Here is a 54,236-nt window from a genome sequence, read left to right on the forward strand (position 1 = left end):
CAGTTGCTGGAAGACGAACTGATGCACAGCGAACGGCTGGCGTCGATTGGTCGGTTGGCGGCTGGGGTAGCGCACGAAATCGGTAACCCGGTGACGGCCATTGATTGTCTGGCGCAGAACATGCGCTACGAAACCGAGAACCCCGAACTGCTGGAAATGGCCAACCAGATTCAGGAGCAGACCCGGCGGGTAACCCGTATTGTGCAGTCACTGATGAACTTTGCTCACGCCGGTCATCATTCCACCGAGCATGAGCCGGTGAATCTGGCCCACATTATTAACGAAGCCATGCAGCTGCTGCGCCTCAGCAAGCGCAGCCAGGATATTCAGTTTGAAAACCTGTGCGATGACAGCCTGTATTTACTGGGTGATGCCCAGCGGCTGGTGCAGGTGTTTGTGAACCTGCTCAGCAACGCCCGCGATGCCAGCCGCCCGGGCCAGACCATCCGGGTTGATGCTGAAGCCGACAAACATCAGCTGGTGGTGCGGGTGGTGGACGAAGGCCATGGTGTGCAGGCAGACAAACTGGACCGCATTTTTGAACCCTTCTTTACCACCAAAGATGTGGGCAAAGGCACCGGCCTGGGGCTGTCGCTGGTCTACAGCATTGTCGAAGAACACTATGGCCACATTGCCATCGAAAGCCCGGTCAGCAACGGCCGCGGAACTTGTGTTAAAGTCAGCCTTCCTCGTTACCACCCTGAACCTGTTACAGAATCATCGGAACCCGCTGCATGAGCCATATTCTGGTTGTTGAAGACGAAGCTATTATCCGCCAGTCGGTGTGTCGTTTGCTGCAACGCCATCAATACGATGTTACCGATGTCGATTCGCTGGATGCCGCCAAAGCCCATGACCTCAGCCGCTTTGATCTGATCATCAGTGATCTGCGCTTACCGGGAGGCATGGGCACCGAGCTGGTGGAACTGGCCGGCACTACGCCGGTACTTATTATGACCAGTTATGCCAGTCTGCGCTCAGCGGTGGATGCCATGAAAATGGGCGCCGTCGACTACATTGCCAAACCCTTTGACCATGAAGAAATGCTGCGGGCGGTGAAGCGTATCCTTACAGAGTCGCAGCTGGCACAGAAAGCGCCTACGCCGAAAGCCCTGCAGCAGGAAGTGAACCGCGAATACCCGCACAGCGGCATTATCGGCAGTTGTGAACCCATGTTGTTGCTGTTCAAAAAGATCAGCAAAGTCGCACCCACCGATGCCACCGTGCTGATTCTGGGTGAGTCCGGTACCGGTAAAGAACTGGTGGCCAGGGCGCTGCATAACCAAAGCCGTCGCGGTAAGGCCGAAATAATCTCGGTAAACTGTGCCGCCATTCCGCCAACCCTGATTGAATCGGAGCTGTTCGGTCATGAGAAAGGTGCTTTTACTGGTGCCAATGCCATGCGCCAGGGGCTGGTAGAAGCCGCCGATGGCAGCACGCTGTTCCTCGATGAAATCGGTGAGCTGCCGCTGGAAGCCCAGGCACGCCTGCTGCGGGTACTGCAGGAAGGTGAAATCCGCCGCGTTGGCTCGGTACAGAGCATCAAAGTGGATGTGCGCCTGGTTGCTGCCACGCACCGTAACCTGAAGGAAATGGCCCAGCGCGGCGAGTTCCGGGAAGATTTGTATTACCGCCTGAACGTGGTGGAACTGAGCCTGCCACCGCTGCGTGAGCGCGGTGACGATGTGGTGGAGATTGCCAACGCCATGCTGGCCCGGGCCTGCGAAAAAATGCAGCAACCGCCCATGCACTTTACCGCCGATGCGGTGCAGGCCATCCGCACCTACCAATGGCCTGGCAATGTGCGTGAGCTGGAAAATGCGGTGGAGCGGGCGGTGATTCTGGCCGATGACGACAGCATTCCGGCCGCTATTCTGGGCCTCGATTTATCGCCGGACCGTTATATCAGTACCAGCATGCGGGAAAACCTGGTGCAGCCGGAGCCTTACAGCAGTGCCGGTCAGCCGCAGCAGCAGGGTGATTTGTCGCTGGACGATTATTTTGTGCATTTTGTGCTGGAAAACGAACAGGCCATGACCGAAACCGAACTGGCACGCAAGCTGGGTATTTCCCGCAAGAGCCTGTGGGAACGGCGCCAGCGTTTGGGTATTCCCCGCCGCAAAGGCAACCGCTGAGGCGGTTGTAACCACCGGGCGGGTGTTACGGTAACAACCGCGGTAACACTTCCCCGCCCACTGAACGTTACCGGGCGCCACCAAAAGTAACACTTTCGTGACGATTGTCGGGGGTTCTTCTGATTTGGTTTTGTAATGTATTGATTTATAAGGAAATTAATTTTTCTGAAAAGTTGGCACAGCATTCGCTTTATAGAATACAAACCAATAAGAAATGCACCGGTAACAATAAAAATAACATTCAGGTGCAAGCGGCCAAACAATAAAAATAACAAACGGCCCTGAGTTCATAACAACAATAATAAGCCCCGACTCACTGACAGAAGATTGCTTAGCCCTCTGGCGAGGATTAAGCAATCTTCTTTCTTATCCGCTGTTCCCATCTGTTTTTGCCACTCTGTTTCTGTCCCCGTGTTTCTGACCTGCTGCTGTTCTGCTGCGCTGTCCTGCCGTTATTTTCCTGCGTAAAGCCAGCCGGGTAGCCATCGTCTGCATCAGTGGTTGTTGCTGCAGTGGCCGTTGCTGCGCGGGATAAAAAAAATGCCCCTCGGAGAGGGGCAAAGCAACCGTGATTAGCTTGATGAGAGAGTTCACCACCCCACCAGAGGCTGGTGGAGTACTGAGTACCGGCGCTATCGCTAACGCCGATATGCAAACGATATTGTTTCTCGTTTGCGTTGTCAATAATAATTCTCATTTAAATTGAATCCCGGCGCAAAAAAAAAGGGCCGCAAGGCGGCCCGGTTCTGCGCAGTGGGACAGCGGTCAGGCGTCGGTTTTATCGATCAGCTGCTGATTCAGGGTAATGATACGGCGCGCCAGGTTTTCGATCAGGTTCACGGCCGCCTGCGGCTGGGCTTCGATCAGCAGGATAAAATCTTTCTGCGGCACCGCCATAATGGTGCAGGGGGTACGGGCGATCACCGTGGCTGAGCGTGGTTCGCCGGTAAAAACGGCCATGGCGCCGAACACTTCCTCTTCGCCAATGTCGCCGACTTTCTGACCATCGACATACACATCGGCTTCGCCGCTGATGATGGTGTAAACATGGTCGGCAATGTCGCCCTGGCGGATAATGGTTTCACCGGCGGCGATATTCTGGAAACCGGCGGTCGGGCGGACCTGATCGCGGAACATATCGGCCAGATAATTCACCAGCAAGGCGTTCTGGCACACCAGCAGATGGCTCCAGTAATGCTGAAGGCGCTTATCGGCGTACACATGGCGCAGGAAGCGTTCGCGGTCAATGGGGATCAGCTCAACAAATTCATCGGTACGCAGCACCGGGCCCGGCATATTGAACGCCTGCAGAATACCGATTAAATCCCCTTCGTCGAAACTCACCAGATTCTGGCCATTTTTGCTCAGATACAGCACACCGTCCTGCACCAGAAACATTTGGTCACGATCAAAGTGGCTGTACAGGTCATCAATGCCTTCCAGGGTAATGGGGCTGGCGTTCAGCTCAAAACCGTCCAGTAACTCTTTGGTCAGTTGCGGTAGCCGCGCCAGTAACTTGTCCAGAGTTTCTGTTGGTTTGCCATTCAGATACATGCCTTCCCCCGTGGTGTGCCGCTATTGCTGTTATAAATGCAGACACGCAATGTAACGCAAAAGGCCGGCAGCTTGAACTGCCGGCCAGCGCAGAATAGCGGTTTTGTGCTGTGGGACAGGAATTGGCTGCCGCTGGCCTTACGGATGACGCAAACGGATACCGTGGGTAACGGACAGCAGAATTTCGGTGGCTGGGATCGCGACCGGAAAATAACAGCCACTGATCTTGGCGTCGGCGAGGCTGACACCATCCATCTGGCAGCTGCGGAAGTCGATACCACGCAGGTCGGCGCCGCGGAAATAGGCGTCAGTGAGGTCGGCCTCGGTCAGATTAATACCGCGCAGATCAAGCCCGCGTAAATCGCAGCCACGCAGATCGCAGGGCGTGCCGCTGGCGCGGGCCTGATTAAATCCCGCAACATTGTCGTGCCGCAGCATCTGATAAAGCGGATCCTGGCTGATAACCGGAGTTGCCATAACGATTCCTTCTGAAATTGCCATCAATTAAACTGCCGTACGCTCATTATAGACCGGCTTATGACCCAGGCTTTTTTATTAACCAGCCATTGGCAGGATACCGCCACTGACACGCAACTGACGTTCTGGTGGCTGACGCCGGAAGGGCCGGTACGGCAGCAGCTGCAACACCCTTCGGTGTGTTTTATTCCGCTATCAGACCAGCCGCGCGCCAGCAGCATTGCCGCCACGCTCGGCTGGCCGGTAGTGATCCGGCCAGTGCCTTTGCAACATTTTGATGGCACTGCTGCGGCTGCCTGTTATTTACCGACGGGTTACGTTTACCGCTGGCGCGATGTGCTGCAGGAGCAGGGCATACCTTGCCGTGAAACCGATATCCGCCCCACCGATCGTTATTTGATGGAGCGTTTTGTGTATGGCGCGGCGGTATTGCACGGTGATTTGCAACCGGATCCGCAGCGCAATTTTTACCACTGCCAGGCAGGCAAAATCCGCTCGCCCTCGGGCCCCGACTGGCGCCCGCCACTGCGCTGTCTGTCGCTGGATATTGAAACCTCCTTCCCCCGCCGCGGCCAACCCGACCGGTTATTTTCCGTGGGGCTGTACGCCGATGATTGTCAGCGCGTACTGATGCTGGGCGAGCCTGATGCCAGCACCCCGACATTGCAATTTTTTGCCGATGAACCGGCGTTATTACAGGCATTGCTGCAGCAACTGGCCGACTATGATCCGGATGTGATCATGGGCTGGAATATCGTGCAGTTTGATTTTGAATTTCTGCGCCGTAAATTCCAGCAGCACCATATTCCGTTTACCCTGGGCCGTGATGGTTCGGAACTGGAATGGCGGCAAAGCCGCAGCAATCCTGAACGTATTTTTTTAGCCATCGCCGGGCGGGTGGTGCTGGATGGTATTGATCTGCTGCGCAATGCCACCTACCAGTTTGAAAGTTTCGCGCTTAATGATGTGGCCCAGCATTTTCTCGGTGAGCAGAAATTATTAACCGGTGCCGATCGCGGCGGTGATATTGAGCAATTGTTTCTTCACGATAAACCGGCACTGGCGGCCTATAACCTGAAAGACTGCCAGCTGGTATGGCAGATTTTTGCCCGTGCCGGGTTGCTGGAATTTGCCATCGAACGTGCGCGCATGACCGGTCTGACGCTGGACCGTAACGGCGGCTCAGTGGCGGCGTTTGAAAACCTGTATCTGCCGCGCCTGCACCGGGCCGGTTTTGTGGCACCGGATATCGGCGATGGTTACAGCGCGGAAAAAAGCCCGGGCGGCTATGTGATGAATTCGCGGCCCGGTTTGTTTGAGCATGTCCTGGTGCTGGATTTTAAAAGCCTGTATCCCTCGATTATCCGCACTTTTTGCATTGACCCGATGGGGCTGGTGGAAGGCATGCGCTTACCAGCGGCCACCGATCACAGCGTGGTGCCGGGTTTTTTCGGCGGCCGTTTTCACCCGCAGCGGCATATTTTGCCGGCATTAATCCGCCAGCTGGGCGACAAGCGCGAGCAGGCCAAACAAGCTGGCAATAAAGCCCTGAGTCAGGCCATTAAAGTGATTATGGCGTCCTGCTATGGCGTGCTGGGTTCGGAGGGCTGCCGTTTTTACGATACGCGTTTATCCGCCTCGATTACCAAGCGCGGGCACGAGATTATTCAGCGCAGTTCGCAGTGGCTTCAGCAGCAGGGGTATGACGTTATTTACGGTGATACCGACTCGGTATTTGTGTGGCTGAAAACCTCGGTCAGCGATGAGCAGGCCGACCGCATTGGCCGGCAGCTGGTGCAGGGATTAAATGCCTGGTGGGCGGCCACACTGCAGCGCGAATTTGGCATCATCAGTTATCTGGAAATGGAATACGAAACCCATTACCGGCGCTTTTTTATGCCATCCATTCGCGGCGCCGAAGAGGGCAGTAAAAAACGCTATGCCGGGTTAATTGTCGATGCCCGCGGCGAACCTCAGATGGTGTTTAAAGGGCTGGAAACAGTACGCAGTGACTGGACCCCGCTGGCGCGTAATTTTCAGAAAGAGCTGTACCGGCGTATTTTTCTCCAGCAGCCCTACGCCCAATGGCTGCGCGATGAAGTTAAGGCTCTACTGGCCGGCGAGCGCGATGAGCAGCTGGTCTACCGTAAGCGCTTACGCCAGCCACTCAGTGCGTATCAGAAAAATATTCCGCCCCACGCGCAGGCTGCGGCCAAGCTGGAACAATGGCTGCAGCTGAAAGGGCTGCCGTCCCGTTTCGGTCAGCGCGGCGGGCGGATTGAGTACCGCATGACCCTAAACGGCCCGGAACCGCTGTGGCCCGATGGCAGCGTCGGGGCGGCGGTGGATTACGGGCATTATCTGGAGAAACAATTGCGGCCACTGGCCGAAGCGATTTTTCATTTTATCGGCGAGGATTTTGCCGACCTCGCCGGTTTGCAGTTGTCGTTATTCTGAGACGTCCTGTAATAAGCCAATGGTATCCGGCATGTGCAGCACCAGATACACCAGAATGCCCAGCCAGAATACCGTACCAATACTGAACACCACTTTGGACACGGTGCGGAATTTATCTTCCCGTGGCTGAATGCCTTTTAAACGCATGGTGAGCTGGGTGGTGAAATTCACTGAGGCAATGTTAACCAGCAGCAGCGCTAAGGCGCCCAGCGCCAGCTGCCAATTCTGAATGCCCAGCATAATCCCCAGGGTTACTGTGGGCGGTAATAACGCCACCGCCACCATCACGCCCACCAGTACGGAAGAGACGCCGGTGGTAATTGATAAGGCGGCTGCGGCCCCGGAGGCCAGCGCCAGCGCCAGACTGCTGAGGCCAACATGGGTACGGCTCATCAGTTCGCTGGTTAAGTCGATGTTGGGTGACACCACCCCGATGCCAATCGAAATAACCAGCGCCAGTAGTAAGCCGGCCAGCAGGGTGCGCAGGGATTTGCGTACTTCTTTGATGTGGCCCAGGGTTGTGGCCAGCGACAGTGCCAGGTTCGGCCCCAGCAGTGGTGCAATCACCATGGCGCCGATAATCACCGCGACGTTATTTTCCATCAGGCCAATGGCGGCCACCACGGTGGATAAAAACACCAGCATCAGATAGTGCCCGTCCAGCTGGCTTTCCGCCGACAGCTGGTTGTACAGCGATTCGCGGGTGAGACTGGCTTTTTTGGTGCTGTCGTTGGGCAGGGATAATTCCAGCGGATACACCAGCACGCGGAAATTATTTTTGCCCGACATCAGCTCCTGCAGCTGATCCATCACCTTCTGCGATTTTTCGTTGCTGAGCAGGATTTTGATCACCGACTGATTGTCGCGCTGACCACTGATCCAGACATCACTGACTTCATTGCGTTTGGCCAGCCGCAGCACGTCGTCTTCCAGGGAAGCGGGGGATACAACTTCGATAATTTGCATGGTGTTTCCGGGGCAGATAAGTACGACGCCCAGTATAGATGTTTTTTTACAAAATCCGCCCCATCCATGCCGGAGCCATACCCAAGGCAATGACCGTCCGTTAAAATGCCGGCCTTTCCCGAGATGGCCGTGGCCTGTTATGAACCCCAATTCCGTTGCCCGTCTGCGTTTGCAGGAACTGGCCAAAGCGCGCCGGCCGTTTCTCGCCCGCGGCAGTAAAACGCAGCGCTGTGAGCAGTGTTTGCTGGCGCAGGCCAATTGTCTGTGTGCACAGCGGCCGCAGCCGGGTGGGCGTTGCGCGGTGTTGTTTATCATGTACCACGGCGAGGTGTTCAAACCGAGCAATACCGGCCGCTTAATTGCCGATGTGGTGGCCGATAACCACGCCTTTCAGTGGGACCGTACTCAGCATGATCCTGCCTTGCTGACGCTGCTGGCCGATCCGCGCTACCAGCCCATCGTGATTTTTCCGCACCAGTACGCCGAGCCGGAGCGCTGTATTGATTCACCACAGCAGCTGCCGGAGGTGGTCAGCGGGGCGAAAATTCCGTTGTTCGTGTTTCTGGATGGCACCTGGCGTGAGGCCAAAAAGATATTCCGCAGCCCTTACCTGCAGGGGCTGCCGGTGCTGGGCATTCAGCCGCAGCAGGCGTCGGCCTATCAGTTGCGCGAAGCGGCGCATCTGCATCAGCTGTGCACCGCCGAAGTAGGGGTGGAGGTGCTGAAACTGGCCGGTGATACCGACGCGGCCACGACTCTGAATGAGTACTTTGCGTTGTTCCGTGAGCGCTATTTATTGGGCAAAGCCAACATCAACCTACCGCCGCAGCGGCAGCTGAGTGAGCTGTTCGGGGCCGGCCATGATGGCGATTATCCCATCACTTGATTAAGCTGCCGCCAGCCCTCATATTGGCTGTCATCATTTTACTGAGGCCTGTTGCCTTGTTCCATTCAGTGTTGACCCCTCGTACGGTTCTGCTGCGCTTGCTGCTGTTGTGGCTGGCGTTGTCTGCGCTGCCGGCGGTGGCGGTGCAGAATGTACAGGGCATTCTGGCCAGTCCGGAACAGAGTTTTGAGGCGGCGCTGGAGCAACGGACGGCCGCCTGTTTCCGCCAGATCTGGGCGGACAGCCGTGACGAACGGTTGGATGACTCATCTTCCGATAGCGCCGCTTTACCATCGTTATGGGTGACGATAACGCCGGCCGGGTATCAACCGGTTTGCATTCCCCCTGCTGTTCCTCTTACCGCGATTGAGCGACGGCTGCCGCCCGCTCAAGCACCGCCTTACGCCTGATTTTCCGTCGTTTTTTTATTCATTTTTTTACGGCGCATCTGTGTGTGCCGGACGAGGAAATCAGTATGCAATCCCTGACCAAACGGGCCGTGGTGTACGGCCTGTGTTTAGTGCTCGGCCTGCTGGCCGTGCTGCCCAACGTCTTACCTGAGCGCATCGCGCAACAACTGCCGGACTGGTACAGCCAACAGACGCTGTCACTGGGGCTGGACCTGCGCGGTGGCTCGCAACTGCTGCTGGCATTAGACGAAACCACCTTGTTGCAGCAGGAACATCAACGCCTGGCCGATGAAGCGGCACGACTGCTGCGCGAACAACGCATCGGTCATGGCCCAATCAGCGTCAGCGACCGTCAGTTCAGTGTGCCGCTGCGCGATAGCCAGCGCGCTCAGGAAGCCGTGCAGCTGTTACAGCCGGTGCTGGAGCAGGGCACGCTGAGCCGTGCCTTCAGCATCAGTGCCGAGGGCTCTCGGGTACTGGTGGCGGCTACCGATAGTCACCGCAAGGCGCTGCTGGACGATGCCGTCGAGCGCAGCCTGGAAGTGGTGCGCCGCCGGCTGGATGAAAGCGGCCTGGTAGAACCCAGCATTACCCGTCAGGGCCGTGACAGCATTCTGGTGCAGATGCCGGGGGTGGAAGACCCGGCGCAGATCCGCGCGCTGCTGGGCACCACGGCGCAGCTGAATTTTCATTGGGTGGCCGACAGCCGCAGCAACGCGGCCCGAATCCAGCGCCCGCTGGCGGATGGCAGCCAAACCCTGTGGCTGGAGCGTGAAGTGGCCATGGCCGGCGAGCATGTGCGCGACGCGCAGCTGGGCTTTAACGCCGAGTCCGGCCAGCCGGTGGTGAACTTCCGTCTCGATTCGGCCGGCACTCGCATTTTTGGTGACCTGACCCAGGCCAACGTCGGCCGCGCACTGGCCATTGTGCTGGATAACCGGGTGATTACCGCGCCGGTGATCCGCTCGGTGATTGCCGGTGGCCAGGGAGAAATCAGCGGCGCGTTTACCAGTAAAGAAGCCTCAGAAGTGGCGCTGCTGCTGCGCTCCGGCGCCTTGCCGGCGCCGCTGGACGTGGTGGAAGAGCGCACCATCGGCCCCGATCTGGGCAGCGATGCCATCAGCATGGGCCTGACCACCGGGTTGCTGGGTGCCGCACTGGTACTGGCCTTTATGCTGCTGGCCTATGGTCGCTGGGGCTTGCTGGCCAGCGTAACGCTGAGCCTGAACGTCATGCTGATCTTTGCCGTGCTGACGGTGCTGGGGGCTACGCTGACTCTGCCGGGCATTGCCGGTCTGATCCTCACCATCGGTATGGCGGTGGACGCCAATATTCTGATTAACGAACGCATCCGCGAAGAAAGCCGCAATGGCCGCTCGCCGCAGCTGGCGTTAAAGCTGGGCTTCGATCGCGCCTACCGCACCATTGTCGATGCCAACGTCACCACATTGATTGCCGTGGGGCTGTTGTTTTTATTCGGTACCGGTCCGGTGCGGGGCTTTGCCGTCACCATCGGTATCGGTTTGCTCACCTCGATGTTCACGGCGATTGCGGTAACCCGCTTACTGCTGGAACTGGGGCAGCGCCGCCGGCCGCAGGCGCTGGCGGAATTACCGCTGCAACGCTGGCTGCAGCGGTTAACGCAAAAACCGCTGAATATTATGCGCGGGCGGGTGCTGGGGCTGGGGTTGTCGGTGCTGTTGTCGGTGGCATCGCTGGTGTTACTGGTGCAGCCCGGGCTGAATTACGGCATTGATTTCCGTGGCGGTACGCTGCTGGAAACCCATTTGCCACAAGTGCCGACCGACCAGTTGCGTGATGTGCTGGAGCAGCAGGGTTTCAGCCAGATCAGCCTGCAGGAGCTGGGCGGTGCTGGCGAATATTTGCTGCGTTTGCCGTTGGCGGCGGAAGGCGGCCATGCGCTGGCCGACGCGGTTAAAAGCAGTCTGCAGGCCCAGTGGCCGGAGGCTGAATTTCCACGCCTGGAAATGGTGGGGGCGAAAGTCAGCGGTCAGTTTGCCGATGTTACCATTCTGGCAGTACTGCTCGCCGTGACCGGGATGCTGGGCTATTTATGGCTGCGTTTTGAATCGCATTTTGCGCTGGCGGCCACCTTAACGGTGCTGCTGGATGTGACCAAAACCATCGGCTTTTTTGTGCTCACCGGTCTGGATTTTAATTTAACCGCCGTGGCAGCATTGCTGGCGCTGATCGGGTATTCGGTCAACGATAAAGTGGTGGTGTTCGACCGCGTGCGTGAAACGCTTCGTGCGCAGCCCGGCATGGATTGGCCGCAGGTGCTGAACGACAGCATTACCGCAACCTTAAGCCGTACCGTATTTACCTCGGTGACCACGGCACTGGCGTTGTTGCCGATGGCCATTGCCGGCGGTGCCGCAGTGGCCAGTTTTGCCCAGCCGATGCTGTTTGGCGTGGTGGTGGGAACCCTGTCGTCGATCTTTGTGGCCTCATCCATCCTCTATTATCTGGGCCAGCGCCGGCAGCGCTTGGGATTGGCGCAGCTGCGTCCGACGGATGAGGAAATTCAGCAGCAATTAAAGCTGATTCCATAAACACATTGGCAATAACACGGGCCTGTAACAGGCCCATTCAGGAGAGATGTGATGGTGTGGTTCATGTTGGTGGCCGGTCTGGTGCTGCTGATTATCGGAGCGGACGTGCTGGTGCGTGGTGCTGCGCGGCTGGCCGCTGCGTTTGGGGTGCCGGCACTGGTGATCGGTTTGACGGTGGTGGCGTTCGGCACCAGCGCACCCGAACTGGCGGTGAGCGTTAAATCATCCTTTGCCGGACAGGCGGAGCTGGCCATCGCCAATGTGGTCGGCAGCAATATTTTTAACGTGTTATTTATTCTGGGGTTGTCGGCGCTGGTCGCCCCGCTGGTGGTGTCGCAGCAACTGATCCGTCAGGACGTTCCCATCATGGTCGGCCTGTCGGCGCTGGTGGTGCTGATGACACTGGATGGCATGATCGGCCGGCTGGAAGCGTTAGTACTGGTTACCGGATTACTGCTGTATACCGTTTTTCTGTTTTATCAGGGACGTAAGAATAATGCGGCTGAGGCGGATGCAGGCAGCGACGCGGAGCCGGCTGCGCCGCTGTGGCAAAACCTGTTGCTGGTGGTGGGTGGTCTGGCCTTGCTGGTGCTGGGGTCACGCTGGTTGGTGGACAGTGCGGTCAGTATTGCTGCCTCATTTGGTGTCAGTGAAGCCGTGATAGGACTGACCATTATTGCTGCGGGTACATCATTACCGGAAGTCATGACCTCGGTCATGGCGACCCTTAAAGGTGAGCGCGATATCGCGGTTGGTAACGTGGTAGGCAGTAACGTTTTTAATATTCTGTGTGTGCTGGGGGTATCCGGACTGGTATCGCCGCAACCGCTGGTAGCCGGTGAACAATTATCCGGTATTGATATTCCGGTGATGCTGGCCGTAGCAGCCTTGTGTTTACCGCTGTTTTTTACCGGTGCTTTGCTTCACCGCAGCGAAGGGGCGGTATTTCTGTTGCTGTATCTGGCGTATGTGGGTTACATGGTGACGCTGGCAACCGCATCGCCATACAACGGTTTGCTGTTGCAAATCATCAGTTTCGGCTTATTGCCGCTGGTGGGATTATTCGTACTGCTAACGCTGGCGCATGATCTGCGCCAGCGTCGCAACGCTTAAATAACCCCAGGGAGCCTCTGGATAACTCTGCACAGCTCTGCGCGAGTCTTTCAGAGGCTCCCTAGCACTTTCCGCAGATGGTCATTTAATAAACGACCCTGCGGGTCCATTTCCTGACGTACCTTTAAGAAATCACCAAAACGCTCATAACGTGCGGCAAATTCTTTGGCGCTGAGGGTGTGAATTTTTCCCCAGTGCGGACGGCCATCGTATTTCCAGAAAATCGGCTCAATCGCCGCGAAGTATTTTTTATAATCCTTGTCATGGAAATTATGACAGCTGATGGCAAAACCATCGCGTTTATAAAACGGACTTAACCAGAAATCATCGGCCTGAATATAACGGGCTTCGATGGGGAAAATCACCGGGATTTTTTCTTTCTTAATGGTGGCCAGAATCTCGCGTAGACATTGCGGGCCGACTTCGGCGGGTACGCTGTATTCCATTTCGTTAAACAGAATATCGCGCAGATTACCGAAAATTTCGTGCGAGGCGCCGTAGCGGGTTTCCGGCTCGACGGTGCTGGCTCCGTAGTTCACCAGCCAGCTGCGTGCAAAAGGCACATAGTCGATCACATTCGACATCATGCGGAAGGCTTCATAGGCATCGCCGCTGGGCGGCGGTACGTCGGCAGGAATCTCGGCCGGATCAATTTTATCCAGTGAAATACCCAGCATGTAATCGCTGTGTGGCAGCGCATACATTTCATAATGGCGGTGCTGACGGCTCAGTTCGGCGGCGCGTTCCAGGCCTTCTTCTGCCGACATCATCCAGCTGTGTTCTTTGAGGTAATACGCCGGATCGGCCTGAATGCGGGCGCGGGTCATAATGCCCAGTGCGCCGAGGTGATTGCCACCGGCCCAGAATAAATCGCTGTTTTTATCCGGGCTGCAGTCAACGATGTCACCGCTGGTACTGGCAAAGCGCATCTGCCGCAGGTGTGTGGACAGGGTGCCAAGTTCGCGTCCGGTGCCGTGGGTCGAGGTGGCAATGGCGCCGGCAAATGACTGACTGTCGATGTCCGACATGTTGATGGTGGACAGACCCTGTTCCCACAGGCTTTTACCCAGCTGCGACAGGCGTGTACCGCCCAGCACATCGGCCTGACCGGTCGTGGTGTCGACGTTTTCGACGCCGCGCAGACGCGCCAGGGATAACAGTGTCTGGTCGGTGGGAACCAGCGCGCTGAAACTGTGGCCAGAGCCCACGCAGCGGATGGTTTGGTTGGCATTTTTCAGAATATCGAGCAGTTCCGCTTCATTGCGGGGTAACAGCCGCTCATTGGGCTGACAGCTCTGAGTGCCCGACCAGTTACTCCATGGCAGTACACGCTCGCCGTTACGGCCGATAATGCCGGCTTCGGCAACCGGTTTAACGCTGCTGTTGCAACCGCTGGTGACGGTTGTACCGCCGGCAACTAACCCAACCGCACTGAGCTTCAGCAGATTGCGGCGGCTTAACGCAATACGATCAAAATTCATCCTTACTGCTCCCGGCTCATGTAGCGGATGAGATCTTCCAGTTCCTGTGGCCCGCATTCGTTGCAGGTGCCCATGGCCGGCATATTGCCGGTACCCCGGATGGCATTTTCCACCATCTGTGGCAGACCTTTTTTCAGCCAGGGCTGCCAGTCGCGGCTGAAGCTGCGCGGTGCACCGGACACGGCTGCGCCATGACAGGCCTGGCAATAGAGTTCGTACAGTTCGTGGGTGTAGTCATCATCGGCGTGGGCGGCCGGCAGCACAGTGACCAGCAGCAGCGCGGTGAGTGTTTTTCTCATTATTATTGTTCCGTGACTCGATAAAACGGAACGATAGTACAACTTTGCTGGCAGGCAGGAAAAGCAGCCACAGCACATTGGCCGTTCTGGTGGTATGGCATTGGCTGGTCGTGAGGTTGCGGTCTGACAATCAGCGCCCGGAAGTGGCCTGCAGCAGGTAGCGTGATGGCGGCAGTGGCCGGTAAAAGCGCTGCCACAGGCGTTGCTGCAGGAAGCGGTCGATACGTTGCAGCTGTACCTGTTGGGGGGGCAGTGCCGGCAGCGCCGTGCGCAGAAACGCCAGGGTTTCCGGATAGGGATGACCAATTAACACGGCATAGCCACGCTTGCGCGCCCGCGCTACGGCCTGGTCAAACTGGCGCTGCAGCGCCGCCGGGCGGAGGTCGTTATCCAGAAACACATCGCGCTCCAGCGCCGGAATGCCGGCCAGCATGGCCTGTTCCAGCGCCACGCTGTTGGGGTTGGTAAGGCTGTCGACAAAGTACAGACCGGCTGCGGCAATCACCGGCATCAGGGCGGCCATTGCCTCGGTGTTTTGGGTCAGCAGGCTGCCCATGTGGTTATTCACCCCCTGCACATGGGGAATGGCGGCCAGGTTATCGCGCAGAGTTTGCTGCAGGGTGGCGGCGTCCATGTCGGGGTACAAGCCACCGGGGCCAAGTTTGGCGCCCTGTTCGTTGGCCATCGGTGCGTGCAGCAGAATGCCATGGCCTTGCTGGAACGCCTGGCTGGCCAGGCTGCGGGCATGCGGCGTATGGGGCAGAAAGGCCAGGTTCAGCGGGCCGGGCAGGGCCAGGGTTTGCTGGCCCAGCGCACGGTTGTTGCCGACATCATCAATAATCAGCAGCAGCTGGGCGGCTTGGGCACTGCTGCTGAGGCCGAGCCAGAACAGAATACAACGCAGCAATTAAGGTTCCCGGCGGGCCCCCAGAATGGTCAGGCCGCGCAGCAGGGTGTGGGCTTCGTAGAGTTGGAAGTCTTTTTTCAGCAGTTCGCTGCCGGGGTCGGCCACATCGGCATTTTCGGTACCGGCGTCGCTGTCATCGCTTTTGCTGGTGTTGCGCAGGTGGCCGGGCAGGTTGGATTCTTTGTACACGCGCTGCTCCAGCGGCGTGACTTCGCTTTGTTCAATCACAATATCCGGGCGGATGCCCTGAGCCTGAATGGAGCGGCCATTGGGAGTGAAGTAGCGGGCGGTGGTCAGTTTCACCGCGCTGTCTTCGGTGATCGGTAACACACTTTGTACCGAGCCTTTGCCGAACGACTGGGTGCCGACAATTAACGCACGCTGATGGTCCTGCAGGGCGCCGGCGACAATCTCCGACGCCGAGGCTGAGCCGGCGTTAATTAAGACCACCACCGGGACATCGCCGGCCGGGGTGTGGCTGGTGGCTGAATAGCTCACTTCAGAATTGCTGGCGCGGCCTTCGGTATAGACAATCAGGCCGGTGCTGATAAAGGCATCCACCACTTCCACCGCGGCATCCAGAACGCCGCCGGGGTTATTGCGCAGATCCAGAATAATGCCGTTCAGCGGCCTGGATTTATCGCTGTGCCATTGCTCCAGCGCAGCCATTAAATCGGCGCCGGTATTTTCCTGAAACTGGGTAATGCGCACATAGCCAATGCCGTTGCTGAGCATTTCATTGCGGACGCTGGCCACTTTGATTTCGGCCCGGGTGAGGGTGAAGCTGAGCAGGGATTTTTCGCCGGGGCGGCGGATTTCCAGTTCAATATCGGTACCCGGTGCGCCGCGCATTTTTTCCACGGCATCGTTCAGGTTCATGCCCATTACGGCGTCGCCGTCGAGACTGACGATCAGGTCACCGGCGCGGATACCGGCTTGTTGCGCCGGCGTGTCATCAATGGGTGTCACCACCAGAATCAGACCGTCCTGCATGCTCACTTCAATACCCAGGCCACCAAATTTGCCCGAGGTATTTTCCTGCAGATCGGCAAAGGCATCGGCCTGCAGATAGGCCGAATGCGGATCGAGTGAACTGAGCATGCCGTTAATGGCGTATTCAAACAGGGTTTTATCGTCGATTTCTTCCACATACGCGCTGCGGATGCGGTCAAAAATTTCGGTGAAATTACGTAATTCCTGCAGCGGCAGCGGGCCTTCGACAGGACGCTCCGCGGTTGCCGCCGCTGCGTCAGCCGGGTGCTCTTCCGTGGCATTAACCGCCAGCGGCCAGCACAGGCAGCCGAGCACAGCGGGAGCAATAAAATGGCGGAGCAGGGACACAGAATTCAGCATGACAATACCCGGTTCAGATCAACGCCACGCAGCATGGCATAAATTGGTCAGCGTTTCAGCCACAGGGCAGGGTCCTGCGGGCGGCCACGATGACGGATTTCAAAATACAGCGACGCCTCGGTATTACCGCCGCTGCGTCCGGCGCTGCTGATAATGTCGCCCTGGTTCACCCAGCTGCCGACATCGCGCAATAACGCCTGGTTGTGTGCGTACAGGCTCAGGTAGCCCTGGCCGTGGTCAAGAATAAGAATCAGGCCAAAGCCGCGCAGCCAGTCGGCAAACACCACCCGGCCATGATGTACGGCGCGCACATAGTCACCCTCGCGCGCCGCCAGCAGCCAGCCTTCATGGCGGCCGCCGCCATCGCGGCGCTGACTGCCAAAGGCCTGCAGTACTGCTGTGCGTAATGGGGGCGGTAAGCGGCCTTTAAGGCTGCTGATCGGGCGGGCGTCCAGCTGGCGTGGGCTGTTATCGAGCAGGTTGGCGACTTCCGTCAGCAGCTGTTCCAGTCGTTTGCGGTCGGTTTCTTTTTGCTGCAGCCGTTGCTGTTCGGTTTTCATCTCGCCCTGCAGTTTGGCCAGTAACTGCTGTTGTTGCTGTTTGCGCTGTTGCAGTTGGCGGTTGCTGGTAATCAGCTCTTGTTCGCTGCGTTGCAGCTGCTGTTCGCTGGCGGCAATTAAGGCGGCGAGATTATCCAGCCGGGCCAGTTCGGCCAGAATCTGGTTGATGCGTTCAATGCGGGCGCTGTTGAAATAACTGAAGTAGCGCAGCATACGCTGCGCCTGTTGCGGGTCATCCTGGTTCAGCAGCAGTTTCAGCGGGCCTTGCTGGCCCATTTTCTGCGCCGCGCGGATTTGCTCGGCCAGATGCTGACGGTGCTGCTGCTGTAAGTCACGGAGCTGTCCCTGCTCCTGTCGCAGCTTTTTTAGGCGGGCCTGCTCCTCCGTCAGCTGGGTACGGATAGCGTTGATCTGTTTGGTCAGCTCGGCAATTTCGAGGTCGGACTGACGCAGTGCAGCATTCAGCTGGCCGGATTCCTGCTGCGCATTGCGCAACCAGCTTTCCAGTTTGCTGATCTCTGCTTTCAGGGCATCCAGCCGGGCCTGGTCGTCAGCCTGTGCCGGCAGTGCCAGCAGCAGGCAGAGGCCCAGTATTCCTGTGATGGTTTTCATGCTCAGTTGCCGTAACGGACCAGTGGCCGGCCGGTCATTTCGGCTGGCTGCTCCAGCCCCATCATGGTCAGCAGGGTCGGGGCGATGTCGCACAGGCTGCCTTCGCTGAGGCTGACCGGTTCCTGACGGGCATTCACATAAACCAGATTCACCGGGCCGGTGGTGTGCTGAGTCATGGCCTGGCCATTGTCGTCCAGCATTTGCTCGGCGTTGCCGTGGTCGGCGGTGATCAGGCATTCGCCGCCCACTTCCAGCAGCGCGTCGGTAACGCGGCGGATGCATTCGTCGATGCATTCCGCGGCTTTTACGGCGGCTTCGTACACGCCGGTGTGGCCGACCATGTCGCCATTGGCGTAGTTGCACACGATCAGGTCGAACTCGCGGTTTTTAATGGCGGCCACCAGTTTGTCGGTGACTTCCGGCGCGCTCATTTCCGGCTGCAGATCGTAGGTGGCGACGTTGGGGGATTTCACCAGAATGCGGGTTTCGCCCGGGTATTCTTCCTCACGGCCACCGGAAAAGAAGAACGTAACGTGGGCGTATTTCTCGGTTTCAGCAATCCGCAGCTGGGTTAAGCCGAGGTTGGAAACGTATTCGCCGATGCCGTTGCTGAGGGTTTCCGGTGGGAAGGCACAGCTGGCCGGAATGTCGGCGGCGTATTCGGTCAGCATCACGAAGTCGGCCAGTGCTGGCCGCGCCGCGCGCTCAAACCCTTTGAACTCGTCACCACCAACAAAGGCGCGGGTTAATTCACGGGCGCGATCGGGGCGGAAGTTAAAGAAAATAATGCTGTCGCCGTCCTGTACGCGGCCATCGGCGCCTTCAATCACCGTAGCTTTAACGAATTCATCGTTTTCGCCGCGTTCGTAAGCGGCCGCCAGCGCAGCGCTGGCGCTTGGGGCGGTGAACTCGCCTGTGGCCAGGGTCATGGCATCGTAACCGGCCTGTACCCGTTCCCAGCGGTTGTCGCGGTCCATGGAAAAGAAGCGGCCAATCACGGTGGCGATCTGACCATTACCCAGTGCCGCGAAGGTATCTTCAATCAGCTTAATGGACGGCGCGGCAGAGCGCGGCGGCATATCGCGGCCATCAAGAATGGCGTGCACAAACACACGTTGCGCGCCGCGGGCTTTGGCCATCTGCAGCAGCGCCACCAGATGTTCTTCATGGCTGTGCACGCCGCCCGGTGACAGCAGGCCGGTAAAGTGTACAGCGGCGTTATTGGCCACGGCTTTGTCGATGGCGGCACAGAGGGCGGCGTTCTGCTGCAGCTCGCCGTCTTTAATGGCTTTGTTGATGCGGGTGAAGTTCTGATACACCACGCGGCCGGCGCCCAGGTTCATGTGGCCCACTTCAGAGTTGCCCATCTGACCGTCCGGCAGACCGACTGCCTCGCCGGACGTCTGAATCAGCACGTTCGGGTATTGCTGCAGCAGACGATCCCAGGTGGGTGTATTGGCATTGGCAATGGCGTTGTTGGCGGTTTCTTCGCGATAGCCCCAGCCATCGAGAATGATCAGTGCGGTCGGTACAGGACGTGCATTCATGCAATAGAACTCTGAAGGTTGCCGGAATGCCGCCATTGTACCCAAAAAGTGCAGCCTGTGCGCCTGCACGGCGGACGCCGCCCGATTGATTTTTTCAAGCACGGCGATAGTCATGGCCGGGGGCGCTTTGTGGCGGTGGTTCAGGGCGCGGGCAGGCGTTATACTGCCGGCCCTGATTAATCTGACTGAACTGAGTAACTATGGATCGTCTGTTTGAATTTATCGGCAATAACTGGTGGCTGGTGGGCTTGTGGGCCGTGTTTTTACTGGCGTTGCTGCGCGACAACAATCAGCGCAGCGGTAAAACCGTCAGCCCCTCTGAAGCCACGCTGATGATCAATAAAGAAAATGCGCTGGTACTGGATATCCGTGACAAGAAGGATTTCAGTGCCGGTCACCTGGCCAATGCCCTGAATATTCCTTATGCCAATCTGGCTACCCGCCTGGATGAGCTGAGCGCCCACAAAGAGCGGCCGATCATCCTGGTGTGCAAATCCGGCCAGACCGTCACCGTTGCCGGCAAAATGCTGCGTGAAAAAGGCTTTAATGCCGTGCGCATGAGTGGCGGCATGATGGAATGGAACAACCTTAATCTGCCCGTCGTACGCGGCTGAAACCAACAATAAAATACAGGACCGAAATCATGGCCGAGAACCAGCAGCCCCAATTTGCTTTGCAGCGTCTGTACATTAAAGACGCTTCCTTTGAAGCACCGAATTCACCAATGGCGTTCACCAAAGAATGGCAGCCCGAGATCAAACTGGATCTGAACAGCGGCGCCCGCAAGCTGGACGACAGCCATTACGAAGTGTTCATTAAGGTAACCGTTACCGCCACCAACGCCGATGAAACCGCGTTTTTGGTAGAGCTGGTACAGGCCGGCCTGTTCGCCATGGTGAACATTCCGGAAGAGCAGATGAAGCCGATGCTGGGCGCCATGTGCCCGAACATCCTGTTCCCGTACCTGCGCGAAAGCATCGACAGCCTGGTGGTAAAAGGCGGCTTCCCGGCCCTGATGCTGGCGCCGATCAACTTCGATGCCCTGTACCAGCAGCGTGCGGCGCAGGAAGCGGCACAGCAGGCGGAAGCACCGCAAGCGACACACTGATCAGCGTCAGCACTGCGTGCTGAATGCTTGACGGGAGACGGAAGAAGCAAAGGCATGCAAAACGCTCGCTGCGCTTGACGGGAGATGGGAGATGCCAAAAATCGTCCAGCGTCTCCCGTCTCCCGTCTCCCGTCTCCCGTCTCCCGTCTCCCGTCTCCCGTCTCCCGTCTCCCGTCTCCCGTTAAGCGTTCTTCAATACCTAAATAGCTTTCCCGTATCCGTGGCAATATAAAGCCGCCCCTGGGTATCCGTTGTCAGCGCGCGTAAGCGCTCATTCAGTTCACTCAGTAAGCGCTCTTCTGCTACGGCTTCCGTGTCTTGCAGCGTCACCCGATTCAGGTGTTGTAGTTTCAGTGCCCCGGCCAGCAGGTTGCCCTGCCAGTGCGGATGGGCCGCACCGCTGTAACGCAGCAGGGAGCCGGGGGCGATGGAGGGATCGTACATTTTCACCGGATCGGTCATGTCTGGCCGACTGCGTGACTCCCCGACAAACATCGGGTTCCAGTATTCCTTACCCCAGGAAACGACCGGCCAGCCATAATTCTGGCCCGGCTTGATCAGGTTGATTTCATCACCACCGCGTGGCCCATGCTCAATGGCCCAAAGTCTTTTATGCTGCCGGTCGTAAGCCAGCCCCTGTGGGTTACGGTGGCCGTAAGACCAGATCTCCGGCAAGGCGTCTGGCTGATTAAGAAAAGGGTTATCCGCCGGGATGGTGCCGTCGCGCGTCAGGCGCAGAATTTTACCAGCGTGAGAATCCAGTCGCTGTGCCAGCCCCCGCTCCCCGCGATCACCGATACTGAAGAACACATGCTGCTCGTCAAAGGCGATACGGCTGCCAAAATGTTGACCGCTGGCGGTCGCTGAGCGGGTCTTGAGCAGGGTTTGCCAGTTATGCAGTTGTAATGGCTGGCGCTGGATATCCAGTCGGGCGCGGCCTAAGGCGGTGACCGCCTTGCCATTGTCCTGCGGCGCGCTCCAGGTGAAATAAATCCAGCCCCCGGGTTGATAGTCGGGCGGTACGGCAATATCCAGCAGGCCACCCTGGCCGTTAAACCAGACATCCGGGGTGCCGCCTACGGCGGCAAGGTTGCCGCTGGCGGTGTCAAATAATTGCAGGGTTCCGGCGCGTTCGCTGATCAATAGCTGCCCGGAGGCTACAAAGGCCATGCCCCAGGGCTGGTTGAGTTTATCGGTCAGCAGCTGCGGTGCCGGTGCGGCTTGCAGCCCTCCGGTAAACAGGGTAGCAATCAGCAACAACAGAGTTTTCATGGCAGCCTCCGTAGGTTATTGGCCCCCAGCATAGCCCAACTGGCGCCAGCCTTCGTACACCATCACCGCCACGGCGTTGGACAGGTTCATACTGCGCGACTGCGGCAGCATCGGCAGGCGCAACCAGCGTGAATGTGGTATCTGCAGACGGATATCCTCTGGCAGTCCGCGGGTTTCCGGACCAAACAGCAAATAATCCCCGGCCTGGAACTGTGCTGCTGAGTGGGTAGTGCTGCCTTTGGTTGTCAGGGCGAAAATCCTCTCTGGTTGCTGACTTGCGACAAAGTCTGCAAAGTTTGGGTATTGGCGTATGTGGGTGAATTCGGAATAATCCAGCCCGGCGCGGCGCAGGCTTTTTTCATCCATGCTGAACCCCAGCGGTTCAATCAGATGCAACTGGCAGCCGGTGTTGGCGCATAAACGGATAATATTGCCGGTGTTGGGCGGTATTTCCGGTTCGAACAGTACAATATTGAACATTCATACTCCTGGCAGACTAACGGACAAGAACGACTATTTTTGTCAGATTAGGCAGGTTGCGCCATAACATTAATTATGCGGCACCGGTATTTTTGCAGGATGATTTTAATAACACCGGCGCGCTGGAAAATCCCTCGGGTTTGGCCACCTTCGGGATTTTCCGCGGCCACGACCGGGTTATTTACTGGCGGGAAGTGGGGCGCTGATCAGTCGTCCCCGTCGTGGTCCTGGTCATCGTCATCATGACCGGCGCCATCCATATTCAGCTCTTTGATTTTCCGGGTCAGGGTATTACGGCCCCAGCCCAGCAGGGCGGCGGCATCGCGGCGACGACCGGCGGTATGTTGCAGGGCGGTTTCAATCATAATCCGCTCGAACGCCGGCACGGCGATATCCAGCAGGTTTTTTACCCCGTGGGTGAGTTGCTGATCAGCCCAGTAACGCAACCCCTGTTCCCAGTTGCCTGAGGTTTGGGCATTGCCTTGCTGGTTCAGTAATTCCGGTGGCAGGTCGCTGATTAACACTTCGCGGCCGGACGCCATAACGGTAATCCAACGGCAGATATTCTCCAGCTGGCGGACGTTGCCGGGCCAGTCGAGCGAACTTAAATAATGCTCGGTTTCCGGGCGCAGTACTTTAATTTCAGAATTTAATTCTTCGGCGGCGCGCTTCAGGAAGTGCGTTAATAACTTCGGAATATCTTCGCGGCGGTCAGCTAATCTGGGCAGATGAATGCGGATGACGTTCAGACGGTGGAATAAGTCTTCGCGGAAGCGGCCTTCTTTGACCAGGGTTTCCAGGTTCTGGTGGGTGGCGGCAATAATACGCACATTCACTTTAACCGGGGTGGTGCCACCAACGCGGTAAAACTCGCCGTCGGCCAGTACCCGCAACAAACGGGTTTGGGTATCGGCCGGCATATCGCCGATTTCATCCAGAAACAGGGTGCCGCCGTTGGCCTGTTCAAAGCGACCATGACGCTGGCCACCGGCGCCGGTAAAAGAGCCTTTTTCGTGGCCGAATAATTCAGATTCAATCAGATCTTTGGGAATGGCGGCCATATTCAGGGCAATAAAAGGCTGCGCTGAACGCGGGCTGTGCTTATGCAGTGCATGGGCCACCAGTTCTTTACCGGTACCCGACTCACCATTAATTAACACGGTAATGTTGGACTGGGACAGCCGGCCGATGGCGCGGAAAACTTCCTGCATGGCCGGTGCTTCACCAATAATTTCCGGTGTGCTGTCGGCATCGGCGACCGGTTCCTGCGCGGCATTCAGTTCAGCAAAGTGGTTTACCGCCCGTTGCAGCAGGCTGACGGCTTCATCCACATCAAAGGGTTTGGGTAAATATTCAAATGCCCCTTGCTGGTAGGACGATACTGCACTTTCCAGATCGGAGTGCGCCGTCATAATAATGACCGGTAATTCCGGATGCGCCTGTTGTGCCTGGCGCAGCAACGCCAGACCATCCAGGCCGGGCATACGGATATCGGAAATAATGGCATCGGGATGCTCGTGCTGCAGAGCCTGCAGTGCCGGTTCTGCCTGTTCAAACACCCGGGTATTCAGGCCTGCCTGTTGCAGGGCTTTTTCCAGTACCCAGCGGATCGATTTATCGTCATCAATAATCCAGACAGTATTCATAATTATTCCAACGGTAAGTAAATGGAGAAGACGGTTTTATTGTCCTGGCTGCTGAACTCAATAATGCCGCTTTTTTGATTAATGATGGACTGAGCGATGGATAACCCCAGTCCGGTACCATCGGCGCGGCCGCTGACCATGGGATAAAAAAGATTTTCGCGCAGTTCCATGGGAATGCCCGGGCCGTTATCAGCGATATCAATTTTGGCCACCAGACGGTGGCGCTGATGGCCAATGGTAAATTGCCGTATCGTACGGGTGCGCAGGCTCAGGGTCGGCTGCTCGATGGCCGGCAGGGCTTCCAACATGGCCTGCATGGCATTACGGCTGATGTTCAGCATGGCCTGAATCAGCTGGCCTTTGTCGGCCAGCAATTCCGGAATAGAGGGGTCATAATCGCGCAGAATGCGGATGCGGCCGGCCGATTCCACTTCAATCAGCTGGCATACCCGTTCCAGCACTTCGTGAATATTCACCTGTTCCTGGCGCGGAATCTGGCGCGGGCCCAGCAGCCGGTCAACCAGATCACGCAGGCGGTCAGCCTCTTCAATAATAATATTGGTGTATTCCTTTAAACCCGCTGACGGCAGCTCGCGTTCCAGTAACTGCGCGGCGCCCCGGATGCCGCCAAGGGGGTTTTTAATTTCATGGGCTAAACCGCGCACCAGTGAACGGGTGGTTTCCTGGGTGGCAATCAGCTGTTCTTCCCGGCTGATGCGCATCAGGCGGTCGCGGCCCTGCAGTTCGATCAGTAACGAGGGCTTGCGGGTTTCCGGGTGCAGCACCGGGCTGGCGCTGTAATCCAGCGTGATTTGCGTATGGTTGTGCAGATGAATAACGGCTTCGCGCTTGGTAAAAGAGTGATTGCTGCGGATGGCTTCATAGAGCGCCTGGGTCGCCTCATCGGACTCGATGGCCAGATCGGGAAAAAACACCCCCACACCGCGCTTGCCGCTCATTTCCAGCAGGGCTTCGGCGGCCGGGTTCATGTACAGCACGTTCAGTTTACTGTCGAGCAGCAAAATGCCGGTGTTCAGGTGTTCCAGCAGGCGCTGGTTAATGATGGCGCTGGCCAGCATGGCGTTCTCCGTGTGTGGCCGGCCGGTTAGCGGCTGGCCATAGGGGGCTCCTGTGCGGTATCAGCAAAAAACACGCCATAAATACTGGCTGCACAATACTGGGGCTGTGGCAGGGTTTTAATGCCGCGAACAGGCTCAGTAAGGGCTAATGGCGGGCTGATAATGCACCTTAATAGAGCGTTTCGGAGATAGTTTGCACCAAAATAGTTCTTTGTGTCAGGGGGCGCGGCGCAGTACCGAGGCCCGCTGAACAAAAATGGTCACCGCATTGCTGCTGATCAGGGTTTTTCCGGCCGGGTCCCGTACCACCATCTGCAAGGTGTGCTCCCCGCGCTCCAGGTTCTGTAACTGAAATGAGGTTTGCCGGCCCTGCCGCATCACCGTGCCATTGCGGATTAACAGCAGGCTGTCGCTTTCACGCAGACCAGGACTGAGCACCCCCGACACGTCCACATTACCGGCCTGGCCGATGGGCAGTTGCTGGCCATCAACCGGGGTAATAATGCTGAGGCTGGTGTAGCTGAAGGAGGGCTCGTTGACTTTGGCCGGTTGCGGCGCGCTGTCGGGAATGCGCACCGCCGGAATGGAGGGTAATTCACGCACTTCGTGGCGCTGGGCGTTGGCGCCGGGTTTGTCGCTGAAGGTAACGTTGCCATCGGCATCGCGGGAAATGTACACCTCGGTGGCCAATACCTGGGCGCTTACAACGCACAGCAGCAGTAACAGAAATTTCATTGCACGCTCCATAACAGGCGGAATACCTGAAACGCTATTATTCCCTGTGCCGTCGCTGCAGGCAAAGACGGAATGCGCCGCTTTGCGCCAGCCTGCTGGCGGGGGGTGTCAGGCGGCGCTGATCTTGTTATTCTGGCGCCCGTTTTTTGTGCTGGCTCTGCCACCTGAAAGGAATTTGTATGGATTATTCTGCCCTGAAACACAGCCATGCCGGTTTGGCCTACCTGAGCATTATGCTGTTCGTTATACGCTTCGGTTTGTTTTATTTTGCTCCGCACTGGCGGCGGAATAAATTGCTGAAAATTGTGCCGCATATTATCGACACATTGTTATTGGTGTTCGCCATTATGCTGTGCATTCAGATCAGCCAGTATCCGCTGACCCACCATTGGCTGACTGCCAAAGTGTTGGCATTGCTGGCCTATATCGGCTTTGGTGTTGCTGCTATTAAACGGGCCAGTCGTCCGGCGTTTGCCGGTGCGGTGCTGAGCTTCGGTTATATGCTGGGCGTGGCCAAAACCAAGTCGGTATTGTCCTGGCTGGTGTTGCTGTAATTTACGGTTACGCACAAAAAAGCCGGCAAGATTCTTGCCGGCTTTTTTGTTTTCTGCGCCTGGATTGGGCGCAGATTATTACAGCGAAAAGTTGCTGATTTCTTCCTGCAGGCGCTGCGCCTGTTCGTTCAGGCTGATTACTGCCTGATTAATACGGGCGGCGCTGTCACTGCCCTGGCTGCTGAGTTCTTTGGCGTCGCTGAGGTTGCTGTTAATTTCGTTAATCACCGAGGTTTGCTCTTCAATGGCCGAGGCAATCTGCAGAATGCGGTCGCTGATGCTTTGTAAGGCAGTGGAAATTCCGCGCACACTGCCTTCGGATTCGCTGGCAAATTCCACGGTTTTAACGGCTTTTTTCTGGCTTTCACTCATGGTGCTGACGGCCCGGTTTACCCCGGCGCGCAGCTTTTCAATCATGACATTAATATCGCCGGTCGACTGCTGGGTTTTACTGGCCAGTGTCCGTACTTCATCGGCCACCACGGCAAAGCCCCGGCCTTGTTCACCGGCACGGGCTGCTTCAATAGCGGCGTTCAGCGCCAGCAGGTTGGTTTGTTCGGCAATGCCTTTAATTACATCCAGCACGGACGCAATATTGGTGGTTTCTGCCACCAGTTCCTGAATCACTTCACCGGAATGGTTGACGTTGTCGGCCAGGGCCTGAATTTCTTCCATGGCATGCTGGAATTTACCCGACACTTCCCGGGCTGATTTATCGGCGTGTTTGGCTTCCTCGGAAACCTGCTGGGTATTGACCGATACTTCCTGAATGGCCAGGCTCATTTCGTGGTTGGCGGTCGCCACCAGACTCATGGCATCTTCGTAGGCCTGACTGATGCGCTGGCTTTCACTGGCGCTGCTGTCGAGGTTCTGGCTGTTACCGGCAACATCGGTACCGACATCGCGGATGGTGCCGATCATGTGCTGCATACCCTGCAGGAACTGGTTGAAATTGCGGCTCAGCTGCCCCAGTTCATCCTTACCCAGCTCTGGCATGCGGTGGCGTAAATCACCACGGCCGCCGGCCATCTGCGCCAGCACCCGGGCCAGCTCATTGACCGGGCGGGTGATCAGACGCGGGAAATACACGCCGGCAATGACCACCAGTAGCAGCGCAACCAGCAGTAACATGGCGATGGTCGACATCGCCTGTTCACGGGTTTGCTGGGCTTGCTGCTGCATCTGCTGGGCTTCACTGCCTAAGAACTCACCCAGTTTATCCAGCGTGGTGCGGATGCGTTCAAATTCTTCATCCAGTTCGCCGGTGCTCATGGCCATAACGGTTGCGGTACCGAGGCGGAAATTAACGGCATCCTGAACCAGCTCTTCGCTGCGCGGGCGCCACTGGGAAAATTGTTGCAGAAAATCACCGGCCAGGGCGCGGGCCGCGGGTGAAATACCGGCTTGCTGAATTTTTTGCAGCCGGTCGGCGACCTGTTGCAGGTTTTCTTTGTGCATTTCCAGAAAGGCGTCCTGATGCAAACCGGAAGCAATGGTGCGTTCGGCAATCTGTGCCTGAAACATATCGCGATCAGCATTCAGGGTTAATTCAATGGCAGGAATATAAATTTCATTAATGCTGCTGTACTGGGCGCTGATGCGATTCAGTGTGGAAATCTGCAAGGCGGATAATACGAGCATTAAAATACCCACCAGAGCGATGGGTACCAGTAATTTTTTACGCAGGCTGAGATCGGACCAGGACATAGGACACTCCTTTCTGTGCACCTTGGGTTATCGGCACCATAAGGCGTTAGTTTAGAAGCTCCCCGGGGTTTTGCCCGCCAGGCGGCAAAGAATGGCGTTCAGCGCGGCGGATCGGCGCGATTGGCGTTACTGCTGTTCAGACGGAACCAGCCAGCAATGCTGTAACGGTCATTTAACGCAGGTACCACTTCGTGGGGAAATTCTTCACTTAAAAAGGTAACCAGGGTGCCAAAGGTGGGAGCGACGCGCAGTAATTCGTCGTCCTGATTTTCTGCGTTATAAATAATTAACTCACCACCGTCGCCGGGTTGCCAGCCGGGGTTCAGATACAGCACCGTGGTTAAGATGCGGTTGGCCTGCCCCCGGAAGGCATCCAGATGTTTGCGGTAAAAATCACCCGGCTGGTAATAGGCGAAGTGGCATTCGTAGCTGAACAGGCCGAGAAATAACCGCCGGTTCAGATAGGTCTGTAATTCCGCCATAAAATCCAGCCAGGCTTTTTCGCTGCTGTCGGTGTTGCCCAGCCAGCGGATTTTATCGCGGCGGATACGGCTGTTGAGCTGATGTTCCTGTTGCCGGCCGGTACCTGCCTGACGAAAATCATCGTCCTGTAACTGCTGGATGCGCTGATATAAGGCCTGGGTTAAGGCGTCCGGAATGGCCTGCGTGGTAATAGCGTAGCCCTGTTCATAAAGTGCGTTGGCAATGCTGTCGAACAGGGTTTCAGTAGCAGGCACGCTGTGCTCCGGGCCGTGGTAAAGGGAGAAGCGTTTTACCGGAAGGCCCGCAGCAGGAACAACAAAATAATGTTGTCGTGTCGATGCTCGAAGTTTCTGGTTAGCTGAGCAGAATCCAGACTGCCAGCACGGCAAATACGGCGCTGGTGATATAGCGGGCCAGCGCCAGCGGCAAATGCTGCATTAAACGCTGGCCGTAATACACCACCGGTACGTTGGCGATCAGCATGCCCAGCGTGGTGCCCAGGGTTACCCACAATACGGAACTGAATTCCGCTGCCAGCAGCACCGTGGCGACCTGGGTTTTGTCTCCGATTTCGGCCAGGAAAAACAAGACCGTGGTGGCGGCAAACGCTCCCCAGGCCTGGTGGGTATCGACGCTGTCATCGTCTTTATCGGGCACTAATACCCACACCGCCATCAGCGCAAAGCCGGCGACCAATAGCCAGCGTGCGGCGTCGCCCTGTAGCCACAGCTGCAGCGATTGCCCCAGCCATACGCCCAGCCAGGCCGAGGCGGCATGGTTCAGTAAGGTAGCGAGCAGAATACCGGCGACGATGGCGCGCTTTTTATGGAAACGCGCTGCCAGTAACAGCGACAATAATTGGGTTTTATCACCGATTTCAGCCACCGCCACCGCCAGTGTGGAGGTTAAAAACGCAGAGTGCTGAACTGAATCCAGCAAAGATGCAGAGTAAAGAGACATAAACAATACCGGGGCGGAGAGCATTAACCAAAGACAAACAACACAGCTCCGCCCGGATCTGTGGGTGTTTGTCTCAGGTCTCATCAAACCCGCCGCAGGCGGGTCGCCGGTGCCATGAGCGTGAGGCTCAAGTCTGTTGACACAGGCGCTCTGACATCAGAGCAGATTACTCCCCCAAGAGAGGCGCGCACTATAACAACCCCTGTTATGGCTGTCATCCGGCGGTGGATTTTCAATAAAAAATTCCAATCATGAAGAATAAATTTTTTCGATTTACGCTCCGGAATTCTGGTGGAAATATGCGCCGCATCAGCCCCCTGCCCAGCCTCACCGAGGTGACTATGAGCCAAGCCAGCCTGTACGACGAATACGACGATATTGACGAGCAGCCTAACAGCCGCAACAGCAAAACCCGTGGCCGCAGTGCCGATTATGATAAAAAACGCCGCCGTGCCGAGCGCATTCTGGAGCAGGCCAGGCTGCGTGAATTGCTGGGTTACGATATCGATTATCAGGACTGATGCCTGAATCGCATAAGAGGCGCCATGAGCGCCTCTTTTTCTTTGCCGGTTAACGTGGTTTCATCCCCGCAGCCGACCTGTTTTTTGTCCCGCTGCGGAGCCCGCATGAATAACCGTACTGCCTTTCTCGATATTCTGAAAAGCCTGATGCGCAGTCCGGCAGTGGTCGGCGCAGAACATTCTTTTTTCCGGGTGCTGCAGCGTGAGCTGGAGGAGCGGGGCGCTAAGGTTACCTGGTATGAAGGCGTACTGGTGGCGCAGGGCAACGACCCGATGAGCCTGATGTTTTCGGCCCACATTGACCGTCACGGCCTGGTCTGCACCGGCCCTAATGAATTTCAGTACGCCGCCTTTGTGTCCGGTGGCCGTTCCGACCTGCTCGGTAACTCGGTGTCGGAAGAGTTGATGAAAATGATCGTCGACCGTTTCGGTGATGTGGAAGTGTTCGCTTACGAACCCTGGTCGGGTGCTTACCGTGGCCGCGGTAATATTGAACACGCTTATATCTGCCCGCACCGCAATAACCTGATTTTTGAACTGTCCGGCATGGAACATCTGGTGGCGGGTACGCCGGTGGCATTCCGCGACGTGCTGCGTACCGAGCAGGAGCGCTATCTGGGACAACTGGATAACGTCCTGACGGCGGCCATGCTGGTGTATTTATTTGAGCTGGGGTTTCAGGGCACGGCGTTTTTTACCGCTCAGGAAGAGGCCGGCCGCAGCTGGCGTTATCTGCTGGAATGGTTCCGCCGCTTTGGTGGTTCGACGAACCAGCTGGTGGTGGTGGATACCAGCCCCTATCCGGATGTGCCGGCGGCTAACGAGCAGTTACTGGTGTTACGTCACAGCGATGCCAACGCCACTTTTAATGCCGAATTAACCAACCGGCTGGCCGATCAGTGTCGCCGGCTGGGTATCCGTTACAGTTTTAAAGACGACTATATCCGCGAGCAGAACCAACGCAACGGCACGCATAAATCGCTGGGCAGTACCGAAATGGGCCGCATTATTGCGGCTTCCAACGGTCTGGTGGATGGCACCACCCTGCAGATTCCCACCACCGGCTATCACACCATGGATGAAAGTGCCGCCATTGACGCCTGTGATGCTTTTTTACGCGTGCTCTGTGCCATGGGTGGCCTGCGCTATCCGTTCTGGACCTATGACCCCATTGCCTGATTTCCTGCAACCCGTTGCCGGCTTACCGGCCGCCAGTGAAGAACCGCAGGCCGGGCTGGCGTTTTACTACAATGGCCCAACAGGTCCTCACTGGCTGGTGTATGACGTGGCGCGGGATTTTCTGTCGGCCCCGCGTGGGTTTGCGGTGGTGCAGATTCAGCCCGGCGATTGTGACTTAATCGAGCTGAACAGTGGCTGGGAATATGACGAGCTGGACTATCTGAACGATGGCAGCATGCTGCAGCGGGGCTGGTTCAGGCTGGCGCCGTCGCCCTGGTTGGTGGACGATGATGATGCGCAGGCTGGCGAGCATTGGTTGTTAAGCCTGCCGCAGCAGCGCTGTGAGTTTCTGGCCGTGGCCGTGCAATGGCAGGAAACCCTGTACCATCAGCCTTCAGCCGGTGCAGCGTTGCAGCACTGGCTGGCTCAGCACAGCGCTGGCTAGCCGGCCTGCTCGTCGAACAGCATGGGGCGTGGCACCTGATCGGCACTGCGCACAATGTGATACCCGAACTGAGTACGTACCGGCCCCTGATATGGCCCGGCAATGGCCTGTTCGCCCTGACCGAATATCGCCTGCACCAGAGCCGTGGGCAGATTGTCAGTATCGTGGTAACCGGCAAAACCCTGCTGGCGGGCCGATGGGCAGGCGGAATATTCAGCGGCCAGATCCCCGAACTCGGCCCCCAATTGCAGTTCACGCAAAATGTCTTCCGCGAGTAACGGGCTTTTAACCAGAATATGGTGCAGGGCAATGGTGCTCATGCGGTCTCCAGGCGGCAAAAACAAAACTGAACGCAGTATAGACCACGGGCTGATCACTCGTGGTCAATGCCTCAGCGATCAGGCAGGGTAACGTTCAGTTCCAGCACCGAGGTGGTGCCTTGCTGTTCCAGATGCACGCTTAAATCGTCTTCACCAATCACCACATACTTGCGTACCACGGCCAGAATTTCCTGTTGCAGTTGCGGCAGGTAATCTGGAGCGGTACTGCGGGCGCGGTCGTGGGCAACCAGAATCTGCAGCCGTTCTTTGGCCACACTGGCGGTGGTCTTTTGTTCCTTGCGGAAATAGTCCATTAAACTCATATCAGCCTCCGAATACGCGCTTCAGGAAGCCTTTTTTCTGCTTCTCCAGAAAACGGTGTGGGCGGTCTTCACCCAGATAGCGGGCCACGGCGTCTTCATAGGCCTGGCCGGCATCGCTGTCAGCATCGTGTACCACCGGCACGCCCTGGTTCGAGGCTTTTAATACCGCTTCCGATTCCGGAATTACCCCCAGCAGCGGAATGGCCAGAATGTCTTCCACATCCTGCACCGACAGCATTTCGCCGCGGGCAACGCGGTCGGCGTTGTAACGGGTTAACAGCAAATGTTCCTTAACGCTTTTACCCTGTTCGGCCAGCCGCGATTTGCTCTGCAGAATGCCGATAATGCGGTCAGAGTCGCGTACGGATGACACTTCCGGATTGGTGACCACAATGGCTTCGTCAGCAAAATACAGGGCCATTTGCGCGCCGTGTTCAATACCGGCCGGTGAGTCGCAGACGATGTAGTCAAAGTCTTTGCTCAGCTCGTTCAGCACTTTTTCCACACCGTCAAAACTGAGCGCATCTTTATCGCGGGTTTGTGAGGCCGGCAGCACAAACAGATTAGGCAGGCGTTTGTCTTTGATCAGGGATTGCTTCAGGGACGATTCACCCTGCACCACATTAACAAAGTCGTACACCACCCGGCGCTCGCAACCCATCACTAAGTCCAGGTTGCGCAAACCCACGTCAAAATCGATGACAACGGTCTTGTGGCCTTTCATGGCCAGTGCCGCGGCGAAGGCTGCACTGGTGGTGGTTTTACCGACTCCGCCTTTGCCGGAGGTGACAACAATAATCTTTGCCAAAGCCGTATTTCCCTGCAAAACAAATGTGGCGGGCAGTATTTATCAAACGCCGGTGATGTTCAAGCTGCCGTCCTGCAGGCGGATGGCGACCGGTTGCTGACGCAGTTCGTGGGGTTCTTCAAACAACCGGTACTGGCCGGCAATGGCCACCAGTTCGGCATCGAATTGCTGGCACACAATAACGGCGTTTTCATCGCCTTTTACCCCGGCCAGGGCGCGGCCGCGCAAGGCGCCGTAAATATGAATATCACCAGTGGCCAATACTTCGGCGCCGGCGCTGACCATGCCGAACAGCACCAGATCACCATCGTGATACAGCTGCTGGCCTGAGCGCACATTGCCGCTGTGAATTTTGACCTGACGTGGCGGGCAGTTGGCCACCGGCGCTGTGCTGCGGCTCTGGCCGCGGCCGAGGTCGGCCAGTTGCAGCTCCGCCAGCTGCGGGGCCCAGACGGCGTTGGCATTGCGCACCGCCACAGGTAATAAGCCGGTGCTGCGGCACAGGGGCAGCAGTTCGGCCAGATTCAGCTGTTCCGGGCTGAAACCCTGCAGGTCCAGCGCGCAGGGCAGGTGCCGGAACAGGGCCGGCGCTTCGGCTTGTTTCTGTTGCAGTTCGCTGTGGATAGCAGCCAGGTCGGCGCTGCTGAATTGCAGCGTGGTCAGCGGCACCATAGCGGTTTTCAGCGCAACGGCGTGGTCCATTCAGATGTCCTTACGGCGCAGCGGAAAATGGTCGAAGGTGATGTTATCCAGCCCTTCGCGCAGTACCCGGCGCAGGTTGTGGTGGTTATCGGTATCCGGCGTGGCCAGCACATCGCGGTAATGCTCACCAAAGCATTGCAGCGCCTGTTGCTGGTTAAGATTCAGGCTTTGCGCCAGGGCAAACACTTTGCAGCTGCCCTGATTCTGGTCGGCGCGGTTGGCCACGTTGCCATTCATAAAGGCCGAGGGCGTAAAGTCAAACCACTGCTCTACAAAGGCCAGGGTGCTGGCAAACAGATGCTGATCGGAGTTGATGGCCTGCAGAAAATCGGTACGCGCCTGATCAAAAGAGCTCACGGTTTTATCCTTTTACAAAAACAACAGCCGGCAAGGCTAACACCGGCGCCCGGTTCTGTCAGGCCTGAGCGTGGGTGTTGTGCGAAATGCTGTTTGTATATACAGTATTTGCGTCACAGGTTAACGGAAGACAGCGGATGGCTCAAGTTCTGCCGCGGCGCAGCGTTCTGCATATTGATTGCGATTGTTTTTTTGCCAGTGTGGAAATGCGCGATAACCCGGCGCTGCGCGATATTCCCATCGCTATCGGTGGGCGTGCCGACCAGCGCGGTGTGATTGCTACCTGTAATTATCCGGCCCGGCGCTTCGGGGTGCGCTCGGCCATGGCCACGGCGCAGGCCCTGAAATTATGTCCGTCACTGTTGCTGGTGCCGGGGCGCATGGCGCTGTACCGCGAGGTATCGCAGCAGTTAATGACGCTGTTGCAGGAATACGCTGTGCAGCTGGAGCAGGTGTCGGTGGATGAAGCCTATCTGGAAATTGATCCGGCGCTGGATGCCGCCGCTCTGGCGCAACAGATCCGGGCCCGGGTTAAGCAGCAGCTGGGGATCAGTGTTTCTGTTGGGATCGCACCGAATAAGTTTCTCGCCAAAATCGCCTCCGACTGGAATAAACCGGATGGTCAGTTTGAGGTGTTACCGGCACAGCTGGATGCCTTTGTGGCGGCGCTGCCGCTGGTGCGCATTCCGGGTATCGGTCCGGCGCAGGACAAACGGCTGGCGCTGTACAAACTGCGTACCTGTGCCGATGTGCGGCAATGGCCATTAACTGAACTGGTGCGCACCTTTGGCCGCACCGGTGCCTTGCTGTACGAACGCAGCCGCGGCATTGATCACCGCCCGCTCAGCCAGGAGCGGGTGCGCAAATCGGTGAGTGTGGAATGTACTTTTGCCCGCGACCTGTACAGCGCGGAAGAATGTCTGCAGCAGTTACCCGCTTTATGGCAACGCTGGCAGCAGCGGCTGGAACGCAGTGGCTGTGACAGCGCCGCGCTGGCGCCCTTTGTGAAAGTGAAGTTTGCCGATTTCAGTCTGACCACACTGGCCGATGGCCAGGAACGGGCCTCGCCGGAAGGTTTTGGCCGCCTGCTGCAGCAGGCATTGCAGCGCCAGCCCAAGGCGGTACGGTTATTGGGTATTGGTGGCCGGTTTGCTGAGGCAGACCAGCAACAATTGGCGCTGTTTTAACCGGGTAGGTTACAGCACCATGCCGGCAAACATGCCCGCCGGCCACAGCAGCAGCGAGCTGTAAGCAATCAGCAGCCCCAGTACCGCGCCGACCAGCACATCGGTGGGGTAGTGCATGCCCAGAATCACCCGCGACAAGCCCACCAGCAGGGTAAAGGGCAGCACCAGCCACAGCAGCGGCGGGTAAAACACGCTGAACAGCACTGCGAAGTTAACCGCATTCATGGTGTGGCCGGAGGGGAAGCTGTACAGGTCGAGCGGGGCGGTATGGGCGCGAATGGTGGCCCAGGAAATAAAGGGCCGCTGGCGCACCAGGCGGTTTTTCAGCTGGCTGTAAACCGCCACACAGATCAGCCCGGTAACGGTGATGTGCCCCAGTGCTGCCAGCCCTTCCATCCCCAGCAGCAGCGGTAACAACAAGGCCAGCACATACCAGAACACCCCATCCCCCAGCCGGCTGATGATACGGAAGAATAAGCGGATGCCAGCGTAGGCACCCATGCGGTTAAGGCGTTGGCACAGGTTCAGCTCCAGCCGGTCGGCCTTACTGAACAGCGGCGCGCTTCGGACGGGCAGCGTTTTGCTCAGATTCATGATCCTTTACTCCGGGTGCGGCGCCCTGCAGGCGCTGGATAAACTCGTCAACGATATGGTCCCAACGGATGGTTTCTGCTTCCGCCCGCGCGGCGGCGCGCATCTGCTGCTGCAGATTGGGCCGTTCGGCCAGTTCGCCGGCGCAGCGTATAAAGGCCTCTTCGTCGGCAAAGGGGGCCAGCATGCCGTTATGCAGGTGGCGGACATGTTCTTGTCCGGCGGCATAGTCAAAACTGACCAGCGCCAGGCCACTGGCCATGGCTTCGGTCACCACATTGCCGAAGGTGTCGGTTTTACTGGGGAACAGAAAGACATCGCCACTGGCGTAGTGCTGCGCCAGCTCTTCACCGCGGCGAGAACCGCAGCAGATCACCTCGGGGTGCTGGCTGCGGATGGCGGCCAGGGCCGGACCATCACCGACCAGCACCAGCCTGACCCGCTCATCGGTGGCGCGCAGGCGTCGCCAGGTGGCCAGCGCCAGCTGCAGATTTTTTTCAGCCGCAATACGGCCCACATATAGCAGCACCAGATCGTCCGGTCGCGCCCCCCACTGCCGGCGCAAAGCCTCGCTGCGCCGGGACGGGTGAAATAATTCGCTGTTTACCCCACGCGCCAGCCGCTGCACGTTGCGGAAGCCGGCTTGCTGCAACTGGGCCGCCTGCTGGCGGGTTGGTACCAGGGTGGCGCTGGTGCGGTTATGAAACCAGCGCAGGTAACGCCAGGCCAGACCGGTGAGGAAACCGAGCCGGTAGTGGGCAAAATACTGGTGAAAATTGGTATGAAAACCACTGATAACCGGCAACTGGCAACGTCGTGCTGCCTGCAGCGCTGCTAACCCTAATGGCCCTTCGGTCGCCACATAGACCGCCTGCGGGCGGAATTGCTGCAGTGCTTTACGGATACGCCGCCCCAGAGGCAGGCCAAACCGCAGGCTGGCATAGCCGGGAATCGGCAGGCCGGGCAGACGCTGAATGGCATCGGTTAAGGCATCGGCACCGGAGCCGCTGCGTTCGCCGGTCTGGGCCGGCCGGATCAGCTGTACCTTAATACCGAGCTGGCGCAGCCCCTGCACCAGGTGTGACAAGGTGTTGGCCACCCCATTGATCTCCGGAGCAAAGGTTTCGCTGACAATGGTCACGCGGTGCAGCTGGTCTGGAATTGTCATGATGGTAACCGCCGGCGCAGTAAGGTAATAACCCTACTGTGCGCGGCGGATATGACGGTTTTCTTACAAAGCGGTGAAGCTCTGGTGACGGGCTCAGTTTGCCTGGCGGTCTTCGCGGTAGTAAGACGGTGCGTGACCGGTCCAGCGGCGGAACGCCTTGCGGAAGTTGGATGGGTCAGAGTAGCCGACCAGGGCGGCAATTTCTTCAATCGGCAGATTGGAGTTACGCAGGTATTCAATCGCCATTTCTTTGCGGACTTCATCCAGAATGCGCTGATACGAGGTGCCGACATCCTGCAGGCTGCGGCTTAAGGTGCGGGTGGAGGTGGCCAGGTGGCCGGCCACCACATCCACCGGCGGAAACACTCCGGGGTTGCTGAGCAGAATACGCCGTACCTTGGCGACAATACCTTCTTTCGGCCCCATGCGGGCCAGAATGTCGGCACACTGGTTTTCCGCCATAGCGGCGGTGGCTTTGTCGGCCATCGCCAGTGGCGTATCAAGCAGCCGGGAATCCAGCAGCAGTTCTGTGCGAGGCTGGTCGAACAACACCGGGCAACGGGTCAGTTCCACATAGGCGTCGGCGTAATCCGGTTCCGGATGGTTCAGATGGACTTCAAGCGCATCAATGTTGTCGTTACCGGTAAGAAAGCGCGCCAGGGTGGCGAACATACCGATAAAGACATCGCACATAATGCGGTACATTTTTTCAAACGGAATATGGCTGGTGAGGCGGATGGCCGTGGTTTCACCCTGATCCACCACTTCAAAGGTAAAGGCCGGATCGACCAGTGTGTGGTATTTCAGCCCCAGCCGCAGGGCACTGCGCAAATCCGCACAGCTGAGAATGGCGTAGCCCAGCATGCCGAGCTGGTTGATATTGATGGCTTTGCCCAGATCCAGCCCCAGGGTGCCGGATGGATAGGCGCGCATCAGGTTATCGGCCAGTAATAACAGCTGTTGGTAAGTCAGGCGGGCTGACGGGTCGTCGAATTGCTCCGGCTGGATGCCGGTATTTTTCAGCAGTGTATCGCTGCTGATGCCGTGTTCTGTGCCGACCCGGATCATGGTTGCGGGAATATTCACCGGAACCAAGGGCTCGGTCAGACTCCAAGTGCCTCGAATCATCTGCGTACCATTATTGTTATCATTGTTGTTATTGCCGCTGAGGGAGCAGCAGGTGTTACTTTAACGCGGATGCTGGCCGGTTATCACCCCCAATTTTACTGATTGCGGAAGGGAAAGTGCTGGCGGCTGAGAAAGCGACCAAATTCCAGCACCACCTGTGATGGATGATTATTGAGCAAATTCAGCAGGATACGGTTAATACTGCGGTTGTTTTTACGACCGATCAGGAACACCAGATCACTGCGCCGCCATTCAAATTCGCCCAGAGCGACCGGCAGATTGCCCTGGCTCATCAGGTTATGCAGCAGGTAAGCGCTGTCCCGTTTCAGCAACAACAGCCACCAGTCGTTACGGATATGGTCCAGCACTTTGCTGTTCAGGCTTTCCACGCTGATGGTGGCGCTGATGGCGGTATCACGCTGATGCTGGTGGGCATAGCGTTGCAGCGCGGCCAGCAGGTCGGGTTCTTCCGGGTTGATCCAGTAATAACGGCCGTCCCATTCGCGGTAGACCACGCGGTGGGGCTTATTGGCTTCGGGAAAGGCTTCGTGCAGGCGGGTGTCAAAGTCTTCGGCGGTTTCAATGATCCGCTCTTCCGGCAACTGCTCGGCATAAGCGAGCAGGTTAGGCCAGTCCTGATCGTGCTGGCTTTGTTCCACGCCATCAATCGCAGTGACGGACAGGCGCCGCGGGTATTCTTTTTCAACCAGCAGTTTGCCCAGCAACTCCTGCAGCTCCAGCCAGTCACTGCCCTGGGCCTGCAGGGATTGCTGTAACCCCTGTACCACTGCATGCAGACTGAGCCAGCGGTGGCTGAGAAAGCTGGGTGGGTTAAGGCTGCCCAGTGCTTCCAGCTCCATTTCACGCGCTGCCTGAGTGGCATACCAGACCGGAAACAACCGTTGCAACAGGTTGTTCAGAAAGGTCTCAAGTTCAGTAAAAAAGCTGCCGGAGTTTTTCATGGGGACCGCAGTTGTCAGGTTGAATTCAGGCTATGATGATCAGCAAGTAAGTAAAGCACGAATGGGAGTAATGGTCATGGCGGATATCCCTCCGGTTCCGACCTCAATGCAAATGCTGGCGCGCATTAACGAAGCACTGGCTGAATCCGGCCTCAGTGAACCGAAAACGGTTCGTGATCCGTTGCCTCTGTTTCGTGAACTGCTGCAGGATTGGTATCTCTGTCAGGAATTACCCGCCGGCGAATACACGGATGAGCAAGCCATCGCCAGCCTGCTGGAGCAGCAGACGGCGGTGGAACTGCAGGCCGCCTTGCGCGGTATTTTCAATGAGGCCATGCAGCTGAGTAATGCCCACGGTACGTTAAGTATCTGGACCCGGCGCGAGCTGGATCAGGAATTACGGCGTCTGCAGCGTCTGGTTGAGCAGGCGCAGCAACAACGGGCGGCGGGCGGCTACTGATCCGGCCGCCAGGCCGTTATAATGCCTGCTTTTTGCGGAGTGGTTATGTCGGTTATTTATCTGGCCGTAGGTTCGGTGACCGGAACTGCGGTGGCGGTGGCCAATGCCGTTCGGGAGCATCTGCAACAGGCCGGGCATCAGGTGATTCAGGATGAACAGCCTTCGGTTGCGGCCTTAAACAACAGCGCTGCCGATGCCGTGCTTATCTGTACCTCCACCACCGGTCGTGGTGATCTGCCTGCTGCTATTGCCCCGTTTTATGCCGAACTGGAACAGCAGTTTCCATTACAGAACGGCCGCCCGTTCGGGGTTATCAGTCTGGGTGACAGCTCTTACGATGCCACCTTCTGCGGTGCCGGGGCGTTACTGGAAGAGCGCTTTCTGGAACTGCAGGGCCGCCAGCCGGTGCCGCGTGTAACCATTGATGCTACCGAAACCGTAACCCCGGATGACGACGCGTTGTTCTGGTTGCAGGAATGGACAGAAAAAGCGCTGTAATTAAGGCCGGCGCAGTGGCGGGCCGGTTCAGAAATTAATCCCCAGCCGCAGTTGGGTCTGATGGTTTTCTTTTTCAATACCCTGCGGCGGGCGGCTGTCCCAGCGGCTCTGCCATTGCCACTTCAGCTCTACCTGGCTACCCAGCGGAATGCTGGCGGCCAGTTGCCACAGGGCGCGCTGATCGGCAGGTTCATCCACCACCGGCTGGAAATACAGCGTGGTCTGTAATTTAACCGCCGGCAGCTGCCACTGCAGGTGAGTGTACAGATTCAGGCGGGTGAGCTGGTCACTTTGCTCGCCACTGGCTTCTTCTTCCCGCACCCATTCATGGAACAGCCCGGTACCTTGGCTCCACAGCAGGTTGTCGTCCAGTTTTTGCTGATAACGCAGCCCGGCCCCGGTTAGGGCGCGGGAGGATAATGCGGCGAAGGGATCGCGTTCGTACTGGACAAAGGCTTCCTGCGCCCAGTGCCGGCGATGGTTGCGGACCACCCGGGTATGAAAAAAGGTGTCGTCATCGGTGCGCCGGCCGTTACTGGTTTCGTGCAACCGGCTGGCCCAGCTGAACACCCGGTACTGGTCATTTTGCCAGTTACCGTTCAGTGCCGCCGACCATTTGCGTTTTTCATTGTTACCGGCCTGGGCATCCAGCCCCAGTTCCACGCGGCCGGCAAAGCCTTGCTGATCTTTCTGCAGGCGGCGTTCTTCGATGTTGGAGATGGCAAGGACGGGGGTGCTCAGGCCGAGCAATAACAGCACTTTTGCAAACTGCACAGTGTTCTCCGGTGGCGTAAAAAGGCCGTATTGTACCTTAAAAAGCCAGGCTTGCCGGGTCAGTGCGTCTGGCGGGCCGAGTCGAGGTTGTGCAGCAGGGTCTGTAAACGGCCGATTTGCTGGCGTTCTGAGTAGGGGGTGCGGCGCTCTTCAAACTGCAGTGCCAGATCATCCAGTGTCTGTACGGCATCCAGTCGTTGCCCTTCCGGCAGATCGGCGCGGGCGGTATTCAGGCTGGCAAAGGCATCCAGTCCGCGGCCATCGAGCAGGCCGAATTGCAGCAGTTTGTTCTGCAGATGGCCGACCTCTTCACCGCGCAGGGCGCGCACATTGAAATCCGCCGCTACCGCACTGACCAGCACCGCCCGGGCCGATGGGGCATAAGCGCCCGGCGAAGTATCCGCCGGTTCTTCTGCCGCGGGAGCGGTTACCCCGGAGGCCGCTGCCGCACGCGGGCTGTCCTGATTCGGCAGGGGCAGATGTTGCAGATAATGACTGAGGGCGCTGAGCATAGAAGAAACTCCGGTAACTGGCAGTCTCTATGCAGGGGCTGTGCCAACCCTCAGCAAGCCACGCCAGCAGGGTATTTGCCGCCGTTGACCGCGGTGTGTGCGGCAAGCATTGGCCGCTATAGCAGCAGGCCGTGGCCGGAATAAGGATGGTAAACTGCCGGCCGCCGTCAGAATAACAAGCAGGAGAGCAATATGGCGTCAGCGCCGGAACTGACCAATGATCCGCAGGACCTTCAATACCATGGCCGTAAAGCCAGCCGGGCCAAGAGTGAACACCGGCGCCGGCTGATTCTGGAAGCTGCGTTGCGTATTGTGGTGCGTGATGGTGTGCGCGGTATCCGTCACCGGGCCGTGGCGGCTGAGGCCGAGGTGCCGCTGGCCGCCACCACCTATTATTTCCGCGACATCGACGAGCTGATTGTCGATACCTTTACCCTCTATACCGAAAAAGCCTTGCTGGACGTGGATGATTTAACCCGGCGCTTTGATCAGCCCTGGCTGCGCACCGCTGCTGCCGATGGCCCGGACCGGCAAGCGGTGCAGAATTTTATGGTGACGCAGGTAATGACCTATATGCGCCATCAGTTGCTGGAACAACGCGACCTGCGCATTGCCGAGCAGGCTTTCCGCTACGAAGCCATTATTAACCCGGCTATCCGCCGGCTGGCTCTGTTGCACCGGCAGGCTCTGCTGGATAAAGCCACGGATTTTTTCCGCCATATTCTGCCGTCGGCACAGCCACAGGCGGATGCGGAAATTTTACTGGGGTTATTTCACACGCTGGAATACAACGCCTTGCTGCAGGATGAAGGCGAGGTGGAGCTGGCCCGGATTGAAGCCATTACCCGCCAGTATCTGAGCCTTATCTTGCCGCCACCGGCGGAGTAACCTTACAGCGCGAAATGATAGCCTTCCTGCGCCAGCAGCATCCGCATCAGGCGCAATTCCAGGCTGCTGAATTGGCGGGCCTGGTGGCAGTGCCGGCAGAATATCGTCTGCTGTTTCAGCCGCCCGAGGCTGACGTCTGTCTGCTGCTGGCAATGGTCGCAGGTGATGGGAATCATCACCCGGTCGGACAGCAGGGTAACGACATTTCCGGTCTGGTATGAATACGGGGCAACCGGCAAGGGGTGTTGCATACTGGTATTCCTCTGAGCGTATTCCGGCTGGATTGGGGATGACTCACTAAGTCTTTTGTCTGAGATGAGAATAGCAGGTGTTTTCAGAGTGCAGCGTTCAGCACGTGGTTTTATGGTGAACAAATGTACAGGTTTTGTTTCTGAAAACTGCCATTCAGAACCATTGTGTCAATCAGGCGCTGGTGCCGCAGGAAGCCTGTGACCTGATATGGTTTCGCCATTCAGAGCGTTGTGCTGAAAACGTCAGCCACCCGGGCCGCCAGTGCCAGTGATGCCGTCAGGCCGGGGCTCTCAATGCCGAATAAATGCATCACCGGTGCCGGCTGCTGCCGGTGCAGCACGCAGAAGTCCGCCGCAGGTTGGTCGGCGGCGTGCAGTTTGGGGCGGATGCCGGCGTAATCCGGTTGCAGGGCCGCCGGATCCAGTTGCGGGAAATAGGCGCGGATGGCTTCGGCAAAACGGCTCTGCAGAGCGGCATCGACGCGGTAATCGTCCAGCTGGCCGGCCGCCAGATATTGAGTGTCCGGCCCGAACCGCACCTGGCCGCCCAGATCCAGCGTGGCGTGAATGCCCAGGCCGGCCATATTGGCTTCCGGTAAGGGGTAAATTAAATGCCGGAACGGGGCTTTGGCCTGGTAACTGAAGTAGTGACCGCGGCAGGGGTAGAGGGCCGGAATATTGTCCTCTGCCAGCTGCAGCTGGCGCGCCAGATTCTGGGCCTGCAGCCCGGCGGCGTTGATCAGTGCACCGCAACGGATGTTCACCTCACCATCGCTGCTGTCAATGGTCACCTGCCAGCCGCGGTCGGTTGGTTCAGCACGGCGCACGCTGGAATGACAGAGCAGTAAGGCTTCATTGATCTGGGCCAGCTGGGCCAGCCGCTGCATGTAGGTATGGCTGTCGATAATGCCGGTGGAGGGTGACCACAGCGCCGCCGCTCCGCGCACCAGTGGTTCGCGTTCCTGCAATTGCGCCTGATTCAGCCGCTCCAGCGGAATGCCGAGACGTTCGCCTTTATGCCACAGCTCATCCAGTTTGGGGGTGTCGGCAGCGGGGGCGATGATGAGTTTGCCGATGCGGCGATGGGGCACGTCGTGCTGTTCACAAAATGCATAGAGCGCTGGCTTACCGGCCAGGCACAGCTGCTCTTTTAACGAACCGGGCTGGTAATACAGCCCGGCGTGAATCACCTCGCTGTTACGGCTGCTGGTTTCACTGCCGAAGCGGGCGTGGCGTTCCAGCAGCAGCACGCTGCCCTGCTGGCTGAGACGGTAGGCAAGGGCGAGGCCAATAACCCCGCCACCGGCGATGCAGAAGTCAAAATCGTTGCTCATAACGGGCCGTGATCAGATTGTCTGGCCCGATTGTAAAGCAAATACCGTCGTTCAGCCTTCGCGCTGCTCCGTACATTCATGATGGCCGGGGTTGCTGCGACAGCGTAGTTTCAGCATCAGACGCATCATCCGGGCATCGTAAACCTCGGCGCCGGTCAGGCTGATACGGATATTGCGCAGCATTTCCTGATAATCCAGTGCCATTTTTTCTGGCAGGTCGAGCCAGTAGTGCTCCGGAATACCGGCCTCAGCCTGACGGATGTGCGCCATGGCTTTATCAAAATGCCGGAAGGCGAATTCGCGGCTTTGCTGGCCGAAATCAGCCGGGAAACGATCGCGGTGCAGCACCAGCTGAAAATTCATCTGCGCCAGACTGAAGCGGTAAATCGCCCCCTGCTCCCCTAAGCCTTTGTACATTTCAAAGGGCTGGTAGGCCACGGCCGGCGCGTAAGCAATATCGACATCGCCGTTATTAAAGCGCGGTGCAAAGGTGGCGACACTGGAGGGCACCATGGTGGCGCCGATGTGTTCCACCACCTTGACCGAAGCCTGGTCGTAATCGAGCGTGGCAATGCGTTTACCCGCGGCGGCTTCGACCGAATTAATGGCTTTGTCACGCACAAACACATAGACCGAACCGCCCGGCATAACCGCGGCAACTTCATGGTTATCCTGCACCATATAGCGGGCTGCCTGGGGTTTGGATAGCATGCCGATCAGCTCCTGTACCTGCTGGTAGCTGGTCAGGCCGCCCAGCGCTTCAATGCTGGCGGTAAAACGGTTGTACGGCCTTACCCGGGTGCCGGTGACACCCATGGCGTCACAATGGCCGGCGCTGTAGTCGGCAATGACCACGGCTTCGTTGGTGTAGGCTTTCAGGTTCAGCTGTACGCCCCAGTTCATGGCGTTGGTCTGGTAATCCAGCAGGGCGTTATAAACCGGGCCGCGGGCGCCGACCGGATCGAAAATACAGAGTGTGCGGACCGGCAGGCCGGTCTGGGCCTGGCTGACAGCGCTGAACGCCAGCCACAGCAGCAGGGCAGGCAGAAAGAATCTGGCCATGATGGAACCTCTTATTGTTATTGTTGGCTGCAGGCAGCCTGTTTGAGAATGCGCCGTCATCATACCCCGCCGGTATTACGCTGCAACCGTTGCTGGCCAGTACCGGCGGCGCTGAGTACCATAGCGGCCTGAGCTGATTCCTGCGGGAGAGAATTATGAACGCCGCCCAGTTTGAAAGTCTGGCGCTGAACATCGGCATTACCGTGCTGATCGGGTTTATGTTTTTTATTATTTACGATCTGGGCAAACGCTCGAATGCCGGTAAGTTCGGTATGTTCGTGCTGTTTTTTGCCCTGGGCCTGGGCGTGCTGGGGTTTATTATCAAAACCGTGCTGGTGGAATTCTGGGAATTCTGAGCCGCGCTCTGTTGACCTGGATTAGTGCATTGCTGAGCGCCGTTGTTACACTGCAGCGGACCGTAACGAGGAAATATCATGGCCGAACAACAACTGAAACAACAGCTGCAACAACTGCACGCCACCCTGGCTGAACATCCGCAACTGGACAGCGAAAGCCAGGCACTGCTGCAGCGGATTGCCGCTGACATTGATGAACTGCAACCGGACCAGCAGACTGACCTGAGTGAACGGGTACAGGAGCAGGCGGTGCGGTTTGAACAGGAGCACCCGACCCTGGCCGGCGTACTGCGTCAGATTGTCGATACTCTGGGTCGTATTGGCGTCTGAGACGCCGGGAGGCCAGCCATGCGCCACATGCCATTATTGTCCGATGTGATGACCGCTTTTCCGCTGCACGCGGATGAGGACATGCCCCTGAATCAGGCAGCCGCCCTGATGGATGCGCATCAGTGTCATCATTTACCGGTCATGAACGGACACGAAATCAGCGGTCTGCTGACCAGTGAAGATATCAAACTGGCCTTGCAGCCCGGTCATTCAGCCCGTGAACTGACCGAGCTGACCGCCGGTGATCTGTGTCGCCGGCAGGTACCGCAGGTGGATCTGCATACCCGTCTGGACGTGGTCTTGCAGGGCATGGCTGACCAGCATCTGAATGCGGTACTGGTGCTGCGCCATGATCGTCTGGCCGGCATTCTGACCAGTCAGGACGCCTGCCGAGCCTTTGCGCAGTGGCTGCGCCATGAGTATCTGCCGGACGATGATCCGGAAAGCGCCTGATTGAATTCCGGGCAGTGGGTTGCACCATTTGAGTGCGCTAATTGTCCGGAATGTCTTGTTTTGATGCACATTCCCAGTCTCTGTTATTCCGGTTGCTGATCGCTCAGGCCAGTAATGACGGGCCCTCGCCGCTGTTCTCGCGGATTTTTCAAAATTGGTACGTTCCCTGCTAATACTGAAGTCAGGAGGAACTGCCTATGTACAAAATTGCCGATTTTCAGGATTACCGTCAGCCACCGGTGGTGCCAGCGCCGGCTCCGGGTTGGTTGCACAGCCTGACTGACATTATCGAAAGCCGTTATCACGACGAAGATTGTATTCAGCAGTTATTGTGTCTGATTGCTGAGCAATCCGGCCTGACCAATGTATCGGTGGCGTTACCCGATGCACCCGGGCGCTTTAAAGCCCAGTTTTGCTCGACCGGCATCCGTAACGGGGTGTACAGCTTTGCGGTACAGCACGCGTTATGCCGGCAGTCGCAGTCCCGCGAGTGGCTGGTCATTAAAGAAGGCAGCGAGCGGCCGGAGTTCTTCGAGCCGCAACGTGACAGCCTGGGGCTGGCTGATCGTTGTCTGCTGGTGCCGCTGGTGTTGCGGCAGGCCGTGGTGGCGTCACTGGTACTGGATTTGCGCAGCCGTCATCCGCAGTACATGGATCTCAGTCTGGTCAGCTTTCTGGGTGGTCAGATTGCCCACATGCTGGCGACCCAGGTGGTGCCGAACTTCAAAACCCTGTATGCCCGGCCGTACCAGCGGGTACAGGCCAATGAGCTGGATGAGATTCAGGCCGCCATCGACAAGTGCAATGGCAACAAAACCATGGCCGCCCGGGTGATGGGGCTGACACCACGGCAGCTGCGCTACCGGCTGGCCAAGCTGGCGGAATCCGGCCAACACTGAGCCACCGCCGTCATCATTCTGTCATCGCCGGGGCGGCACACTGAAGCTCTGATGCTTCTGGTGCCTTCCGACGATGACTGTAATCCGCCTGGCCGTAGTAACTGAAACTTTTTTGCCGGATATCAACGGCGTTGCCACCTCGTTACAGCAATTGCTGCAGGCCTTACCGGCCGGACGCTTTGCGGTGCAGATTATCCGCACCCGGCCACGCCAGCCCTGGCAACCAGAGTTTGAAGAAATTCATTGCCCGGGTCTGACCCTTCCCTTTTACCCCGATGTGCACCCCGGCTTGCCGGCTGGCCGGCGTATCCGTAACGCCTGGCAGCGCCAGCGCCCGGATCTGGTGTATATCGCCACCGAAGGCCCGCTGGGCTATTCCGCGCTGCGGCAGGCCGAGCGGCTGAATATTCCGGTGCTCAGCGCCTTTCACACCAATTTCCACCGTTACAGCGGTTATTACGGCTTTGGCTGGGTACAGCAGTGGGTGCTGGGCTGGTTGCGGCGTTTTCATAACCGCACCGCCGTAACGCTGGTACCCGCTGCCGATATTGCCACCAGCCTGCGGCAGGATGGTTTTGAACGGGTGGTGGTGTTGCCACACGGGGTCGACAGCGAGCGCTTTCACCCCGGTCATCGCCGTGATGATTTACGCCAGCAGTGGCAAGCCGGCCCGGATACGCCGGTGTTGTTGTTTGTCGGTCGCCTGGCGGCGGAGAAGAACATTCCGCTGGCGGTGCGCAGCTGGCAGGCATTGCGGGCCGAATGGCCGGATCTGCAGTTGGTGTTGGTGGGCGACGGCCCGCTGCGGGAGACGCTGACCCGTCAGTATCCACAGCTGATTTGTGCTGGGGTGCAAACCGGCAGTGCTCTGGCACAGCATTACGCCTCGGCCGATGTATTTGTGTTCCCCAGCCTTACCGAAACCTTTGGCCTGGTGACGCTGGAAGCCATGGCCAGCGGCTTACCGGTGGCCGCCTTTGACATGGCGGCAGCGCGTTCGTTTATCCGCCCCGGGGTCAGTGGCGAACTGGCGCCGGTGGCGGATGAGGCGGCCTTTACCGCCGCCGTCCGGCGCTTGTTAGAGCAGCGTTCTGCAACCACCGCAGAGGCCGCCCGGCAGGCGGCAGAGCAGGCCGACTGGGCCAGCGTCGGGCGGCAATTTGAGCAACTGTGTCAGACCCTGTTGCAGCGGCAGGGGGCAGAAGTTGACCTGCATCAACCCCTGTTGCGCTCCTGAATATCCCTGAAAAAATTGTTGATTTGAATCAAGGGCGACCGGCCAGTCACTGCTACATTGAATGCATCAGAACAATGACCCAAGCAACCGGCTTGAGAGGTGAGCACTATGTTTATGGATGAAGTGGTTTTTTCCGGATTGATTATTGTCGGCCTGACCTGCGCCTTTTTCGGTGGTGTGTACTGGGCTGTTAAAAAAGATATTGAGAAGCACGGCACTGGCGAATAAGCCGTCTTTTCCGCTCCGTAAGGGGCACCCGATTTTGCGTTGAGTACCTTGCCTCTGGGGCTGATCTGATGGTCATGCCCCTTTTTTTATTCCGCTGTTTTTCTTCTCAGCCGTTGTTTACTGCCTGTTCCGGCGGAGTAGTTTGCCCTGATCCGGTGGCCGTATCAGAGTTGATGACGGGCCAGCAATAACGGCTGGCCGAGGTTCAGGGGCTGTAATTCCTGTAACAGCTGTTGCAGGGCGTCGCCCTCAGGCACCGGGCCTATGCGTACCCGGTGCAACGGCGCCGGATCGGCGCTGGGGCTGATACTTACGGTCCAGCCGGCATCCTGCAGCCGTTGCTGTAATTGCTGCTGCAGGCGTTTGGCGGCTTCGGCATCGCGTAAGGCACTAACCTGTACCCAGCGCTCGGCTTTGGGTTGCGCCGGGCTGATCACTTCAACTTCAACGTCCGCCACCCCCTGACGTTCCATGCCCAGCTTGACTGCTGCGGCATAGGACAGATCAATAATCCGTCCGCCATGAAACGGCCCGCGGTCGTTGACCCGCACCACCACCGATTTACCGTTATCCAGCCGGGTTACCCGCACATAGCTGGGAATGGGCAGGGTTTTATGGGCCGCGGTAAACTGGTAAACGTCGTAAATTTCACCATTGGACGTGGTATGGCCGTGAAACTTCATGCCATACCAGGACGCCTGGCCGCGTTCGCGGTAGTCTTCTGCCGTTGGCAGCAGACGATATTCTTTGCCGAACACCCGGTAGCTGACCGGATTGCCCATGGCACTGCGTGGCTCGGCCTTCGGTGTGGGTTCCGGCAGGCTGTGCACATCGCTGATTGGCCGCGGGGTGAAATCCTGGCGGTGCTGGTAGCGTGACGGGGTGCTGGAACATCCGGCCAGTACCAGCGTAATGCTCAGCAGCAGGGCCAGGCTTTTCAACGCAGAGCCTCGCTCAGCTGGTACACCGCCATCGCGTACATACGGCTGTGGTTATAGCGGGTAATGACATAAAAATTATGTTCCCCCAGCCAGAACTCGGCGCCTTTTTTACCCTGCAGCTGAATCAGGTTGGCGCTGCGGCTGTCGGCACCCTGATTGTGCGTGGGTATGACGCCCAGGGCGCGCAGTTCGGCTACGGTCCATTTGGGCTTCAGCTGGTCATTAACCACGGCCTGATAGTCGTTGCCCTTGACCCGCACGCGCTGAGTAACCGGCTCGCCATTTTTCCAGCCATGACGTTTGAAATAGTTGGCCACGCTGAAAATGGCGTCGGCCGGGTTGCCCCATAAATCACGCTTGCCGTCACCGTCGCCATCAACGGCGTAATGCAGGTAACTGGTGGGAATAAACTGGCCATAACCCATGGCGCCGGCATAGGAGCCTTTGATGCTGTCCGGGTCCAGCTGTTCGGTGCGGGTGAGGGCAAAAAAGGCTTTCAGCTCGCGCCAGAACAGCGGCCGTTTGGGGTAATCAAAAGCCAGCGTGGCCAGCGAGTCGAGCACGCGGTAACTGCCCTGGCGGGTACCGTAGAAGGTTTCCACCCCGATAATGGCGGCAATAATGTGTTTGTCTACGCCGGTCTGCTGTTCCGCCGCATCCAGAATGGCTGCGTGTTCCTGCAGAAAGGCACGGCCAGAGCTGATCCGTTTCCGGGTCAGGAAAATATCCTGATATTCGTCCCACTCTTTTACTTTTTCAGCGGGCCGCGCAATGGCTTCCAGCACCGAATCCAGCCGCTCGGTGCGGGCCAGCCAGGAGCGGATTTCGGCGGCCTCAATATTGTATTCCGCACTGGCTTCGGCAATAAATTCTTCTGCCCGCGGGTGTTGGTGGTAATAGGCCAGAGCCGGCAGCGGGGTAATCAGGGTAATGCTCAGCCCTGCCTGTAACAGCCATGTACGAACAGAATGCATCATCAGAATCCTAGTGTTTATTGTGTGTCACCATCGACATTATCACCCCGAAAGCAGCTAGCAGGCTGATCACCGAGGTACCGCCGTAACTCACTAATGGTAACGGTACGCCGACCACCGGCAGGATGCCACTGACCATGCCGATGTTGACGAACACGTAAATGAAAAAAGTTACCGCCAGACTACCGGACACCAGCCGGGCGAATAAAGTTTCACAGCGCGAAGAAAGGTAAAGGCAGCGCATGATGATAAAAAAGTACAGCGTCAGCAGCAGCAGCACACCGATTAAGCCTAATTCTTCTGCCAGTACGGCAATAATAAAATCGGTGTGACTTTCCGGTAAAAATTCCAGCTGTGACTGCGTACCCTGCAGCCAGCCTTTACCTTCAATACCGCCCGAGCCAATGGCCGTTTTTGACTGAATAATATTCCAGCCGGAACCCAGCGGATCGGATTCCGGGTTCAGAAAGGTCAGCACCCGCTGTTTCTGGTAATCGCGCATCACGAACAACCACATCACCGGCGCAGCGGCAGCCACCAGCGTGGCCAGGGAAAAAATCAGCCGCCATGACATGCCGGCAAAAAACACCACCAGCAGACCGGCGGTGGCAATCAGAATGGAGGTGCCGAGATCGGGCTGTTTCAGAATCATCACCACCGGCATCATCAGGATGATGATGGCCTTGATAATGTCACTGAGTTTGGGCGGTACCGGCCGTTTGGCCATATACCAGGCCACCATGATCGGCAGTGCCAGTTTCATCAGTTCGGACGGCTGGAAGCGCGGCAGGCCGGGCAACTCCAGCCAGCGCTGGGCGCCTTTGGCGCCGACCCCGAACAGCAACACCCCGGCCAGCAGCACCACGCCGAGGCTGTAAGCAAAGGGGGCCAGTTGTTGATAGAAGCGCGGCGGAAACTGCGCAGCGGCCAGTAACACGCCGAAACCCAGTAAATAATGCAACGCCTGCCGTTCAACCATCTCAATGCTGCGGCCACTGCCGCTGTACAGAATCAGCAGGCCACTGGCGGCCAGCAACAGCAACAGCAACAGCAGCGGCAGATCCAGATGAGCGCGGGCAAACAGGGCGCTGCTGCGGCTGAAGCCACTGCCACCCTGGCTGTCATTAATGGTGCGGCTGAAATCTTTATTGGCCATCAGCCCTCTGCGCCTCCGAGGTATTCATAAATAATGCTTTGCGCCACCGGGCCGGCGGTGCGGGCGGCGGATTCACCGTTTTCAATCACCACCGCGACCGCGATTTTAGGGTTGTCTGCCGGTGCGTAGGCAATAAACAGCGCGTGGTCGCGCAGTCGTTCTTTCAGGGCTTCCGAGTCGTATTCTTCATCCTGCTTGATGCCGACCACCTGCGCCGTACCGGTTTTGGCGGCGATGCTGTAGGTGCGGCGCTGATGCAGGCGGTGGGCGGTACCGCGCAGGTCGGTAATCACTTTTTCCATGGCGGTGGTCATGCGGTCCCAGTCGCGCGGGGCTTTCAGCTGAATGTCGGCAATATCGCCGTGCGCCACTTCTACCGGCTGTTCGCCCTGTGCATAAATCAGACGCGGGATCTGCCATTTACCGCGGTTACCCAGCACCGCCGTGGCGGTGGCCAGCTGCAGTGGCGTGACCAGCATATAGCCCTGGCCAATGCCCAGGTTGACGGTATCACCGGCAAACCAGAAGTTGCCGTGGCGGCCACGTTTCCAGTCGCGGTCAGGCAACAGGCCCGGCAGGGCGTTGGGGATATCCAGCGTCATATTACGGCCGAAACCAAACTGCGCCAGAAACGGCGAGATATTGTCGATACCGGCACGCACAGCCATTTCATAAAAGTAGGTATCGCAGGATTCCACCATGGCCCGCTCCATGTTCACCAGTCCGTGGCCGGTGCGTTTCCAGTCGCGGTAAATACGCTCGTCATTGGGCAGCTGATACCAGCCGTGGTCGGTAATGGTTTCACTCCAGCTGGTGCTGCCGGATTCCAGAAACGCCAGCCCGACAAAGGGTTTTAAGGTCGACGCCGGCGGGTATTGGCCGCGGGTGGTGCGGTCAAACAGCGGCAGATCCAGATTGTCGCGCAGGGCGGCGTAGTCGGCGTGGGAAATGCCGGTTACAAAGAGGTTGGGGTCAAAGCTGGGGTTGCTGTAGAGGCTGAGAATGCCGCCGGTTTCGATATCAATGGCCACCAGACCGCCGCGCATGCCCTGCATTTCTTTGCGGGCCAGCTGCTGCAGGCGGATATCCAGATGCAGGGTAATGTCTTCACCGGGAGCCGGATCCTGCCGTTCGATAACCCGGATAACCCGGCCCCGGGCGTTGGTTTCGACTTTTTCGTAACCCACTTCCCCGTGCAGGATATCTTCGTAGCGTTTTTCGGCCCCGGTTTTACCGATAAAGCGGGTGGCGCTGTAGCGGCGCTTGGCCTCCGGATCCAGGTCGAGCTGGTTTTGTTCCTGCTGGTTGATGCGGCCAACGTAACCCAGTACATGGGCGAAATCTTCACCATGCGGATAGTGGCGCACCAGCTGGGCTTCCACATCGATACCGGGCATAAAGTTGCGGTTCACCATAATGCTGGCGATTTCTTCTTCGCTCAGACGGTGTTTCAGCACAATGGGTTCAAATGGCCGGCGGCGCTGGCTGAGGCGGGTTTCAATCTGTTCCCATTCGCGCTCGCTGAAGCCGATCAGTTCATTCAGAAAGGTCAGTGTATGTTGTTGATCCTGAGCCCGCTCCGGGGTCAGGGTAAGGCTGTACGAGGGGATGTTTTCAGCCAGCAAGACACCGTTGCGGTCGTAAATCAGGCCGCGGTTAGGCGACACCGGCCGCAACTGCATGCGGTTGTTTTCCGACAGGTCGCGGTATTTTTCGTGCAGGGTAATCTGCAGGTAAGCCATACGCCAGGCCAGACCGCACAGCAGCAGAAAGATAACCAGGCCCAGGATAATGGCGCGGGAGCGGAACAGGCGGCGCTCCTGGCGTGGATCTCGGAATGAATGCTCCCACATGGTCGGCTCACTTATGGTAAGGATGGCCCTGCAGGATGCTCCAGGCACGGTACAGCTGTTCGGCCAGCAGTACACGCACCAGCGGATGCGGCAGGGTAAGAGCCGATAATGACCAGCGCTGACGCGCCAGTGTGAGCAATTCTGGTGTCATGCCATCGGGGCCGCCAATCAGCAGTGCGACATCGCCGCCCTGCATACGCCAGCCATCCAGCTGTTGCGCCAGCTGCTCGGTGCTCCAGGCGTGGCCTTTCACATCCAGCGCGACCACAAAATCCTGCGGGCGGATGGCCTTACGCAAGGCGTCGGCTTCCTGCTGCATGGCTTTCTCTTTGCTGGTGTTTTTGGCCCGGTGGCCGGGCGCGATTTCGACCAGTTCCAGCGCGCAGTCAGCCGGCAGGCGTTTGGCATATTCTGCATAGCCCTGCTCAACCCAGGCCGGCATTTTATGGCCTACCGCCAGCAGGCGCAGTTTCATGCCTCGGTGGTTCCGCTACCGGGTTCACCCCACAGGCGTTCAAGGTCGTAGAAGTGACGGGCCTGATCGGTCATAACGTGGACCACTACGTCGATCAGGTCGATCAGCACCCAGTCGGACGACGCCCGGCCTTCGGTGCCGTGCGGACGCAGGCCGGCGGCTTTGGCTTTTTCTTCCACATTACCGGCTACGGCGGCGACATGACGGTTGGAGGTACCGGTGGCGATAATCATCCAGTCGGTGACGGAGGTACGGCCGCGGACGTCGAGGACGGTGATATTCAGGGCCTTCAGGTCTTCCAGGGCGTCAATCACCAGGTCTTTCATTTGCTCTGTTTGCATCAGATTCTATCGATAGAGTTGTTGTTGAGAGATGTAATCCAGCACCGCGTCCGGTGTCAGAAAGACGACATTGTCACCCTGCCGGATAGCGCGGCGCAAGTCGGAGGCGGATATATCCAGTTCCGGCCAGTGGTGCAGACAGATCTGACCGGCATTTTGTGCCAGTAAT

Annotated in this window: 63 protein-coding genes and 1 riboswitch (2 of these 64 cut by a window edge); of the genes, 24 read left to right on the forward strand and 39 right to left on the reverse strand. The window is 57.8% G+C overall.

The features are described from left to right. Positions 1-738: the 3' portion of a sensor histidine kinase gene (locus GJQ55_RS01980; protein ID WP_228345841.1), read on the forward strand. Its footprint begins 2,202 nt before the window's first position; only the last 738 of its 2,940 coding nucleotides appear in the window; its start codon lies off the left edge, out of view; the stop codon is at positions 736-738. After that, entirely contained in the window at positions 735-2,135 is a 1,401-nt protein-coding gene (locus GJQ55_RS01985) for a sigma-54-dependent transcriptional regulator (RefSeq protein WP_228345842.1), read from the forward strand. The genes GJQ55_RS01980 and GJQ55_RS01985 overlap by 4 nt, the downstream gene beginning before the upstream one ends. Positions 2,136-2,484: 349 nt before the next feature. Here GJQ55_RS01985 and GJQ55_RS01990 read toward each other — a convergent pair whose 3' ends face one another. From GJQ55_RS01990 to GJQ55_RS02000, 3 genes are all read right to left on the reverse strand, one after another. Then, a complete protein-coding gene (locus tag GJQ55_RS01990) occupies positions 2,485-2,832 on the reverse strand; it encodes a hypothetical protein (protein ID WP_228345843.1) in 348 nt (115 codons plus the stop codon). Positions 2,833-2,900: 68 nt separating this feature from the next. Then, on the reverse strand, positions 2,901-3,689 hold the full coding sequence (locus GJQ55_RS01995; protein ID WP_228345844.1) for a cyclic nucleotide-binding domain-containing protein: 789 nt from the start codon (positions 3,687-3,689) through the stop codon (positions 2,901-2,903). 138 nt (positions 3,690-3,827) lie between these two features. Then, positions 3,828-4,166 carry a pentapeptide repeat-containing protein gene (locus tag GJQ55_RS02000; RefSeq protein WP_228345845.1) on the reverse strand — a complete coding sequence of 113 codons (339 nt, stop codon included), beginning with the start codon at positions 4,164-4,166 and terminating at the stop codon, positions 3,828-3,830. Between the two features lie 60 nt (positions 4,167-4,226). Between GJQ55_RS02000 and GJQ55_RS02005 the strand changes: the two genes are divergently transcribed. Then, the gene (locus tag GJQ55_RS02005; protein WP_228345846.1) at positions 4,227-6,623 is read left to right on the forward strand and encodes a DNA polymerase II; all 2,397 of its coding nucleotides are present in this window, start codon (positions 4,227-4,229) and stop codon (positions 6,621-6,623) included. Here the strand turns inward: GJQ55_RS02005 and GJQ55_RS02010 are convergent. Then, positions 6,615-7,589: a TIGR00341 family protein gene (locus GJQ55_RS02010; protein ID WP_228345847.1), complete on the reverse strand. Its 975-nt coding sequence runs from the start codon at positions 7,587-7,589 to the stop codon at positions 6,615-6,617. The genes GJQ55_RS02005 and GJQ55_RS02010 overlap by 9 nt on opposite strands. 139 nt (positions 7,590-7,728) lie before the next feature. Here GJQ55_RS02010 and GJQ55_RS02015 point away from each other — a divergent pair, with 139 nt between their 5' ends. The 4 genes from GJQ55_RS02015 (at position 7,729) to GJQ55_RS02030 (ending at position 12,571) form a co-directional block, all read left to right on the forward strand. Then, positions 7,729-8,475, forward strand: a complete 747-nt coding sequence (locus GJQ55_RS02015; protein ID WP_228345848.1) for a tRNA-uridine aminocarboxypropyltransferase — start codon at positions 7,729-7,731, stop codon at positions 8,473-8,475. Further along, entirely contained in the window at positions 8,472-8,885 is a 414-nt protein-coding gene (locus GJQ55_RS02020; RefSeq protein WP_228345849.1) for a hypothetical protein, read from the forward strand. Before GJQ55_RS02015 ends, GJQ55_RS02020 begins: the two co-directional genes overlap by 4 nt. A 65-nt stretch (positions 8,886-8,950) precedes the next feature. After that, on the forward strand, positions 8,951-11,458 hold the full coding sequence (gene secD / locus GJQ55_RS02025; protein ID WP_228345850.1) for a protein translocase subunit SecD: 2,508 nt from the start codon (positions 8,951-8,953) through the stop codon (positions 11,456-11,458). Between the two features lie 51 nt (positions 11,459-11,509). Beyond that, positions 11,510-12,571, forward strand: coding sequence for a calcium/sodium antiporter (locus GJQ55_RS02030; protein WP_228345851.1), 1,062 nt, complete (start codon positions 11,510-11,512; stop codon positions 12,569-12,571). A gap of 50 nt (positions 12,572-12,621) precedes the next feature. Here the strand turns inward: GJQ55_RS02030 and GJQ55_RS02035 are convergent, their stop codons facing one another. The 6 genes from GJQ55_RS02035 to gpmI form a co-directional block, all read right to left on the reverse strand. Then, positions 12,622-14,052, reverse strand: coding sequence for a D-arabinono-1,4-lactone oxidase (locus GJQ55_RS02035; protein ID WP_228345852.1), 1,431 nt, complete (start codon positions 14,050-14,052; stop codon positions 12,622-12,624). Between the two features lie 2 nt (positions 14,053-14,054). After that, positions 14,055-14,351: a c-type cytochrome gene (locus tag GJQ55_RS02040; RefSeq protein ID WP_228345853.1), complete on the reverse strand. Its 297-nt coding sequence runs from the start codon at positions 14,349-14,351 to the stop codon at positions 14,055-14,057. Positions 14,352-14,481: 130 nt separating this feature from the next. Next, positions 14,482-15,258: a divergent polysaccharide deacetylase family protein gene (locus GJQ55_RS02045; protein WP_228345854.1), complete on the reverse strand. Its 777-nt coding sequence runs from the start codon at positions 15,256-15,258 to the stop codon at positions 14,482-14,484. Next, positions 15,259-16,611 carry a S41 family peptidase gene (locus GJQ55_RS02050; protein ID WP_228345855.1) on the reverse strand — a complete coding sequence of 451 codons (1,353 nt, stop codon included), beginning with the start codon at positions 16,609-16,611 and terminating at the stop codon, positions 15,259-15,261. Between the two features lie 47 nt (positions 16,612-16,658). Next, positions 16,659-17,783, reverse strand: a complete 1,125-nt coding sequence (locus GJQ55_RS02055; protein ID WP_228345856.1) for a murein hydrolase activator EnvC family protein — start codon at positions 17,781-17,783, stop codon at positions 16,659-16,661. A gap of 2 nt (positions 17,784-17,785) precedes the next feature. Then, complete coding sequence (gene gpmI, locus GJQ55_RS02060) at positions 17,786-19,330, reverse strand: 2,3-bisphosphoglycerate-independent phosphoglycerate mutase (protein WP_228345857.1); 1,545 nt, start codon at positions 19,328-19,330, stop codon at positions 17,786-17,788. 200 nt (positions 19,331-19,530) lie between these two features. Between gpmI and GJQ55_RS02065 the strand changes: the two genes are divergently transcribed. Then, complete coding sequence (locus GJQ55_RS02065; protein ID WP_228345858.1) at positions 19,531-19,944, forward strand: rhodanese-like domain-containing protein; 414 nt, start codon at positions 19,531-19,533, stop codon at positions 19,942-19,944. Positions 19,945-19,973: 29 nt separating this feature from the next. Next, the gene (secB, locus tag GJQ55_RS02070) at positions 19,974-20,438 is read left to right on the forward strand and encodes a protein-export chaperone SecB (RefSeq protein WP_228345859.1); all 465 of its coding nucleotides are present in this window, start codon (positions 19,974-19,976) and stop codon (positions 20,436-20,438) included. A gap of 192 nt (positions 20,439-20,630) precedes the next feature. Here secB and GJQ55_RS02075 read toward each other — a convergent pair whose 3' ends face one another. After that, positions 20,631-21,710, reverse strand: coding sequence for a PQQ-dependent sugar dehydrogenase (locus tag GJQ55_RS02075; RefSeq protein ID WP_228345860.1), 1,080 nt, complete (start codon positions 21,708-21,710; stop codon positions 20,631-20,633). A 15-nt stretch (positions 21,711-21,725) separates the two neighbouring features. Continuing rightward, entirely contained in the window at positions 21,726-22,190 is a 465-nt protein-coding gene (gene trmL, locus GJQ55_RS02080; protein WP_228345861.1) for a tRNA (uridine(34)/cytosine(34)/5-carboxymethylaminomethyluridine(34)-2'-O)-methyltransferase TrmL, read from the reverse strand. A gap of 56 nt (positions 22,191-22,246) precedes the next feature. Here trmL and GJQ55_RS02085 point away from each other — a divergent pair, with 56 nt between their 5' ends. Beyond that, positions 22,247-22,396, forward strand: coding sequence for a DUF6701 domain-containing protein (locus GJQ55_RS02085; RefSeq protein WP_228345862.1), 150 nt, complete (start codon positions 22,247-22,249; stop codon positions 22,394-22,396). Here GJQ55_RS02085 and glnG read toward each other — a convergent pair whose 3' ends face one another. The 3 genes from glnG to GJQ55_RS02100 all read right to left on the reverse strand — a co-directional run bounded on the left by glnG (position 22,397) and on the right by GJQ55_RS02100 (position 25,650). After that, positions 22,397-23,836, reverse strand: a complete 1,440-nt coding sequence (gene glnG / locus GJQ55_RS02090) for a nitrogen regulation protein NR(I) (protein WP_228345863.1) — start codon at positions 23,834-23,836, stop codon at positions 22,397-22,399. 2 nt (positions 23,837-23,838) lie between these two features. Continuing rightward, positions 23,839-24,915 carry a nitrogen regulation protein NR(II) gene (gene glnL / locus GJQ55_RS02095; RefSeq protein WP_275944426.1) on the reverse strand — a complete coding sequence of 359 codons (1,077 nt, stop codon included), beginning with the start codon at positions 24,913-24,915 and terminating at the stop codon, positions 23,839-23,841. A gap of 216 nt (positions 24,916-25,131) precedes the next feature. Further along, positions 25,132-25,650 carry a DUF4124 domain-containing protein gene (locus tag GJQ55_RS02100; protein ID WP_228345864.1) on the reverse strand — a complete coding sequence of 173 codons (519 nt, stop codon included), beginning with the start codon at positions 25,648-25,650 and terminating at the stop codon, positions 25,132-25,134. Between the two features lie 179 nt (positions 25,651-25,829). Between GJQ55_RS02100 and GJQ55_RS02105 the strand changes: the two genes are divergently transcribed. Next, a complete protein-coding gene (locus GJQ55_RS02105) occupies positions 25,830-26,204 on the forward strand; it encodes a SirB2 family protein (RefSeq protein ID WP_228345865.1) in 375 nt (124 codons plus the stop codon). A 78-nt stretch (positions 26,205-26,282) separates the two neighbouring features. Here the strand turns inward: GJQ55_RS02105 and GJQ55_RS02110 are convergent, their stop codons facing one another. From GJQ55_RS02110 to GJQ55_RS02120, 3 genes are all read right to left on the reverse strand, one after another. Then, entirely contained in the window at positions 26,283-27,911 is a 1,629-nt protein-coding gene (locus tag GJQ55_RS02110) for a methyl-accepting chemotaxis protein (RefSeq protein ID WP_228345866.1), read from the reverse strand. A gap of 98 nt (positions 27,912-28,009) precedes the next feature. Next, entirely contained in the window at positions 28,010-28,648 is a 639-nt protein-coding gene (locus GJQ55_RS02115) for a 2OG-Fe(II) oxygenase (RefSeq protein ID WP_228345867.1), read from the reverse strand. Between the two features lie 100 nt (positions 28,649-28,748). After that, positions 28,749-29,354, reverse strand: coding sequence for a TMEM165/GDT1 family protein (locus GJQ55_RS02120; RefSeq protein WP_228345868.1), 606 nt, complete (start codon positions 29,352-29,354; stop codon positions 28,749-28,751). A 13-nt stretch (positions 29,355-29,367) separates the two neighbouring features. After that, positions 29,368-29,541: riboswitch (yybP-ykoY riboswitch) on the reverse strand. Positions 29,542-29,653: 112 nt separating this feature from the next. Between GJQ55_RS02120 and GJQ55_RS02125 the strand changes: the two genes are divergently transcribed. The 3 genes from GJQ55_RS02125 (at position 29,654) to GJQ55_RS02135 (ending at position 31,499) form a co-directional block, all read left to right on the forward strand. Continuing rightward, the gene (locus tag GJQ55_RS02125) at positions 29,654-29,875 is read left to right on the forward strand and encodes a PA3496 family putative envelope integrity protein (protein WP_228345869.1); all 222 of its coding nucleotides are present in this window, start codon (positions 29,654-29,656) and stop codon (positions 29,873-29,875) included. A gap of 105 nt (positions 29,876-29,980) precedes the next feature. Next, a complete protein-coding gene (locus GJQ55_RS02130) occupies positions 29,981-31,054 on the forward strand; it encodes a peptidase M42 (RefSeq protein ID WP_228345870.1) in 1,074 nt (357 codons plus the stop codon). Next, positions 31,038-31,499 (forward strand): hypothetical protein, encoded by a 462-nt coding sequence (locus GJQ55_RS02135; RefSeq protein WP_228345871.1) that lies wholly within the window; start codon positions 31,038-31,040, stop codon positions 31,497-31,499. Before GJQ55_RS02130 ends, GJQ55_RS02135 begins: the two co-directional genes overlap by 17 nt. Here the strand turns inward: GJQ55_RS02135 and GJQ55_RS02140 are convergent. The 5 genes from GJQ55_RS02140 to GJQ55_RS02160 form a co-directional block, all read right to left on the reverse strand. Continuing rightward, complete coding sequence (locus GJQ55_RS02140) at positions 31,496-31,819, reverse strand: peptidylprolyl isomerase (RefSeq protein ID WP_228345872.1); 324 nt, start codon at positions 31,817-31,819, stop codon at positions 31,496-31,498. The two genes, GJQ55_RS02135 and GJQ55_RS02140, sit on opposite strands and share 4 nt — an antisense overlap. Positions 31,820-31,890: 71 nt before the next feature. Then, positions 31,891-32,142, reverse strand: coding sequence for a cell division topological specificity factor MinE (minE, locus tag GJQ55_RS02145; RefSeq protein WP_228345873.1), 252 nt, complete (start codon positions 32,140-32,142; stop codon positions 31,891-31,893). A 1-nt stretch (position 32,143) separates the two neighbouring features. Then, positions 32,144-32,950 (reverse strand): septum site-determining protein MinD, encoded by an 807-nt coding sequence (gene minD / locus GJQ55_RS02150; RefSeq protein WP_228345874.1) that lies wholly within the window; start codon positions 32,948-32,950, stop codon positions 32,144-32,146. A 42-nt stretch (positions 32,951-32,992) separates the two neighbouring features. Continuing rightward, positions 32,993-33,652 (reverse strand): septum site-determining protein MinC, encoded by a 660-nt coding sequence (gene minC / locus GJQ55_RS02155; protein ID WP_228345875.1) that lies wholly within the window; start codon positions 33,650-33,652, stop codon positions 32,993-32,995. Beyond that, the gene (locus GJQ55_RS02160) at positions 33,653-34,009 is read right to left on the reverse strand and encodes a HopJ type III effector protein (protein ID WP_228345876.1); all 357 of its coding nucleotides are present in this window, start codon (positions 34,007-34,009) and stop codon (positions 33,653-33,655) included. It lies immediately after the preceding gene. 137 nt (positions 34,010-34,146) lie between these two features. Between GJQ55_RS02160 and dinB the strand changes: the two genes are divergently transcribed. Continuing rightward, positions 34,147-35,196: a DNA polymerase IV gene (gene dinB, locus GJQ55_RS02165; RefSeq protein ID WP_228345877.1), complete on the forward strand. Its 1,050-nt coding sequence runs from the start codon at positions 34,147-34,149 to the stop codon at positions 35,194-35,196. A 9-nt stretch (positions 35,197-35,205) separates the two neighbouring features. Here dinB and GJQ55_RS02170 read toward each other — a convergent pair whose 3' ends face one another. From GJQ55_RS02170 to GJQ55_RS02185, 4 genes are all read right to left on the reverse strand, one after another. Beyond that, positions 35,206-35,790, reverse strand: coding sequence for a phosphatase PAP2 family protein (locus GJQ55_RS02170; RefSeq protein ID WP_228345878.1), 585 nt, complete (start codon positions 35,788-35,790; stop codon positions 35,206-35,208). Continuing rightward, the gene (locus tag GJQ55_RS02175; protein ID WP_228345879.1) at positions 35,741-36,955 is read right to left on the reverse strand and encodes a glycosyltransferase family 4 protein; all 1,215 of its coding nucleotides are present in this window, start codon (positions 36,953-36,955) and stop codon (positions 35,741-35,743) included. The genes GJQ55_RS02170 and GJQ55_RS02175 overlap by 50 nt, the downstream gene beginning before the upstream one ends. Before the next feature lie 93 nt (positions 36,956-37,048). After that, positions 37,049-38,083, reverse strand: coding sequence for an AraC family transcriptional regulator (locus GJQ55_RS02180; protein WP_228345880.1), 1,035 nt, complete (start codon positions 38,081-38,083; stop codon positions 37,049-37,051). Positions 38,084-38,178: 95 nt separating this feature from the next. Next, positions 38,179-39,045, reverse strand: coding sequence for a hypothetical protein (locus GJQ55_RS02185; protein ID WP_228345881.1), 867 nt, complete (start codon positions 39,043-39,045; stop codon positions 38,179-38,181). 76 nt (positions 39,046-39,121) lie between these two features. On the opposite strand from GJQ55_RS02185, the gene GJQ55_RS02190 reads away from it, so the two are divergent. Together GJQ55_RS02190 and GJQ55_RS02195 are read left to right on the forward strand one after the other, a co-directional pair. Continuing rightward, a complete protein-coding gene (locus GJQ55_RS02190) occupies positions 39,122-39,505 on the forward strand; it encodes a hypothetical protein (RefSeq protein ID WP_228345882.1) in 384 nt (127 codons plus the stop codon). Positions 39,506-39,550: 45 nt separating this feature from the next. Next, positions 39,551-40,003, forward strand: a complete 453-nt coding sequence (locus tag GJQ55_RS02195) for a flavodoxin domain-containing protein (protein ID WP_228345883.1) — start codon at positions 39,551-39,553, stop codon at positions 40,001-40,003. A gap of 27 nt (positions 40,004-40,030) precedes the next feature. Here GJQ55_RS02195 and GJQ55_RS02200 read toward each other — a convergent pair whose 3' ends face one another. Then, positions 40,031-40,777: a DUF481 domain-containing protein gene (locus tag GJQ55_RS02200; protein WP_228345884.1), complete on the reverse strand. Its 747-nt coding sequence runs from the start codon at positions 40,775-40,777 to the stop codon at positions 40,031-40,033. A gap of 59 nt (positions 40,778-40,836) precedes the next feature. Beyond that, positions 40,837-41,289: a hypothetical protein gene (locus tag GJQ55_RS02205; RefSeq protein ID WP_228345885.1), complete on the reverse strand. Its 453-nt coding sequence runs from the start codon at positions 41,287-41,289 to the stop codon at positions 40,837-40,839. Between the two features lie 192 nt (positions 41,290-41,481). Between GJQ55_RS02205 and GJQ55_RS02210 the strand changes: the two genes are divergently transcribed. Beyond that, positions 41,482-42,177 carry a TetR/AcrR family transcriptional regulator gene (locus GJQ55_RS02210; protein WP_228345886.1) on the forward strand — a complete coding sequence of 232 codons (696 nt, stop codon included), beginning with the start codon at positions 41,482-41,484 and terminating at the stop codon, positions 42,175-42,177. Between the two features lie 2 nt (positions 42,178-42,179). On the opposite strand, the gene GJQ55_RS02215 is transcribed toward GJQ55_RS02210, so the two are convergent. The 3 genes from GJQ55_RS02215 to GJQ55_RS02225 all read right to left on the reverse strand — a co-directional run bounded on the left by GJQ55_RS02215 (position 42,180) and on the right by GJQ55_RS02225 (position 44,824). Then, on the reverse strand, positions 42,180-42,428 hold the full coding sequence (locus tag GJQ55_RS02215) for a hypothetical protein (RefSeq protein ID WP_228345887.1): 249 nt from the start codon (positions 42,426-42,428) through the stop codon (positions 42,180-42,182). Between the two features lie 221 nt (positions 42,429-42,649). Then, entirely contained in the window at positions 42,650-43,762 is a 1,113-nt protein-coding gene (locus GJQ55_RS02220) for an NAD(P)/FAD-dependent oxidoreductase (protein WP_228345888.1), read from the reverse strand. 51 nt (positions 43,763-43,813) lie between these two features. Then, the gene (locus GJQ55_RS02225) at positions 43,814-44,824 is read right to left on the reverse strand and encodes a putative solute-binding protein (RefSeq protein ID WP_228345889.1); all 1,011 of its coding nucleotides are present in this window, start codon (positions 44,822-44,824) and stop codon (positions 43,814-43,816) included. Between the two features lie 155 nt (positions 44,825-44,979). On the opposite strand from GJQ55_RS02225, the gene GJQ55_RS02230 reads away from it, so the two are divergent. The 6 genes from GJQ55_RS02230 (at position 44,980) to ccoM (ending at position 48,327) form a co-directional block, all read left to right on the forward strand. Next, on the forward strand, positions 44,980-45,180 hold the full coding sequence (locus tag GJQ55_RS02230) for a DUF2788 domain-containing protein (protein ID WP_228345890.1): 201 nt from the start codon (positions 44,980-44,982) through the stop codon (positions 45,178-45,180). Positions 45,181-45,258: 78 nt separating this feature from the next. Then, positions 45,259-45,510: a DUF4404 family protein gene (locus tag GJQ55_RS02235; RefSeq protein WP_228345891.1), complete on the forward strand. Its 252-nt coding sequence runs from the start codon at positions 45,259-45,261 to the stop codon at positions 45,508-45,510. A gap of 18 nt (positions 45,511-45,528) precedes the next feature. Further along, on the forward strand, positions 45,529-45,963 hold the full coding sequence (locus tag GJQ55_RS02240; protein ID WP_228345892.1) for a CBS domain-containing protein: 435 nt from the start codon (positions 45,529-45,531) through the stop codon (positions 45,961-45,963). A gap of 197 nt (positions 45,964-46,160) precedes the next feature. Further along, positions 46,161-46,862 carry a helix-turn-helix domain-containing protein gene (locus GJQ55_RS02245; RefSeq protein ID WP_228345893.1) on the forward strand — a complete coding sequence of 234 codons (702 nt, stop codon included), beginning with the start codon at positions 46,161-46,163 and terminating at the stop codon, positions 46,860-46,862. 73 nt (positions 46,863-46,935) lie between these two features. Next, a complete protein-coding gene (locus GJQ55_RS02250; RefSeq protein ID WP_228345894.1) occupies positions 46,936-48,099 on the forward strand; it encodes a glycosyltransferase family 4 protein in 1,164 nt (387 codons plus the stop codon). A 108-nt stretch (positions 48,100-48,207) separates the two neighbouring features. After that, entirely contained in the window at positions 48,208-48,327 is a 120-nt protein-coding gene (ccoM, locus tag GJQ55_RS13355; RefSeq protein ID WP_275944434.1) for a cytochrome c oxidase subunit CcoM, read from the forward strand. A 164-nt stretch (positions 48,328-48,491) separates the two neighbouring features. On the opposite strand, the gene GJQ55_RS13395 is transcribed toward ccoM, so the two are convergent. The 7 genes in view from GJQ55_RS13395 to nadD are tightly spaced (at most 7 nt apart) and all read right to left on the reverse strand, a layout consistent with a single transcriptional unit that may run on beyond the window. Further along, a complete protein-coding gene (locus tag GJQ55_RS13395) occupies positions 48,492-49,268 on the reverse strand; it encodes a septal ring lytic transglycosylase RlpA family protein (RefSeq protein ID WP_275944427.1) in 777 nt (258 codons plus the stop codon). After that, complete coding sequence (mltB, locus tag GJQ55_RS02265; RefSeq protein ID WP_228345895.1) at positions 49,265-50,245, reverse strand: lytic murein transglycosylase B; 981 nt, start codon at positions 50,243-50,245, stop codon at positions 49,265-49,267. The genes GJQ55_RS13395 and mltB overlap by 4 nt, the downstream gene beginning before the upstream one ends. Before the next feature lie 7 nt (positions 50,246-50,252). Further along, positions 50,253-51,398 (reverse strand): rod shape-determining protein RodA, encoded by a 1,146-nt coding sequence (gene rodA / locus GJQ55_RS02270; protein ID WP_228345896.1) that lies wholly within the window; start codon positions 51,396-51,398, stop codon positions 50,253-50,255. Beyond that, positions 51,398-53,251 carry a penicillin-binding protein 2 gene (gene mrdA / locus GJQ55_RS02275; protein WP_228345897.1) on the reverse strand — a complete coding sequence of 618 codons (1,854 nt, stop codon included), beginning with the start codon at positions 53,249-53,251 and terminating at the stop codon, positions 51,398-51,400. Before mrdA ends, rodA begins: the two co-directional genes overlap by 1 nt. Positions 53,252-53,258: 7 nt before the next feature. Next, on the reverse strand, positions 53,259-53,726 hold the full coding sequence (gene rlmH / locus GJQ55_RS02280; protein WP_228345898.1) for a 23S rRNA (pseudouridine(1915)-N(3))-methyltransferase RlmH: 468 nt from the start codon (positions 53,724-53,726) through the stop codon (positions 53,259-53,261). Continuing rightward, positions 53,723-54,067 carry a ribosome silencing factor gene (rsfS, locus tag GJQ55_RS02285; protein WP_228345899.1) on the reverse strand — a complete coding sequence of 115 codons (345 nt, stop codon included), beginning with the start codon at positions 54,065-54,067 and terminating at the stop codon, positions 53,723-53,725. The genes rlmH and rsfS overlap by 4 nt, the downstream gene beginning before the upstream one ends. 6 nt (positions 54,068-54,073) lie before the next feature. After that, positions 54,074-54,236 carry the final stretch of a nicotinate-nucleotide adenylyltransferase gene (gene nadD / locus GJQ55_RS02290; protein WP_228345900.1) on the reverse strand. 497 nt of this gene lie beyond the right edge of the window, so the window shows 163 of its 660 coding nt (coding positions 498-660); its start codon lies beyond the right edge, outside the window; the stop codon is at positions 54,074-54,076.

The sequence above is a fragment of the Venatoribacter cucullus genome (assembly GCF_016132445.1).
Classification (GTDB): domain Bacteria; phylum Pseudomonadota; class Gammaproteobacteria; order Pseudomonadales; family Oceanobacteraceae; genus Venatoribacter; species Venatoribacter cucullus.

Coding starts and splice junctions, on each gene's coding strand:
- GJQ55_RS02205 (WP_228345885.1), bottom strand. CDS start 41,289: ATGCTCAGCGCCCTCAGTCATTATCTGCAACATCTGCCCCTGCCGAAT.
- GJQ55_RS01995 (WP_228345844.1), bottom strand. CDS start 3,689: ATGTATCTGAATGGCAAACCAACAGAAACTCTGGACAAGTTACTGGCG.
- GJQ55_RS02040 (WP_228345853.1), bottom strand. CDS start 14,351: ATGAGAAAAACACTCACCGCGCTGCTGCTGGTCACTGTGCTGCCGGCC.
- GJQ55_RS02195 (WP_228345883.1), top strand. CDS start 39,551: ATGTCGGTTATTTATCTGGCCGTAGGTTCGGTGACCGGAACTGCGGTG.
- minE (WP_228345873.1), bottom strand. CDS start 32,142: ATGAGTTTAATGGACTATTTCCGCAAGGAACAAAAGACCACCGCCAGT.
- GJQ55_RS02130 (WP_228345870.1), top strand. CDS start 29,981: ATGAATAACCGTACTGCCTTTCTCGATATTCTGAAAAGCCTGATGCGC.
- GJQ55_RS02125 (WP_228345869.1), top strand. CDS start 29,654: ATGCGCCGCATCAGCCCCCTGCCCAGCCTCACCGAGGTGACTATGAGC.
- GJQ55_RS02250 (WP_228345894.1), top strand. CDS start 46,936: ATGACTGTAATCCGCCTGGCCGTAGTAACTGAAACTTTTTTGCCGGAT.
- GJQ55_RS02035 (WP_228345852.1), bottom strand. CDS start 14,052: ATGAATTTTGATCGTATTGCGTTAAGCCGCCGCAATCTGCTGAAGCTC.
- secD (WP_228345850.1), top strand. CDS start 8,951: ATGCAATCCCTGACCAAACGGGCCGTGGTGTACGGCCTGTGTTTAGTG.
- mrdA (WP_228345897.1), bottom strand. CDS start 53,251: ATGTGGGAGCATTCATTCCGAGATCCACGCCAGGAGCGCCGCCTGTTC.
- ccoM (WP_275944434.1), top strand. CDS start 48,208: ATGTTTATGGATGAAGTGGTTTTTTCCGGATTGATTATTGTCGGCCTG.
- GJQ55_RS02190 (WP_228345882.1), top strand. CDS start 39,122: ATGGCGGATATCCCTCCGGTTCCGACCTCAATGCAAATGCTGGCGCGC.
- rsfS (WP_228345899.1), bottom strand. CDS start 54,067: ATGCAAACAGAGCAAATGAAAGACCTGGTGATTGACGCCCTGGAAGAC.
- GJQ55_RS02180 (WP_228345880.1), bottom strand. CDS start 38,083: ATGATTCGAGGCACTTGGAGTCTGACCGAGCCCTTGGTTCCGGTGAAT.
- secB (WP_228345859.1), top strand. CDS start 19,974: ATGGCCGAGAACCAGCAGCCCCAATTTGCTTTGCAGCGTCTGTACATT.
- GJQ55_RS02235 (WP_228345891.1), top strand. CDS start 45,259: ATGGCCGAACAACAACTGAAACAACAGCTGCAACAACTGCACGCCACC.
- rlmH (WP_228345898.1), bottom strand. CDS start 53,726: ATGAAACTGCGCCTGCTGGCGGTAGGCCATAAAATGCCGGCCTGGGTT.
- GJQ55_RS02175 (WP_228345879.1), bottom strand. CDS start 36,955: ATGACAATTCCAGACCAGCTGCACCGCGTGACCATTGTCAGCGAAACC.
- glnL (WP_275944426.1), bottom strand. CDS start 24,915: ATGCTGGCCAGCGCCATCATTAACCAGCGCCTGCTGGAACACCTGAAC.
- GJQ55_RS02135 (WP_228345871.1), top strand. CDS start 31,038: ATGACCCCATTGCCTGATTTCCTGCAACCCGTTGCCGGCTTACCGGCC.
- GJQ55_RS02005 (WP_228345846.1), top strand. CDS start 4,227: ATGACCCAGGCTTTTTTATTAACCAGCCATTGGCAGGATACCGCCACT.
- GJQ55_RS02220 (WP_228345888.1), bottom strand. CDS start 43,762: ATGAGCAACGATTTTGACTTCTGCATCGCCGGTGGCGGGGTTATTGGC.
- GJQ55_RS02225 (WP_228345889.1), bottom strand. CDS start 44,824: ATGGCCAGATTCTTTCTGCCTGCCCTGCTGCTGTGGCTGGCGTTCAGC.
- GJQ55_RS01985 (WP_228345842.1), top strand. CDS start 735: ATGAGCCATATTCTGGTTGTTGAAGACGAAGCTATTATCCGCCAGTCG.
- GJQ55_RS02055 (WP_228345856.1), bottom strand. CDS start 17,783: ATGAAAACCATCACAGGAATACTGGGCCTCTGCCTGCTGCTGGCACTG.
- GJQ55_RS02105 (WP_228345865.1), top strand. CDS start 25,830: ATGGATTATTCTGCCCTGAAACACAGCCATGCCGGTTTGGCCTACCTG.
- mltB (WP_228345895.1), bottom strand. CDS start 50,245: ATGATGCATTCTGTTCGTACATGGCTGTTACAGGCAGGGCTGAGCATT.
- GJQ55_RS02010 (WP_228345847.1), bottom strand. CDS start 7,589: ATGCAAATTATCGAAGTTGTATCCCCCGCTTCCCTGGAAGACGACGTG.
- GJQ55_RS02140 (WP_228345872.1), bottom strand. CDS start 31,819: ATGAGCACCATTGCCCTGCACCATATTCTGGTTAAAAGCCCGTTACTC.
- dinB (WP_228345877.1), top strand. CDS start 34,147: ATGGCTCAAGTTCTGCCGCGGCGCAGCGTTCTGCATATTGATTGCGAT.
- GJQ55_RS02230 (WP_228345890.1), top strand. CDS start 44,980: ATGAACGCCGCCCAGTTTGAAAGTCTGGCGCTGAACATCGGCATTACC.
- GJQ55_RS02000 (WP_228345845.1), bottom strand. CDS start 4,166: ATGGCAACTCCGGTTATCAGCCAGGATCCGCTTTATCAGATGCTGCGG.
- GJQ55_RS02100 (WP_228345864.1), bottom strand. CDS start 25,650: ATGAAATTTCTGTTACTGCTGCTGTGCGTTGTAAGCGCCCAGGTATTG.
- GJQ55_RS02170 (WP_228345878.1), bottom strand. CDS start 35,790: ATGAATCTGAGCAAAACGCTGCCCGTCCGAAGCGCGCCGCTGTTCAGT.
- GJQ55_RS02075 (WP_228345860.1), bottom strand. CDS start 21,710: ATGAAAACTCTGTTGTTGCTGATTGCTACCCTGTTTACCGGAGGGCTG.
- GJQ55_RS01990 (WP_228345843.1), bottom strand. CDS start 2,832: ATGAGAATTATTATTGACAACGCAAACGAGAAACAATATCGTTTGCAT.
- GJQ55_RS02245 (WP_228345893.1), top strand. CDS start 46,161: ATGTACAAAATTGCCGATTTTCAGGATTACCGTCAGCCACCGGTGGTG.
- minC (WP_228345875.1), bottom strand. CDS start 33,652: ATGGACCACGCCGTTGCGCTGAAAACCGCTATGGTGCCGCTGACCACG.
- GJQ55_RS02030 (WP_228345851.1), top strand. CDS start 11,510: ATGGTGTGGTTCATGTTGGTGGCCGGTCTGGTGCTGCTGATTATCGGA.
- GJQ55_RS02110 (WP_228345866.1), bottom strand. CDS start 27,911: ATGTCCTGGTCCGATCTCAGCCTGCGTAAAAAATTACTGGTACCCATC.
- GJQ55_RS02185 (WP_228345881.1), bottom strand. CDS start 39,045: ATGAAAAACTCCGGCAGCTTTTTTACTGAACTTGAGACCTTTCTGAAC.
- GJQ55_RS02050 (WP_228345855.1), bottom strand. CDS start 16,611: ATGCTGAATTCTGTGTCCCTGCTCCGCCATTTTATTGCTCCCGCTGTG.
- GJQ55_RS02120 (WP_228345868.1), bottom strand. CDS start 29,354: ATGTCTCTTTACTCTGCATCTTTGCTGGATTCAGTTCAGCACTCTGCG.
- GJQ55_RS02210 (WP_228345886.1), top strand. CDS start 41,482: ATGGCGTCAGCGCCGGAACTGACCAATGATCCGCAGGACCTTCAATAC.
- GJQ55_RS02015 (WP_228345848.1), top strand. CDS start 7,729: ATGAACCCCAATTCCGTTGCCCGTCTGCGTTTGCAGGAACTGGCCAAA.
- GJQ55_RS02240 (WP_228345892.1), top strand. CDS start 45,529: ATGCGCCACATGCCATTATTGTCCGATGTGATGACCGCTTTTCCGCTG.
- gpmI (WP_228345857.1), bottom strand. CDS start 19,330: ATGAATGCACGTCCTGTACCGACCGCACTGATCATTCTCGATGGCTGG.
- trmL (WP_228345861.1), bottom strand. CDS start 22,190: ATGTTCAATATTGTACTGTTCGAACCGGAAATACCGCCCAACACCGGC.
- rodA (WP_228345896.1), bottom strand. CDS start 51,398: ATGGCCAATAAAGATTTCAGCCGCACCATTAATGACAGCCAGGGTGGC.
- glnG (WP_228345863.1), bottom strand. CDS start 23,836: ATGAATACTGTCTGGATTATTGATGACGATAAATCGATCCGCTGGGTA.
- GJQ55_RS02065 (WP_228345858.1), top strand. CDS start 19,531: ATGGATCGTCTGTTTGAATTTATCGGCAATAACTGGTGGCTGGTGGGC.
- GJQ55_RS02215 (WP_228345887.1), bottom strand. CDS start 42,428: ATGCAACACCCCTTGCCGGTTGCCCCGTATTCATACCAGACCGGAAAT.